General features: G+C 68.3%; 57 protein-coding genes and 1 tRNA gene (1 of these 58 cut by a window edge). 22 read left to right on the forward strand and 36 right to left on the reverse strand.

The genetic code is table 11. The features are described 5' to 3' along the window. Nucleotides 1–423 precede the first annotated feature (423 nt). Nucleotides 424–747: a hypothetical protein gene (locus ABD716_RS10500; RefSeq protein ID WP_344776576.1), complete on the forward strand. Its 324-nt coding sequence runs from the start codon at nucleotides 424–426 to the stop codon at nucleotides 745–747. A 36-nt stretch (nucleotides 748–783) separates the two neighbouring features. On the opposite strand, the gene ABD716_RS10505 is transcribed toward ABD716_RS10500, so the two are convergent. The 3 genes from ABD716_RS10505 to ABD716_RS10515 all read right to left on the reverse strand — a co-directional run bounded on the left by ABD716_RS10505 (nucleotide 784) and on the right by ABD716_RS10515 (nucleotide 2,787). Then, complete coding sequence (locus ABD716_RS10505; RefSeq protein WP_344776577.1) at nucleotides 784–1,503, reverse strand: Type 1 glutamine amidotransferase-like domain-containing protein; 720 nt, start codon at nucleotides 1,501–1,503, stop codon at nucleotides 784–786. A gap of 115 nt (nucleotides 1,504–1,618) precedes the next feature. After that, complete coding sequence (locus ABD716_RS10510; RefSeq protein ID WP_344776579.1) at nucleotides 1,619–2,200, reverse strand: dihydrofolate reductase family protein; 582 nt, start codon at nucleotides 2,198–2,200, stop codon at nucleotides 1,619–1,621. Then, on the reverse strand, nucleotides 2,197–2,787 hold the full coding sequence (locus ABD716_RS10515; RefSeq protein WP_344776581.1) for a TetR/AcrR family transcriptional regulator: 591 nt from the start codon (nucleotides 2,785–2,787) through the stop codon (nucleotides 2,197–2,199). The genes ABD716_RS10510 and ABD716_RS10515 overlap by 4 nt, the downstream gene beginning before the upstream one ends. Nucleotides 2,788–2,863: 76 nt before the next feature. Here ABD716_RS10515 and ABD716_RS10520 point away from each other — a divergent pair, with 76 nt between their 5' ends. After that, nucleotides 2,864–3,316 (forward strand): DoxX family protein, encoded by a 453-nt coding sequence (locus ABD716_RS10520; protein WP_344777251.1) that lies wholly within the window; start codon nucleotides 2,864–2,866, stop codon nucleotides 3,314–3,316. Nucleotides 3,317–3,342: 26 nt separating this feature from the next. Continuing rightward, nucleotides 3,343–3,804 (forward strand): GNAT family N-acetyltransferase, encoded by a 462-nt coding sequence (locus ABD716_RS10525; protein ID WP_344776583.1) that lies wholly within the window; start codon nucleotides 3,343–3,345, stop codon nucleotides 3,802–3,804. Here the strand turns inward: ABD716_RS10525 and ABD716_RS10530 are convergent. Further along, nucleotides 3,780–4,955, reverse strand: a complete 1,176-nt coding sequence (locus ABD716_RS10530) for a PrsW family intramembrane metalloprotease (RefSeq protein WP_344776585.1) — start codon at nucleotides 4,953–4,955, stop codon at nucleotides 3,780–3,782. The genes ABD716_RS10525 and ABD716_RS10530 overlap by 25 nt on opposite strands. 104 nt (nucleotides 4,956–5,059) lie before the next feature. On the opposite strand from ABD716_RS10530, the gene ABD716_RS10535 reads away from it, so the two are divergent. Continuing rightward, nucleotides 5,060–5,788, forward strand: coding sequence for a MerR family transcriptional regulator (locus tag ABD716_RS10535; RefSeq protein ID WP_344776587.1), 729 nt, complete (start codon nucleotides 5,060–5,062; stop codon nucleotides 5,786–5,788). A gap of 202 nt (nucleotides 5,789–5,990) precedes the next feature. Here the strand turns inward: ABD716_RS10535 and ABD716_RS10540 are convergent, their stop codons facing one another. From ABD716_RS10540 to ABD716_RS10590, 11 genes are all read right to left on the reverse strand, one after another. Further along, complete coding sequence (locus ABD716_RS10540) at nucleotides 5,991–6,320, reverse strand: hypothetical protein (RefSeq protein ID WP_344776589.1); 330 nt, start codon at nucleotides 6,318–6,320, stop codon at nucleotides 5,991–5,993. Continuing rightward, a complete protein-coding gene (locus tag ABD716_RS10545) occupies nucleotides 6,317–6,943 on the reverse strand; it encodes an Asp23/Gls24 family envelope stress response protein (protein WP_344776591.1) in 627 nt (208 codons plus the stop codon). The genes ABD716_RS10540 and ABD716_RS10545 overlap by 4 nt, the downstream gene beginning before the upstream one ends. Next, entirely contained in the window at nucleotides 6,940–7,506 is a 567-nt protein-coding gene (locus ABD716_RS10550; protein ID WP_344776593.1) for an RNA polymerase sigma factor, read from the reverse strand. The genes ABD716_RS10545 and ABD716_RS10550 overlap by 4 nt, the downstream gene beginning before the upstream one ends. A 124-nt stretch (nucleotides 7,507–7,630) precedes the next feature. Further along, nucleotides 7,631–7,897, reverse strand: a complete 267-nt coding sequence (locus ABD716_RS10555) for a GlsB/YeaQ/YmgE family stress response membrane protein (protein WP_344776595.1) — start codon at nucleotides 7,895–7,897, stop codon at nucleotides 7,631–7,633. A gap of 91 nt (nucleotides 7,898–7,988) precedes the next feature. Continuing rightward, nucleotides 7,989–8,162, reverse strand: coding sequence for a CsbD family protein (locus ABD716_RS10560; protein WP_344776597.1), 174 nt, complete (start codon nucleotides 8,160–8,162; stop codon nucleotides 7,989–7,991). A 74-nt stretch (nucleotides 8,163–8,236) separates the two neighbouring features. Beyond that, complete coding sequence (locus ABD716_RS10565) at nucleotides 8,237–8,458, reverse strand: hypothetical protein (protein WP_344776599.1); 222 nt, start codon at nucleotides 8,456–8,458, stop codon at nucleotides 8,237–8,239. Nucleotides 8,459–8,473: 15 nt separating this feature from the next. Next, nucleotides 8,474–9,133, reverse strand: a complete 660-nt coding sequence (locus tag ABD716_RS10570) for a hypothetical protein (RefSeq protein WP_344776601.1) — start codon at nucleotides 9,131–9,133, stop codon at nucleotides 8,474–8,476. After that, nucleotides 9,133–9,702 carry a hypothetical protein gene (locus tag ABD716_RS10575; RefSeq protein ID WP_344776603.1) on the reverse strand — a complete coding sequence of 190 codons (570 nt, stop codon included), beginning with the start codon at nucleotides 9,700–9,702 and terminating at the stop codon, nucleotides 9,133–9,135. Before ABD716_RS10575 ends, ABD716_RS10570 begins: the two co-directional genes overlap by 1 nt. Next, nucleotides 9,699–10,049, reverse strand: coding sequence for a hypothetical protein (locus ABD716_RS10580; RefSeq protein WP_344776605.1), 351 nt, complete (start codon nucleotides 10,047–10,049; stop codon nucleotides 9,699–9,701). The genes ABD716_RS10575 and ABD716_RS10580 overlap by 4 nt, the downstream gene beginning before the upstream one ends. Further along, on the reverse strand, nucleotides 10,046–10,237 hold the full coding sequence (locus tag ABD716_RS10585; RefSeq protein ID WP_344776607.1) for a DUF2273 domain-containing protein: 192 nt from the start codon (nucleotides 10,235–10,237) through the stop codon (nucleotides 10,046–10,048). The genes ABD716_RS10580 and ABD716_RS10585 overlap by 4 nt, the downstream gene beginning before the upstream one ends. After that, nucleotides 10,234–10,704, reverse strand: a complete 471-nt coding sequence (locus ABD716_RS10590) for an Asp23/Gls24 family envelope stress response protein (protein ID WP_344776609.1) — start codon at nucleotides 10,702–10,704, stop codon at nucleotides 10,234–10,236. The genes ABD716_RS10585 and ABD716_RS10590 overlap by 4 nt, the downstream gene beginning before the upstream one ends. 371 nt (nucleotides 10,705–11,075) lie before the next feature. On the opposite strand from ABD716_RS10590, the gene ABD716_RS10595 reads away from it, so the two are divergent. The 4 genes from ABD716_RS10595 to ABD716_RS10610 all read left to right on the forward strand — a co-directional run bounded on the left by ABD716_RS10595 (nucleotide 11,076) and on the right by ABD716_RS10610 (nucleotide 15,600). Next, nucleotides 11,076–12,095, forward strand: a complete 1,020-nt coding sequence (locus ABD716_RS10595) for an alpha/beta hydrolase (protein WP_344776611.1) — start codon at nucleotides 11,076–11,078, stop codon at nucleotides 12,093–12,095. Nucleotides 12,096–12,183: 88 nt separating this feature from the next. Next, the gene (locus tag ABD716_RS10600; RefSeq protein WP_344776613.1) at nucleotides 12,184–13,182 is read left to right on the forward strand and encodes an SLAC1 family transporter; all 999 of its coding nucleotides are present in this window, start codon (nucleotides 12,184–12,186) and stop codon (nucleotides 13,180–13,182) included. Then, nucleotides 13,179–13,700 carry a Dps family protein gene (locus ABD716_RS10605; protein WP_344776615.1) on the forward strand — a complete coding sequence of 174 codons (522 nt, stop codon included), beginning with the start codon at nucleotides 13,179–13,181 and terminating at the stop codon, nucleotides 13,698–13,700. The genes ABD716_RS10600 and ABD716_RS10605 overlap by 4 nt, the downstream gene beginning before the upstream one ends. A 61-nt stretch (nucleotides 13,701–13,761) precedes the next feature. Beyond that, nucleotides 13,762–15,600 (forward strand): Na+/H+ antiporter NhaA, encoded by a 1,839-nt coding sequence (locus tag ABD716_RS10610; RefSeq protein WP_344776617.1) that lies wholly within the window; start codon nucleotides 13,762–13,764, stop codon nucleotides 15,598–15,600. Here the strand turns inward: ABD716_RS10610 and ABD716_RS10615 are convergent. Continuing rightward, nucleotides 15,593–15,952 carry a response regulator transcription factor gene (locus ABD716_RS10615; protein ID WP_344776620.1) on the reverse strand — a complete coding sequence of 120 codons (360 nt, stop codon included), beginning with the start codon at nucleotides 15,950–15,952 and terminating at the stop codon, nucleotides 15,593–15,595. The genes ABD716_RS10610 and ABD716_RS10615 overlap by 8 nt on opposite strands. Nucleotides 15,953–16,065: 113 nt before the next feature. Here ABD716_RS10615 and ABD716_RS10620 point away from each other — a divergent pair, with 113 nt between their 5' ends. Further along, nucleotides 16,066–17,136 carry a PAS domain-containing sensor histidine kinase gene (locus ABD716_RS10620; protein WP_344776622.1) on the forward strand — a complete coding sequence of 357 codons (1,071 nt, stop codon included), beginning with the start codon at nucleotides 16,066–16,068 and terminating at the stop codon, nucleotides 17,134–17,136. Between the two features lie 24 nt (nucleotides 17,137–17,160). Here ABD716_RS10620 and ABD716_RS10625 read toward each other — a convergent pair whose 3' ends face one another. The 7 genes from ABD716_RS10625 to ABD716_RS10655 form a co-directional block, all read right to left on the reverse strand. Next, nucleotides 17,161–17,883 carry a response regulator gene (locus tag ABD716_RS10625; protein WP_425553438.1) on the reverse strand — a complete coding sequence of 241 codons (723 nt, stop codon included), beginning with the start codon at nucleotides 17,881–17,883 and terminating at the stop codon, nucleotides 17,161–17,163. Nucleotides 17,884–18,236: 353 nt separating this feature from the next. Further along, complete coding sequence (locus ABD716_RS10630; protein ID WP_344776623.1) at nucleotides 18,237–19,253, reverse strand: aldo/keto reductase; 1,017 nt, start codon at nucleotides 19,251–19,253, stop codon at nucleotides 18,237–18,239. A 17-nt stretch (nucleotides 19,254–19,270) separates the two neighbouring features. Beyond that, nucleotides 19,271–19,672, reverse strand: coding sequence for a (R)-mandelonitrile lyase (locus ABD716_RS10635; RefSeq protein WP_344776625.1), 402 nt, complete (start codon nucleotides 19,670–19,672; stop codon nucleotides 19,271–19,273). 19 nt (nucleotides 19,673–19,691) lie between these two features. Then, nucleotides 19,692–20,576 (reverse strand): aldo/keto reductase, encoded by an 885-nt coding sequence (locus ABD716_RS10640; RefSeq protein ID WP_344776627.1) that lies wholly within the window; start codon nucleotides 20,574–20,576, stop codon nucleotides 19,692–19,694. An 8-nt stretch (nucleotides 20,577–20,584) separates the two neighbouring features. Then, the gene (locus ABD716_RS10645; RefSeq protein WP_344776629.1) at nucleotides 20,585–20,968 is read right to left on the reverse strand and encodes a DUF2255 family protein; all 384 of its coding nucleotides are present in this window, start codon (nucleotides 20,966–20,968) and stop codon (nucleotides 20,585–20,587) included. Beyond that, nucleotides 20,965–21,300 (reverse strand): carboxymuconolactone decarboxylase family protein, encoded by a 336-nt coding sequence (locus ABD716_RS10650; protein ID WP_344776631.1) that lies wholly within the window; start codon nucleotides 21,298–21,300, stop codon nucleotides 20,965–20,967. Before ABD716_RS10650 ends, ABD716_RS10645 begins: the two co-directional genes overlap by 4 nt. 17 nt (nucleotides 21,301–21,317) lie before the next feature. Next, the gene (locus ABD716_RS10655) at nucleotides 21,318–22,358 is read right to left on the reverse strand and encodes an alcohol dehydrogenase catalytic domain-containing protein (protein ID WP_344776633.1); all 1,041 of its coding nucleotides are present in this window, start codon (nucleotides 22,356–22,358) and stop codon (nucleotides 21,318–21,320) included. Between the two features lie 130 nt (nucleotides 22,359–22,488). Here ABD716_RS10655 and ABD716_RS10660 point away from each other — a divergent pair, with 130 nt between their 5' ends. From ABD716_RS10660 to ABD716_RS10670, 3 genes are all read left to right on the forward strand, one after another. Continuing rightward, a complete protein-coding gene (locus ABD716_RS10660; protein ID WP_344776634.1) occupies nucleotides 22,489–23,370 on the forward strand; it encodes a helix-turn-helix transcriptional regulator in 882 nt (293 codons plus the stop codon). 62 nt (nucleotides 23,371–23,432) lie between these two features. Beyond that, entirely contained in the window at nucleotides 23,433–24,416 is a 984-nt protein-coding gene (locus tag ABD716_RS10665; protein WP_344776635.1) for a hypothetical protein, read from the forward strand. Further along, complete coding sequence (locus ABD716_RS10670) at nucleotides 24,409–25,185, forward strand: hypothetical protein (protein ID WP_344776636.1); 777 nt, start codon at nucleotides 24,409–24,411, stop codon at nucleotides 25,183–25,185. The genes ABD716_RS10665 and ABD716_RS10670 overlap by 8 nt, the downstream gene beginning before the upstream one ends. Nucleotides 25,186–25,305: 120 nt before the next feature. Here ABD716_RS10670 and ABD716_RS10675 read toward each other — a convergent pair. Together ABD716_RS10675 and ABD716_RS10680 are read right to left on the reverse strand one after the other, a co-directional pair. Then, a tRNA-Ser gene (locus ABD716_RS10675) sits at nucleotides 25,306–25,392 on the reverse strand. A gap of 66 nt (nucleotides 25,393–25,458) precedes the next feature. Further along, the gene (locus ABD716_RS10680; RefSeq protein ID WP_344776638.1) at nucleotides 25,459–26,763 is read right to left on the reverse strand and encodes an ABC transporter substrate-binding protein; all 1,305 of its coding nucleotides are present in this window, start codon (nucleotides 26,761–26,763) and stop codon (nucleotides 25,459–25,461) included. Between the two features lie 225 nt (nucleotides 26,764–26,988). Between ABD716_RS10680 and radA the strand changes: the two genes are divergently transcribed. The 10 genes from radA (at nucleotide 26,989) to ABD716_RS10730 (ending at nucleotide 43,580) form a co-directional block, all read left to right on the forward strand. After that, the gene (gene radA, locus ABD716_RS10685; protein WP_344776640.1) at nucleotides 26,989–28,332 is read left to right on the forward strand and encodes a DNA repair protein RadA; all 1,344 of its coding nucleotides are present in this window, start codon (nucleotides 26,989–26,991) and stop codon (nucleotides 28,330–28,332) included. A 79-nt stretch (nucleotides 28,333–28,411) separates the two neighbouring features. Next, nucleotides 28,412–29,233: a PP2C family protein-serine/threonine phosphatase gene (locus ABD716_RS10690; RefSeq protein ID WP_344776642.1), complete on the forward strand. Its 822-nt coding sequence runs from the start codon at nucleotides 28,412–28,414 to the stop codon at nucleotides 29,231–29,233. 6 nt (nucleotides 29,234–29,239) lie between these two features. Then, nucleotides 29,240–30,634, forward strand: a complete 1,395-nt coding sequence (locus ABD716_RS10695; protein ID WP_344776644.1) for an FHA domain-containing protein — start codon at nucleotides 29,240–29,242, stop codon at nucleotides 30,632–30,634. Next, nucleotides 30,634–32,310 (forward strand): serine/threonine-protein kinase, encoded by a 1,677-nt coding sequence (locus ABD716_RS10700; protein ID WP_344776646.1) that lies wholly within the window; start codon nucleotides 30,634–30,636, stop codon nucleotides 32,308–32,310. Before ABD716_RS10695 ends, ABD716_RS10700 begins: the two co-directional genes overlap by 1 nt. Next, a complete protein-coding gene (locus tag ABD716_RS10705; RefSeq protein ID WP_344776648.1) occupies nucleotides 32,307–33,011 on the forward strand; it encodes an FHA domain-containing protein in 705 nt (234 codons plus the stop codon). Before ABD716_RS10700 ends, ABD716_RS10705 begins: the two co-directional genes overlap by 4 nt. A gap of 9 nt (nucleotides 33,012–33,020) precedes the next feature. Beyond that, complete coding sequence (locus ABD716_RS10710) at nucleotides 33,021–38,348, forward strand: Ig-like domain-containing protein (RefSeq protein WP_344776650.1); 5,328 nt, start codon at nucleotides 33,021–33,023, stop codon at nucleotides 38,346–38,348. Nucleotides 38,349–38,364: 16 nt separating this feature from the next. Next, nucleotides 38,365–39,333 carry an AAA family ATPase gene (locus tag ABD716_RS10715; RefSeq protein ID WP_344776652.1) on the forward strand — a complete coding sequence of 323 codons (969 nt, stop codon included), beginning with the start codon at nucleotides 38,365–38,367 and terminating at the stop codon, nucleotides 39,331–39,333. A gap of 1 nt (nucleotide 39,334) precedes the next feature. Continuing rightward, entirely contained in the window at nucleotides 39,335–40,633 is a 1,299-nt protein-coding gene (locus tag ABD716_RS10720; RefSeq protein ID WP_344776654.1) for a DUF58 domain-containing protein, read from the forward strand. Further along, nucleotides 40,630–42,915 (forward strand): transglutaminase-like domain-containing protein, encoded by a 2,286-nt coding sequence (locus tag ABD716_RS10725; RefSeq protein WP_344776656.1) that lies wholly within the window; start codon nucleotides 40,630–40,632, stop codon nucleotides 42,913–42,915. The genes ABD716_RS10720 and ABD716_RS10725 overlap by 4 nt, the downstream gene beginning before the upstream one ends. 8 nt (nucleotides 42,916–42,923) lie before the next feature. Then, on the forward strand, nucleotides 42,924–43,580 hold the full coding sequence (locus ABD716_RS10730; RefSeq protein ID WP_344776658.1) for an FHA domain-containing protein: 657 nt from the start codon (nucleotides 42,924–42,926) through the stop codon (nucleotides 43,578–43,580). A gap of 67 nt (nucleotides 43,581–43,647) precedes the next feature. On the opposite strand, the gene ABD716_RS10735 is transcribed toward ABD716_RS10730, so the two are convergent. The 11 genes from ABD716_RS10735 to ABD716_RS10785 all read right to left on the reverse strand — a co-directional run. Further along, nucleotides 43,648–43,944 (reverse strand): WXG100 family type VII secretion target, encoded by a 297-nt coding sequence (locus ABD716_RS10735; RefSeq protein ID WP_344776660.1) that lies wholly within the window; start codon nucleotides 43,942–43,944, stop codon nucleotides 43,648–43,650. Between the two features lie 145 nt (nucleotides 43,945–44,089). Beyond that, nucleotides 44,090–44,791 (reverse strand): hypothetical protein, encoded by a 702-nt coding sequence (locus tag ABD716_RS10740; protein WP_344776662.1) that lies wholly within the window; start codon nucleotides 44,789–44,791, stop codon nucleotides 44,090–44,092. Then, entirely contained in the window at nucleotides 44,788–44,994 is a 207-nt protein-coding gene (locus ABD716_RS10745) for a hypothetical protein (protein ID WP_344776664.1), read from the reverse strand. Before ABD716_RS10745 ends, ABD716_RS10740 begins: the two co-directional genes overlap by 4 nt. After that, a complete protein-coding gene (locus ABD716_RS10750) occupies nucleotides 44,991–45,656 on the reverse strand; it encodes a hypothetical protein (protein ID WP_344776666.1) in 666 nt (221 codons plus the stop codon). The genes ABD716_RS10745 and ABD716_RS10750 overlap by 4 nt, the downstream gene beginning before the upstream one ends. After that, the gene (locus ABD716_RS10755; protein WP_344776668.1) at nucleotides 45,653–46,246 is read right to left on the reverse strand and encodes a hypothetical protein; all 594 of its coding nucleotides are present in this window, start codon (nucleotides 46,244–46,246) and stop codon (nucleotides 45,653–45,655) included. Before ABD716_RS10755 ends, ABD716_RS10750 begins: the two co-directional genes overlap by 4 nt. A 2-nt stretch (nucleotides 46,247–46,248) precedes the next feature. Next, entirely contained in the window at nucleotides 46,249–46,863 is a 615-nt protein-coding gene (locus tag ABD716_RS10760; protein ID WP_344776670.1) for a hypothetical protein, read from the reverse strand. 25 nt (nucleotides 46,864–46,888) lie between these two features. Continuing rightward, nucleotides 46,889–48,298 carry a putative T7SS-secreted protein gene (locus tag ABD716_RS10765; protein WP_344776672.1) on the reverse strand — a complete coding sequence of 470 codons (1,410 nt, stop codon included), beginning with the start codon at nucleotides 48,296–48,298 and terminating at the stop codon, nucleotides 46,889–46,891. Between the two features lie 3 nt (nucleotides 48,299–48,301). Further along, complete coding sequence (locus ABD716_RS10770) at nucleotides 48,302–48,625, reverse strand: hypothetical protein (protein ID WP_344776674.1); 324 nt, start codon at nucleotides 48,623–48,625, stop codon at nucleotides 48,302–48,304. A gap of 127 nt (nucleotides 48,626–48,752) precedes the next feature. Further along, nucleotides 48,753–53,267, reverse strand: a complete 4,515-nt coding sequence (locus ABD716_RS10775) for a type VII secretion EssC family protein (protein WP_344776676.1) — start codon at nucleotides 53,265–53,267, stop codon at nucleotides 48,753–48,755. 1 nt (nucleotide 53,268) lies between these two features. After that, on the reverse strand, nucleotides 53,269–54,345 hold the full coding sequence (locus ABD716_RS10780; protein ID WP_344776678.1) for a hypothetical protein: 1,077 nt from the start codon (nucleotides 54,343–54,345) through the stop codon (nucleotides 53,269–53,271). Continuing rightward, on the reverse strand, nucleotides 54,342–54,930 hold the 3' portion of the coding sequence (locus tag ABD716_RS10785; RefSeq protein WP_344776680.1) for a hypothetical protein. It continues 98 nt past the right edge of the window; only the last 589 of its 687 coding nucleotides appear in the window; the start codon falls outside the window, past its right edge; its stop codon occupies nucleotides 54,342–54,344. Before ABD716_RS10785 ends, ABD716_RS10780 begins: the two co-directional genes overlap by 4 nt.

Consider the following 54,930-nt stretch of genomic DNA (forward strand, 5'->3'; position numbering starts at 1 on the left):
GAGCGTACGAACCTGACGATCTCGTGCCGGCCCCGGGCTTCGCCTGCCTGCCCGGTTGGCGTCACCTCGCCGGTTGTTCGAGGTTCTCGCTGATGTACGGCCTCCCTTGACAGAGCACGTCAGATAACAGGAATCCCTGCGAGATCAGCCAGATCTCGCACAGTGGAGTCCCGCACTCCCCATCGAACGGAACGGCGTGCCGCGAGACCTCGGTCGCTCTTCAGAGCGCGCTGGGCTGCCTTCTGCGTTCTCGACGCGTGAAACGGCGAAGGGGCGTAGTGTCACAACTGTGCCCACCACGGGGCACACTGGGCTACGTCCCAACCAGGCCGCGACCCCGCAGTCGGAAAAGCGCCGACAAACCAGCTAGGTCTTCCGTTCGCTCGAACACTGCGGGACTCCGTAACCCCGTCAGGACATTCGATGCACGACAACACCTCAGTGACCCCGCAAGCCTTGCAAGGCACGCTCTATGACCCGGATACACTGACCCCCGGTCGGCCCCGCGAATTCACCATCGCCGACCGCGCCATCTCGGCTGAAAGAACCGCCGAGGGCATCACAGTGATCTCCGAAAACCACTACGCGGTCGTCATCAGACCTACCGAAGATGGGCAATACATCGTCACCGGAGCCAGCGAGACCACTCACCGATCGCAGCCGGGAAGCTACGGCGAAGCCGTGCAGACCGCTCTGGATCGCCTCCGCGAGCTCACCGACGCGGCGAACCGAGGCGCCACCACGTGACCCGTGGCCGGCTCCTTGAGCGCCGATGAAGTGCGGTCACTTGCCGACCCTGGCGGCCAGTATGCCGTCCGAGGTCGGCCGCACCGACCAAACGCTTCCTTTGCCTTCAACGTGAAGCCTTCCCGCACTCACAATGAGTGTGGTGCGCTCGTCGATCCCGAGCCCTCGCGCGACCAGCCCCGACTCAACGGCGGCGACCAATCGCGACAGCATGCCGCGCTGGGCCACGTGCACCTCAATGGCCGTGTCGACGAGGCCGATGCCAGCCTCGATCTCCAGTTCGTCGCCGACTTCGCCCGGCTCTTCAGGTGAGACGACCATGCCGCCGATGCGCGAGCCGCTTCCAAACGCACTCTGCCCGGCGACCATCGCACCGGCCGAGACCCCGAGGTACGGCACTCCAGCGGCGACTTGCCGACGCAACTCACCGAATACCGGCTCGAGTCCTGTGCGTACGTCCTCGACGAAGCCGCCCCCTACCGCAATGCCATCAACGTCGGCAATCGCAGCAGGCGCGATCGGCTCACCGGGCCGCCCCACAGTCAGGCGCAAGTCGATAACGGTCCCCGTTCCGGCCAGGAGCTCACCAAGCGCGACCGCCTTCTCCTCTGCCTCGGGGTGCAGGGAGATCACGGCGATATTTGGCCGCGTGCGGCCAGCTTGACGCGCCTTCAGAGCCGCTTCGGCGACGAACGGAGCATATAGCGGGGCGTCCACGCGAGTGGTTGCGCCGCCGCCGAGGAGATGCACGCTCACGCAGCCTCACCCCCCGTCTTGACGACAGACAAGCATGCTGCGCACTGGCGCCGAGCGCAGATCCTGCGGCTGAACCGGCGGGCACCGATGCCCGCGACGCGCGCCTTCAAGGTCATCAAGAGACACTATCCTGCCGGGAGTCCACCCGATACCTGGCTCGGATGAACTGCCCGATCGCGTATGTCTCAACCAGGGTGAGCTGCGCGGAGTCGAGGCGCGCCGGAAACAGCGGGGAGCCGGCGCCGAGTGTTGCGGGGGCGATGGAGAGATGGATTTCGTCAAGATGCCCAGCCGCTGCGAATTGGGTGGCTAGATCGCCGCCTCCGATCAGCCAAATGTCTCTCGAGCCGGCTACGGCGCGGATTCGGTCGATGTGGCGCGCCGGAGGACCTTCCACAAACTCGATGTCGGCGCCCGGCACGGCGGGCAAGTCACTCCGGTGCGTGAATACGAACATCTTCTTGCCGCCGAAGTAGGTGTGCCATCTCTCGGGGTTGTCAAGAAGGTGCTCGTGCTCCAGAACCCAACGATACGTTCCTGAGCCTGCGACAATCGCCCTCACGCCAGACGCGAAAATCTCCCCTTCTGCCAGCGAATCCGCCCCGCCCTCGACGCCGTCGAGCCAGTCAAGCGAGTTCTTCGGGTCGGCGATGAAACCGTCCAGTGAGGTGGAGGTGTAGTACACGATCCGCGTCATGCGTTTACCATTCGTGGCGTCGTCGTCGGCGGGAAGAGTTGTCGAGCTGCCGCGCGCGCGAGCGCGAGCGGGTCGGCGTCGCCAAGCGCGCCCGCCTGCGCCAAGGATGCAAGGCCATGGACCAGACTCCAGGCAGCTCGGCGTGCCACATCGAACGGGACGGTCAGCGCCCCCTCGGGCAGGGTTGCCAGGCCCGTCTCCAACGCAGCTGCAGCGCGCTCGCGCTGCGTGCGCAGCTCAGCCGTTTCCTCAAGGAGATCCGCTCGGAACATCACTGCGTAGTTCCCCGGGCGAGCAAGCGCGAACCGCACATACTCAACAGCAGCTTCAGCGAAGTCGCCCTGCTGATTCGGGGACTCTAGAGCGTCGGCAAGACCAGCGAACCCCTCTACGGCCAGTGCGGTGAAGAGCCCGCGCCGCGAGCCGAAGTGGTATGCGGGCGCGCCATGAGTCACGCCGGCAAGACGCGCGAGCTGCCGAAGCGAAAGGGAGTCAGGGCCGCTTCGGGCGATCGCATTCGCCGCGCTCTCCATCACCTGTTGTTTGAGACTGCCGTGGTGATACGAGTCCGCCATGCGATTCAGCATACGCGCAATCTAGACATTGACTAAATCCGGCACGTCTGCGCATTATCTATTCATTGACTAGATATTGGACGGTGTGATGGTTCCGTTGGTGGTTCTGATGGTGTCCGCATTCACTGCGCGAGGCATTGGGTTGCTCGGCGCCGGCTTCTTCGGGTCATGGTCGGCGGCACTCGCCGCGGGCCTCGCCGCTATGTTCTTCCTGACCGCCTTCTCGCACTGGGCGCGCCCCCGGCGCGACGGCCTGATTGCGATCGTTCCGCCATGGATTCCGGCCCCGCGACAGATCGTCACAGTCACCGGAATCCTTGAGGCGGCAGGTGCCCTCGGCGTGCTCGTCCCGGCCACGCGGTTCGCGGCCGCCTCGTGCCTCGCAGTGCTGCTCATCCTGATGTTTCCGGCGAATGTCCGCGCCGCACGCGGCGTCGACCATCCTGCGGCGCCGAGCACACCGCTTCCGTTACGCACCATGCTGCAGGTTGTCTTCGTCTCGGCTGCCGGCTTCGTTGCTTACACATCGGCGGGCCTGTGACGGCGGCAGCGGTCCGACTCCGGCCAATGTCGGTAGCTGATGTACCCGCAGTCGCCGTCATTTGGGGGCAGGGCTGGCACGATGCCCACAGCGGTCTCGTCGCACCCGCGCTTGAGCTGATCCGGACTCCCGCGTCGTTCACCGCGCGCGCGATGCAGCGAGTCGAAAAGACTGTTGTGGCGGTCGTTGACTGCGAGGTGGTTGGGTTCGTGACAGTCATCGCTGACGAGGTCGAAGAGCTCTTCGTTGAGCGCGCAGTGCGGGGACGCGGCATAGCGGCCGCCCTGCTGCACCACGCAGAGGCAGCTATCAGGGCTGAAGGATTCATTGAGGGCTGGCTGGCGGTGATCGCCGAAAACACCCGAGCTCGACGCTTCTATGAACGCGAAGGTTGGGTCGACCGCGGCCCTTTCGAGTACCAGGCTCAGGGCGCTGATGGCCCCCTCCTCGTTCCCAGCCACCGCTATGCGCGACCACTAGGCACCTGACGACGCCATGCGAGCGAGCGTCGACCGACGCTCGCAGCGGATGCCGCTGCTCTGGCGTTCGCGGCGGCGCGGCGTTGCAAGGCGAGTTGTTCTCTGTCGGTCCGGCGGTCGCGTGCGATGCGGAGCGCGAGCGCGCTCGCTTCTGCCTGATACCGGCCGAAGGCACGAGCCGCCTGCCACCCTGAGTTGCGTCGGAGCTCCGCTCGTCGTTGCCGCCGTGCACGCAGACTGATCAACGGTTCTGCTTCCTCGAGCGAGATGTCCGCGTCGCGAACCAGGCTCGGGACGCCTGCGGCGATCAAGCGTGCCTCCCGGTGACGGAGCACGGCCGCGGAGATGAGGACGGCGAGGAAGACAGGGACCATCACGGTGCCGTAGATCCTGAAGATCAGGAGTTGGTCGCCGCTCGCAAGCCCGGCCCAGTCCCAGATCCCATGCAGGAAAATCGCCGCGAGCAGCCCGGTCGCCACAGGCAGCGCCCAGGTGCCCCGGCCCCGCGATCTCGTCGCGATGCCGACACCGATGGCCGTCAGCGCGACCATGAGGGAATGAAAGAAGGGCACCAGGAGCACCCGGATGAAGAGCGTCACGCCGAGAATCGAGATCGCCGCGGCATCCGTCCCCCCTGACCGAACGACATCGGCCAACGGTCGTCCCAGATACAGGCTGTTCTCCGTGAACGAGAACCCGGCGCCCACCAGCCCTGCAACGACGATGGCATCCACAACGCCTGCGATCTCCCGTCGCCTGTACACCAGAAGCCAGAGGAGGAACAGCGCCTTCAGCACCTCTTCGGTGACCGGGGTGATGATCAGAGGCCGCACCCACGCGCCTGTATCCGGACCCCATGCAGTGTCGACCAGAGCCTGCAGCCCCTGCTGCGACCAGATCGCACCGAACGCCGCGACGCTCGCACCCCACACGAAGGCCGACACGAGAATTCGGGGGCGTCCCCGCTTCCACCGGTCGAGCCAGAGGAACGCCGACACCGTCACTGTTGTGATGACAGCCGACAACGCGAGCCCCATCGCCACCCCGCCGATGCCGGCCTGGCTCGACGCCCACACGAGCGAGCCCACCCACGTCACCGCCGCCCCAATGGGCCAGATCACCCAGGCTCGTCGTCTGTCTGTCTTCATGTCCGTTGCCATTGCGCCTGCCTCCAAGAGTCGATCCGTCGCGGGTTCACGACAGCCGCATCAGTGGACACCATGCCGTCACGGCATACTCAAGAGCTGAGGAGAGAGGGCCCCTGATGACGTGGAGCACACGAGAGATCGCGCAACTCGCCGGCACAACCCTGCGCACCGTGCGGCACTACCACGAGATCGGGCTGCTTCCCGAACCCGAACGGATGTCGAACGGCTACAAGTCCTACCGCACCGACCACCTGGTCCGTCTCCTCGAGATCCGCCGACTGGCACGAATCGGCCTGCCGCTGTCCACCATCGCGACCGTCGTCCAGGGCGCCGGAGACCTGGACAGCAGCACCCTGGACGCGGTCGAGGCCGATCTCGCCGCGACCATCCAGCAACTGCAGCAGGCCCAGAAGGAGATCGCCCAGCTGCGGCGCACCCCGGTCAAGACCGACCTGCCATTCGCTGCGGCAGTGGCAGCGCAGGAGGCCGAACTGTCCGCAGCGGACCGGTCGTTGTATGCCGTCATCACGCAGGTCGCCGGAGACCGCGGCATGTCCCACTGGGACTCCATTCTGCGCGGATTCGCACGCACTCTGGCCTTCGACGAGTTCGACGTCCTCCGCGCAGACGCTGACGAACAGACCCGGCAGAGCCTCGCGGAGCGGATGACACCTCATACGACCGAGCTGCTCGCGCAGAACCCGCTCCCCGACGACGCCCTCCCTCCTAGCATCCGAGAGCAATCAGCATTCGCCCAGACAGTGATCGACGCGATGATCGATCTCTACAACCCCGCCCAACTCGACGTCATCGCACGAATCTGGCGCGCCATCGGCATCGTGTGACGCTCACGCGGCGAAGGACGGCGCCGGCATGGACACTCTGCTACCGTGCAGCCCGGAAATGGAAGGCGGTTCGAAGCTCACACAGCCACGAGCCTCCGCAAGCATGTCATCACCTGACGCCGCGGATGTGCCAGCGCGGCCTTGCCCGGCACCGATACCTCGGCCGAGCGCGACGCCTGTAGCTCCGTGGCCGGGAGCGCTCCTAGCCAGTGACGTGAGCGACGGTGATCGAGACGGCCGCATCCGTGTGTCCGTTGGCCCGCAGCCAGGTGAGGATCGTGTCGTAGGCGAGGCGGCAGGTCTCGGTCGCTGAGCGCTCGTCGACGCCGATCGTGACGGTGATGCTCGGGTGCGCGCCGGAGTCCGTGAGCTGGACATACGGGATCGACTCGCGTTCGGGGCGCAGCAGTTCTTTGCCTGCGGCGACGGCTTGGCCGAGCAGTCCGCCGGTGCGGTAGAGGGCGGTCACGCCGGGCACGTCGGCGATGACGCGGTCGAGGGCGGCCGCCATGCTTTCACTGGTCGCGGTCATGACGGTTCCTCCTCGGCGGGCAGCTGGTGGATGTCGTGGATGGTGACGTCCACTGCCTGGACGTTCAAGTCGGTGTGCGCTGCCAGACGGCGCCGGATCGCGGTTCGCAACGCGTCCGCGATAGTGGGCAGGCTGGTGCCCCATAGCACGCTCGCGTCCACCACGATCCCGATCGGCTCGTCGGGCACGGTCACGTCGCCGGTGAAGCGGCAGCGGCCGATGATCACGCCGTCGATCTCGTCCTCGGCGGCCCGGATGATGCCGCGGACAGCGCCCTCGGTGATGCCGAGGTCCGCCATCGGGTCGGGGTGAGCGATCGGGATACGCCGGCCAGCGCGCGCGTCCACGGCGATGGCGCCGAGGATGCGCGAGATCCACCCTTCGTCTCGTGCCGACTTCTCCTCGGCCTCGGCGTCAGCCTCGGCGAGGGCTGCGGACAGGCCACGCAGCCGCTGCATCGCCTGCAAGGCCAGCTGACAGCCGGGCGACTCATCGATGGACGGGTCCGGCGGGGTGCGGTCGGCATCCAGATAGGCGCTGAGCTCCTCGACCGTGTGCCCGTTCAGGTCGTCGGGCTCAAGGGCCAGGCCGTTTAGCTCGGGGAGGTCGTCCTGGGGGCTCATCGCCAGGCCTCCATTCGCACGATGAGGTATTTCCGGGCGCGTGCCAGCAGTCCGCGCACGGTGGAGAGGGGGATGTCGAGTTCGCCTGCGATGTCGTCGTAACTGTACCCGGCGACTTCCCGCAGCACCCAGCACTGCCGTTGCGCCTCGGGCAGTTCGCCGAGCGCGGCCGAGAGCTCCTCGAGCTGCGAGCGCTGCTCCGTGATGCGCTGCGGCGAGGCGGTCTCCGGTGCAGGCGGCTCGATCTCGGTGATGTCCAGCTGCGGCCGCCGGGCCCTGAGCCGCCCGATGGCCTTGTGAGCGACGATCCGCATCAGCCACGAGCGCACGGCTTCGGGCCTCTCCAGGTTCGGCAGTTGCTGCCACGCGGTGATGAACGCGTCCTGCACGACATCGTCGACCTCGTCGCTCGAATTCAGGATGCGGCGCGCATAACCGCGCATCAGCGGCCCGTACCGGAGGATGAGGACGCGGAACGCGTCCGCATCCCCGTCCGCTGCGCGCCCCGCGACGATCCGGTCATCGGCCGTTTCCACCGGGCGTCGGTGGTGCTCACCTGCCATAGCTGCAGTCCCCTCGGGTGCGTCCTCACCGTTGAGGACGCCGCAAGCCGTGCTCGTGGCACCGCCTGCTCACGACGAGCGTGTCGCTGAGCGTCCTGCCGGTCCAACATGGTTGTACGTTTCCTCAACTCGCGCGGTGACGCCCGAAGATCAATCCGTAGATGAGCAACACGATCACGGCCCCGCCGACGGCCAGCAGCCAGGTGGTCAGAGAGAAAAAGGAGGTGAGGCTCGCGTGGAACAGGATGCCGCCGAGCCAGCCGCCGAGCATCGCGCCGATGACGCCGAGCAGGAGGGTGAGGAACCAGCCCATCGGCTGTTTGCCGGGGATGATGAGCCGGGCCAGCGCGCCGGCAGCCAGGCCGAGGATGAGGAAGCCGAAGAATCCCATGGTCGGAGATCTCTCTTTCTGCTGAGGTGAGTGCGTTACCTAGAGGTGTGCGGCTCGGCCCTCGCGTTGGAGCGGGGGCCGAGCCGGATGGTCACTTCTTGAAGACGCCCTTGACGTCTTCAACCTTGTCCTTGACGGCTGCCGTGGCCTGGTCGGCCTTGCCCTCGGCCTCGAGGCTCTCGTTGCCGACGGCCTTGCCCGCGGTCTCCTTGACCTTGCCGCCCAGGTCCTGGGCAGCGTTCTTGATCTTGTCCTCTGCGCTCATCACGAGCTCCTTTCCTGGTAGTAGGTGTTTCTTTCATGGTTCGACCCGGTGGGTCGAGATCTGGTCGGGCCGGTTCAGCTCCACCGTTTCCGGGCGGCTCTGGCCGCCTGACCGGCGGCTTTGCCGGCCTTCTTCGCGAGCTCCTTGCGGGACTTGCGGGCGTGCGGGTCGTTCCACAGCCGCTCCAGCTGGTGCCGCAGATCCTCGTAGTTGCGTCCGCGCTTGGCCGCGGACTGCTGGCCGATCAGATAACCGGCCACGCCGACGATCGCGAGGATCAGGATGTTCTTGCGCATCTGTTCTCTCTCACCTCATTCCACAAGCGACAGTTCGCGCCGCCCGGCGGTCAGTGCGCGAAGCGGCGCGCGCACGCCCTCGCCGATGGCGGGCGTGAGCTGCAGGTAGACGGGGACCTCTTCACCGAGCAGCCCGTCCCATTCCCGCAACGCGGACTCCAGCGGCTCCACCAGCGTGGCGGCGTCGATACCGTCGGTGATGCTGACGGTGACCTTCAGCGCGGGTTCGCCCTTGACGCGATAGGCGGTCACGGCGGGCTCGGAGATGCCGCGGATGCCGCGAGCGGCCTGCCGGATCGCATCCCGTGCGACCTCGACGTCGACCGTCAGGAAGGCATCCGTCTCGCCGTCGGCGACATGCCATCCGTCCACGACCCGGCCGAGCCGGCCCCAGCCCTGCGCGAAGACGAAGATCAGCAGCAGCACGATCACGACCAGGGCGATCACAGGCGTCGCGGCGAGGAACCACGGCACCGGACGCGGCACCCCGATGCTCGCCAGGCCGAGCTGCTGGGCGTGTTCCAGCGTGGATTGCCAGCCGGGTGCACTCCGCTTCCACAGGTGAGACCAGGCCGGCACCGTCGTCACTGCGACGGCCGTAGCGCCCGCGATTAGCACCACGAGCCCGATGACGAGCAGGAACAGCCGGTTCAGGACACGGTTCGTGCTGTTCATCAGCCCACCACCGCCTTCTCGGCGATGACGACACGGGGCCGACGTGTCAGCCCGTACGAGGCTCCGGCGCACAGCACCGCGTCCTCCACGGCGGAGCGGTCTATGCTCACTCCCGCTGTGGGCGTGACGTGCACCGCAGCGCGACGACGCGCGACGACGACGGAGAGCTGCGCGCGGGAGACCCCGGCCGCCTCCGCCCCCTTCTTCGCCAGCGTCCGGGCGATGACCTTGTCATCCACGGCGACCGCAGCACGGGACGAGTCCACCCGGCGGCGCGGGCGTCGTCCCGGAGCCACCGCGAGGATCACCAGCAGGATGCCGAGAAGCCCGGCCACGATCCCGGCAGCCAGGAGCGCGTACCGCACCGTCGAGCGGAAGCCGGCGAGCTCCCGGAACCCGGCCTGGATCCCCGCCCACAGCGGCGGGTGAACGATCGCATACACGGCGGCGCCCCCCGCTGCGACGGCGAGCAGCATGATGACCACGGCGACCGTGATCGCAGCCCCGGCACGCGATGAGTGCGTCTCGCGCCGCACGATGCGCCGGTACACGGATGCCTGCGACGTCATCCCACCCTCCTTACGGCACCAGTTACGTCCAAGTGGGTGAACCGGACCTCGACGCGGCCCACCCTCCTGTCTGCAAGCTCGGCAAGCCGGCGCGCGACCTCCTCGCCGATGCCGACGGCACGCTCGATGAGCGTGCCCGGAACCCGCGCCACCCGCAGACCCAGCGGGGTCGCAGCCGTCACGGCGAGCCGACCCTGCACGCCAGACAGCTCGACGCTCACCTCGGAAGGGTCCACCCCGACCAGCTCCGCCACCACGGCCTCCGCGATGCGCCGCAAGGCGCGCGGCTGCACGATCGTGCGACCGGCCGGCGACGAGCCCGGCACGAGCGCGACGGCAGCGCTCATGACGACGAGCGCTTTCCTCGGAAGGCATCCGTCAGCGTGCGCACGTCCAGGCGGCCGTCCATGATCCGGCCGACACCCGCGCCGACCGCCATAGCGAACAGCACGAGCACGAAGGCCCAGAATCCCAGCGCGGCCCAGCTCAGCGCGAGGACCGCGCCGAGAGCCATGCCCACGACTGTCTTGCTCACAGGACTCGCGCCCCCTGAGAACCGTCGCCGTTCTCGTCATCGTCGTCGGAGGGGATGTGCACGTCATTGACCGTCACGTTCACCTCGGTCACCTCCATGCCCACCAGGTCTTCCATGGCCCGGTAGACCGCAGCCCGCACCTCGTCGGCGACCTGCTGCAACGCGACCGGGTACTCCGCCACGATGGTGACGTCCACCGCGACCTGCCTCTCCCCCACCTCGACGCTCACGCCCTGAGAGTGATCCGTGCTGTTCAAGGCATCGCGGATCGCCCCGATCGCGCGCGCCGCACCGCCGCCGAGCGCATACACGCCCCGCACCTCACGGGCCGCGATGCCCGCGATCTTCGCGACCACACCGTCCTCGATCGTCGTCTTCCCCGCACCGGAAGCCCCCACGTTGCTCCCCTTGGCCACGGACACGGGAGTGCTGCTCTTCCCGGAAACGCTCGGCTGAACATTCGACATCTCGAACTCCTTCACCACTGATCCACAGCGCAACCCACGCGCCGGCCGCTCTACAGCGACACCCCTCAGACGCGCCCAAGCCGCGCAACGTCACAAAAAAGTCATGACAAGCACCCTGGCCAACCGTCTACGCGAGCGAAGGGGCCCCAACTCGCATCCGCCGAGAACGTTCCGCCCGGTTTTCCGGGCGGAACGCTCCTCGGGGTGAGGAGACGGACCATGAGATCCGTCATGAGAAGGAGGTATGCGAGCCTCGCACCGTCATGCGCTGTCAGTGTTTTCCGAGGAACAGACGCTCGACGCAGATGCCGTAGGGATTTCCCTACATAGGCGCTTCGCGGGTTGTGGGGCCAGCACAGTATTCGTGACTCATGGTCTCGGACACGCTTGCCAGTGCAGGCATCACCCCACAACCATCCGAAGGGAAACCGATCATGGGCAAGTATGTGCTTGAGCCGGAAGCGCAGGAGATCGCTGATGCGACCTCGAAACCTCCTTTCCTGTATGAAATCGGGCCCGAAGCAGCTCGTAAGGTCCTCGACGACATCCAGGCGGCGCCCGTCGACAAGGTTGAAGTCGGCGAAGACAAGTGGCTGACGGTCGCCGCGGAGGTCGGCGATGTGCAGGTCCGCGTGATAAAGCCCAAGGGCGCGGAAGGCGTCCTCCCGGTCATCCTGTACATGCACGGCGGAGGCTGGATTCTCGGCAACTCCGGGACGCACGACCGTCTCATCCGTGAGCTTGCTGACGGAGCACATGCCGCTCTCGTCTTCGTCGAGTACGACCGCTCACCGGAAGCGCAGTACCCGGTGGCGATCGAGCAGGGCTTCGCCACAGCGAAGTGGATCGTCGCCAACGCGCAGGCGGAAGGCTTCGACACGTCACGGATCGCGGTTGCCGGCGATTCGGTCGGCGGCGACATGACCGCCGCCTTGACCCTCATGGCGAAGCAGCGCGGGGACGTGGCCTTCATCCACCAGCTGCTCTTCTACCCCGTGACGGACGCCGGCCAGCAGACCGACAGCTACAAAGAGCTCGCTGACGGGCCCTTCTTGAGCGCGAAGGCGATGGAATGGTTCTGGGACGCCTACATCCCGGACAAGAACGACCCGCGACGCAAGGAGATCACGGCGTCGCCGCTACAGGCGACTCTCGAGGACCTCAAGGGTCTGCCACCCGCACTCGTCATCACTGACAACGACGTCCTGCGGGACGAAGGCCAGCAGTACGCCAACAAGCTGATTCAAGCGGGTGTTCCGACGACGAGCGTTCACTACAACGGGGTCACGCACGACTTCATGATGCTGAACCCGGAGCGCCCGACGCAGGCTGCGACTGCGGCGATCGAGCAGGCGATCAGCGTGCTTCGAAAGGCGTTCGGGACGAAGTAGCCGGCGCAGCTTCAGTGCGCGTGCGGGGTTCGGTATATCGCCGGGCCCCGCACTTCTGCTGAAAGGCGAATGGCGACGGAAGACAATGATGAATCCGTATCTCGGCGGGCGCACGCGCCTGAATCTGTTCGGCATCCCGTTCGGGCTGGCAGGGCTGGCTGGCTTGTGGACGGAGACGGCGCAGTTCGTCCACCTTCCTGATGCCGTGCCAGACGCTTTCTGGGTGATCGCGATCATCGCCTGGCTCGTCGTCGCCGGGCGGTACATGGTCAGTGCGTCATCGTTCCGCGCTGTGCTGTCGGACGTCAGGGATGCCGCGCTTGGCCCGTTCGCGGCACTCGCGATCGTGGTGGCAACTCTGATCGGAGAGCGCGTCTACGCCGAAGCGCGCGTGGTGGGCGAAGTGTGGGTGCTCTCAACCTCCACAGCCTCGCTTCTGTTCGGGGCGTGGTTCATCGCGGAACTCGCAACCGGCGAGCGTGAGATCGACCAGCTTCACAGCGGATACTTCCTGCCGACGGTGGCCGCGGGCCTTCTCAGCGCGCAGGCTCTTGCGGCTACCGGATTCCATCTGCTGGCGATGGCTGCCTTCGGAACCGGCATCCTCTCTTGGATGCTGATCGGCTCGGTGACCCTGCATCGGCTCGCCTTCCGTCCGCAACCGCCGGCAAGCCTCATACCGACATACGCGATCTTCTCTGCGCCGCCTGCGGTCGCCGGTAACGCCTGGTTCGAGATCACCGCGGCCTCCGGGACGGAACGACTAGATGCGTTTCAGGAAGTGCTTCTCGGAACGTTCCTTCTTCTGATCGCCTTCCAACTCCTTCTGATCCCGACCTACCTGAAGGTTCCGTTCTCCCTGGGGTTCTGGGCGCTCACCTTCACAACCACTGCCAGTGGGCGATATGCCATTCGCGTCGTTGCCGACGTCGATGTCCCATACGGCGAGGTTGCGGAGTGGCTCATCGCTCTGGCAGCCACCGGACTGGTCGCGGTCATCGCCGTCGCATCAGTCCACATGACGATCCGCGGCCGTTCACGTGTGACGGCAGGATCTGCCCTTCATTCGAGCAAGGAGAGACCATGAATGACACCATCGGAAACGCGCGTCGCGGTGAGGACGCAGCGCCATTTCAAGGATCGGAGCGACTAACGGCCTCCCTGCAGCAGTGCCTCACCGACTTGCTCGAACTGCAGTTGCAGACCAAGCAGGCTCACTGGAACGTGGTCGGGTCTGGTTTCCGGTCGCTGCACCTCCAGCTCGACGAGGTCGCGGACAGCGCGCGCGATCTTGCCGATGCGGTGGCGGAACGGCTGCGCGCCGTGGGATCGGTCGCCGATGGCAGGAGTGACAGCTTGGTGCGCAACACCACTCTTCCCGCCTTCCCCGTCGGAGAGATGACCGTGTCAGACACGGAGCGGCTGATCCTGGGGCGTCTGCGGTCAGTCGCGGAGGTCGTCCGCTCGATCACGCTCACCGTCGATAGCGAAGACGCCCCGAGCGGTGACGTCTTGAACGGTGCGGTCGCCACGCTGGAAAAGCACGCCTGGATGCTTGCGTCCGAACAGCGTCGGCGCTCAACGTGGCCCGTTGATGGCAGCTGATAACGAATACGGGCGCCTCCGTGCGAATCGGGAGGGAGACCGCACCGTTTGGACGAAGAGCGTGGCGGAGCAGCTGCGTCGTTTCCTCAGCACCGAATCGGCAAGCTCCCTCGTCCTGGTAGCCGCGATTGTCGTTGCGTTTGCGTGGGCTAACACCTCACCGACGACCTACACAGGGTTCTGGGGGACGCCAGTGGAAGTCGCGCTTGGCGATATCCGCATCGAGATGGATGCCAGGCAATGGGTCAGCGACGGACTCATGACCCTGTTCTTCGTCGTCATCGGTCTGGAAGCGCGACGAGAGATCGACCTCGGAGCTCTCCGAGACCGGCGCAAGGTCGTCCTCCCGGTCGTTGCGGGTCTGACGGGAATGGCGCTTCCCATCGCCATCTTCGCCGTCGTCAATCGAGGTCTCAGCAGCGCTGGTGGATGGGGTGCCGCGATGTCGACTGATACCGCTCTCGCACTCGGCCTGCTCGCGGCAGCCGGCCGGAATCTGCCGGCCCGACTACGCAGCTTCCTGGTCACTCTGTTCATCGTCGACGACATGGTCGCCCTCGTCGTCATCGCCGTGGCGTACACCGAATCGGTACGCCTCGTCCCTCTCCTCATCGCAGTAGCGGCCGGAATCGCCGTGTGGGCCCTCTCAAGAACGAACGGACCGGGACGCGCGGCTCTTCTGATCGCCGCGGTCGTCGGATGGGGAAGCCTCGTGTTCAGCGGCGTCGACGCGGTCGTTGTCGGGCTTGCCGTGGGGCTCCTCGCCCCCGCGTATTCGCCAGCACGCAGGAATCTCGAGGAGGCGTCAGGGGCTTTTAGGCAGTTCCGCGAACAGCCGACAGCCCGCCTCGCTCGTAGCGCCGCAGCCGTGCTGGTTGCCACGACATCGCCCAACGAGCGGCTTCAAACCGCCTTGCACCCGTGGTCGAGCTTCCTCATCGTTCCCCTGTTCGCCCTGGCAAACGCGGGCGTCAGGGTGGATGGCGACGTTTTTTGGACTGCTCTCCGCTCGCCAGTGGCCCTCGGGATCGTGGCCGGCTACGTCGTGGGAAAGCCGGTGGCGATCATCGGCACCAGCGCGCTCGTGGCGCTGCTCTCGCGCGGCCGATTGCGGGCACCTGTCGGCTGGGCGGCTTTGTCTGCCAGCGGGACGATCGCCGGCGTTGGCTTCACGGTGTCGATCCTCGTGGCAAGCCTCGCGTTCCGAGGACCCCAGCTGGCAGAAGCCAAGCTCGGTGTCGTGGCTGCTGCGGCACTGTCGACGGTGCTCACGTGGGGAGTTTCGGGCGGCATTCGGTTGCTCCCTGCAAAAATGCGAGGGCGCGCGCTACTCGGGAAGGAAGAGTTCTTCCCGGACCTCGCCGATCCTGTCGATGACGCGCACGACCACATACGCGGTGCAAGTGGCGCCCCCGTCACGGTTGTGGAGTACGGGGATTTCGAATGCCCGTATTGCGCTGCGGCCGAGCGTGCGCTCCGCGAGGTCCTCACGGACGAGGATGCCCGGATCGTGTGGCGCCACCTTCCGATCGCAGAAGTCCATCCGCACGCGGAACAGGCGGCCCTCGCCGCCGAGGCCGCTGCCGAGCAAGGAGCATTCTGGGCGATGCACGACCTCCTGCTGGAGCGCCAGGAACGCCTCGATTACGCCGCCCTGCTCGACTACGCTCGCGAGCTCGGCCTGGACACCGAGAGGTTCGCCCACGACCTAGAGGACAGCATGCGGTGGGGACGAGTGGTCGAGGACATCCGCTCTGCGGACGGGAGTGGTGCCTCAGGTACCCCGACGTTGTTCATCAACGGGCGCAGGTATCGCGGAGCCTACGACGCCGATTCTTTGCGCCGGGCAATCAACGAAGCCCTCGAACAACAACGCGTCACAGCAAGCGCCGCTACGTGAGCCCGAACAGCGCCTGTAGATCCGCTCGCGCCAGATCTTCCTTTCGGATGAACGCTTCAACTCCAGCTTCGGCGAGCCGGGCCGCACTGAAGGCCGGCTCGCCTGCGGAGGTCAACACCACACGCGGGGGCTGCGGTAACCGACGCAGACAGCGCGCCAGTTCCACGCCATCCATTCCCGGCATGTCTACATCGACGAGGGCCGCCTCGGGGACCAGCGCACGGATGGATTCGAGCGCTTCTGCGGCGTCACGGCTCGACGAGACGACATCCATGCCGCGCGAGATGAACAACATCGCGGCGACGCGGCGGAAGCCATCATCATCATCGACAACCGCGACCCGGACGCTCACTCGCTTATCATCGCGGACGGCGGGGAGCGCTGGGAGAGGGTTGGCCCTCCGTACTCAATAAGTCGTCACGAAACGCAATGCGCCCGTAACGCGATGGTGCAAGAGTGTGCGCCATGACGGATGTCGCTGACGACCGCACACATCTCGTCGAGGAACTGGTTCCCGTGATCCTCGCGAAGGTGCCGCAGCCCGTGTGGCTCGTCGATGCGCTCGGCAACCTGCAGTACTCCAATCCTGCAGCCCTCGCCGCTGTCGGCTATGCGAGTCTGGACGAAGTGATCGGCCGCAATAGCCACCAGCTCGTGCACCACTCACATCGTGACGGAAGTCCATACCCGGTTGAAGAGTGCCCGATGCTCTCTCCCTCACGAAACGGACGTGTGAGCCGTGGAGAGGAATGGTTCATCCGAAAGGACGGAACGTTCTTCCCGATCTCTTACGTGTCGGCACCCATCGAGTTGCCCGGCGGGCGAGGAACGGTTCTCTCTTTCGCGGACGTGACCGAGCGCTACGCCCTGCAACGCTCGATCCGCGAACGCGACGCCGCCGAGGTCCGACGACGGGAAGCGGCGCAAAGCCACCGGAGATTGATGGAAGAAGTCGCGGCGGCACGCAAGCAGATCGTGCGCGACCTTCACGATGGAGCACAGCAGCGACTGGTCAACCTCACCATCTCACTCGGCCTTCTCTCGGAGAGCCTAAACGAACCCAGCCCACACGCGGCGTTGATCGCCTCCGCGATGGAAGATGCCCAGGCAGCGATCGTTGAACTGCGTCGACTCGCCGCAGGCATCCACCCTCCTGCCCTCAGCTCGGACGGTCTGCTCGCCGCGCTCGAAGCGCTTCGCGACCACTCTCAACTTCCTGTTCACGTCAGGGGGGCACTTGGGACGCGGCGTCTGCCGCCCGTGGTTGAACTGAACGCATACTTCATCGCTTCAGAGGCACTGACTAACGCCGCCAAGCACGCCCGGGCCACCTCGGTCTCCATTGCCGCAGATGTCGTTGATGGTGTCCTTCGTCTGGTGATCTCTGATGACGGAGTCGGGCTTGGCGAGGCGACGCCCGGCTCCGGCCTCACCAACATGCGCGACCGCGCTGCTGCCCTTGGCGGACAAGTAGAGATCCAGTCGAGGCCAGACGAGGGCACCCGCCTGACGGTCCGGATTCCCGTCTCCGGATGAATTCCCATCTCCGGACGAACGGTCTCACTTACGCAAGTATCTGAGCACCGCCAAGACGCGCCGGTGCTGCCCTCCATCGGCTTCTTGCAGGCCGAGCTTGCCGAAGACGCGCGTCACGTAACGTTCGACGGCGCTCACGCTTACATGGAGTTTGGATGCGATTCCCGCGTTCGAGTGGCCCTCAGCCATGAGCGCGAGCACGTCGCGTTCCCGTGGCGTTAGTGTTTCGAGCGCATCCGGCTCTCGCCGTCGTCCGATGAGCAGACTCACGACGTCTGGGTCTAGCGCGGAGCCACCGGCGGCGACGCGCTGGACGGCATCGGCAAGTACACCCCCCTGCGCGACCTTCTCCTTGAGGAGATAGCCGACACCCTCCGGCCGATCCGCGACAAGCTTCAACGCGTAACCCGCATCGAGGTACTGGGAGAGAACAACGACTCCCAAACCGGGGAACGCGTCACGCAGTTCCCGTGCCGCGTCGATGCCGTCATCACCCATCATCGGCGGCATCCGGATATCCGTCACGAGAACATCCGGCGGGCTCTCCGCCGCACGGCGCCGGAGAGAATCCGCATCACCTACAGCATCAGCTTCCATCCCCGCATGCTCGAGCACACGCAAGATGCCTTCGCGCACGAAGGTCTGATCCTCACCAACAAGCACGCGCAATGCCCTGGCGCCATGACCCGACCCCGCCGCTCGCAGACCCGCACCTCGCACCCCGTGCTCACGTAGAGAAGCGCTCACGGCGTCACGCTACATCTGCGGAGCCCTGTTGGCTGCAGCCCTGATGACATGCCGTGAGACTGATCACGATTCGGTCATACCACGCCAGAAACGACTGAAGCCCCTCCTCGCGGAGGGGCTTCAGTAAACGATGACCCGAGACAGCTGTAAACGATGTCCCGACACATCACACATGGCGGTACCGGTGGGATTTGAACCCGCGTACTAGCCCCGGAATCACGCGGCTTGCGGTCTTTTATTCCCGGTCAGACCTGTTTTCCTGATCTGCGCGCATCAGGCTGATCAGGTTGTGCCGCTTTGAATTGGTACATCGAATGCGCTCCCGATATCAGCGGCGTCCCCTCGCCCGAGAGCTATCGCCGACGCTGAGCTGGCGCCAGCTCGTGCGCTCCGTAGCTGTTGTCATCGGGGTTCACGGTTACACCGGGCGCGACGAGCTCGTCGATCCGGCCGAGCACGTCGGCATCCAACTTCACCTCGACCGCCGGCAGGTACGACTCGAGTTGCTCCATGGTGCGCGGGCCGACGATGGCCGAGGTGATGCCCGGGTGGTTGATGACGAAGGCGATCGCGAGCTCGATCAGGCTGATGCCGCTCTGCTCGGCGAGCACCGCGAGGTCTTCGACGATGTCGAGTTTGCGTTGGTTCGCGGGGCTGCTCATGTCGAATCGGGCGCTCGGGCGCACAGACGAGGTCGGCGCTGATGCGGAATCCTTGCGCCATCTGCCCGAGAGCCAGCCGCCGGCGAGCGGGCTGTAGCTCAGTGCGCCCATCCCGTGCCGCAGGACGGTCGGAAGGATGTCTTCCTCGATGCCCCTGACGAGGATCGAGTAAGGCGGCTGCTCGGTCACGAATCGCTCGAGGTGACGTTCGCGGGCGGCCCACTGAGCCTCGACGATCTGAGAGCCCGAGTACGACGACGAGCCGAGATATCGCACCTTCCCCTGGCGAACCAGGTCGGTGAGGGCGCCGAGCGTCTCTTCCACGTCAGTGTCGGGGCTAGGGCGATGCACCTGGTAGAGGTCGATGTAGTCGGTGTTCAGACGCCGCAGCGAGTTCTCGACCTCCTGCATGATCCATCGGCGCGATCCGCCGCGGTGGTTCGGCGCGTCGTCCATCGGCATGAAGAACTTCGTGGCCAGGAAGACGTCGTCGCGGCGGCCGCCGAGGGCCTCGCCGATGATCGCTTCTGAGACACCGCCGGAGTAGACATCGGCCGTGTCGATGAAGTTGATGCCGGCATCCAACGCGCGGTGGATGATGCGAATGGAGTCGTCGCGGTCGTCGTTGCCCCACGGGCCGAACATCATCGCGCCGAGGCACAGGGGGCTGACGTGCACGCCGGTGCGGCCTAGAGAGCGATAGTCCATCTTCCAGTCCTTTCCGGTCAGGGGCGCCGGTACTCGGCGTCGCTCAGGTGTTCCAGCCACGTGGTGGTTGTGGCCGGGTCGTCGCCGTTGTCGAGCATCGCGAGGTGCTCCATGAAATCGTCCGGCGTTGCGCCATGCCAGTGCTCTTCGCCCGGTGGCGTGTAGACGGTGTCGCCCGGGCGAGCTTCGATCACACGGCCGTCGCGCGTCCCGATCAGGGCGACGCCCTCTGTGATGTGGAGCGTCTGCCCGAGCGCGTGCGAGTGCCAGGCAGTGTGCGCTCCCGGAGAGAAGCGGACTCGACTGACCACCATTCGCTGGCCAGGCTCGTGGGGCAGGGCGATCGCGTCGACCCAGACATCGCCGGTGAAGGTGGCTTGCGGCCCCTTCGAGGTCGGCCTCTTCGGTTCCAGTTCCATCGCGTGGCTCCTTTCGCGCTCAGGCGTCGGGGATCACCATGTCGAAGCGCTCCGGCCGCGGCACATCCGGGTCGGGGCCGTTCCGCACCCCCGTGTTGAGCCCGTCAATGCGCGCGAGCTCCTCTGCCGAGAGCTCGAAGTCGAAGACGTCGAAGTTCTCGGAGATGCGCCCGGGGTTCGTGGACTTCGGAATCGCGGAGCGTCCTTCCTGCAGGTGCCAGCGCAGCATTACCTGCGCGGCACTCTTGCCGTGCGCCGCGGCGATCTCCTGCAGGGTCGGGTCGTCCATGACACTGCGGCGCTCGTCACCGAACCCGGGGTAGAACGTGATGCCGCCGATGGGCGACCAAGCTTGATCGAGGATGCCGTGCGCGGCATCCGCCTCGCGCACCTCCGGCTGCGTGAAGTAGGGGTGCAGCTCGATCTGATTTACGGCGGGCACGACGGATGCCTCGCCAAGCAGTCGCTCGAGGTGGTCGGGCATGAAGTTGCTGACCCCGATGGCTCGCACCTTCCCGTCGGCATACAGAGTCCCGAGCGACTTATAGGCGGCGATGGTCTTCTCGAACCGGTCGGTGGCCGGCTGGTGAAGGATCAGCAGGTCGAGCTGCTCGACGCCCAGCTTTCCGACCGCCTTGTCGAACGCGTGCAGCGTCTCGTCCTGGCCGTAGTCGGAGACCCATACCTTGGTCTCGATGAAGACGTCGTCGCGCGGGATTCCGGAGCGGCGGATTCCTTCGCCTACCTCCCGCTCGTTGCCGTAGGCGGCCGCGGTGTCGATGTGCCGGTACCCGGTCTCCAAGGCGGTCTGCACCGCCTGGATCGTCTCCTCGGGTGGGGTCTGGAAGACGCCGAAGCCGAGTGCCGGCAGTTCGACGCCGTTATTCAAAGTCAGGGTGATCATGATTCTCCTCAGAATTCTTCGACCGGGATAAGGCTCAGGGTGACGTCGTAGACACTCTCACCCACGACGCCGCTGACGATGCGCTGCCCATATCGGTCGTACTTCCGGTGATATGCCTCGTCAATCCCGGCCTGGTCGCTAGCGCTGGGGCGGCCGAATTCGACGTTCTTCTCGACACCGCCGGCCCGGATACGCCCGCGCCCACTGCGCAGGGCGCGCGCGAACCATGGGTTCGCCGCTCCGTACGCCGAACGCACGAAGATGTCGCCGCCCACTCGCACCACCCAGATGGTCACGTAGGGGCGCAGCGTGCCGTCTCGCCGGTACGACGCGATGCTCAACTCGTCCGCCTGCCCGATTCCGGCCAGTTCGGCCTCCGACCAGCCGCTCAACTCGGCGCGCCATCCTCGGCGAAGACGGTCTTTGCGACCTGAATGGCGGACATGGCCTTCGGCCACCCTGCGTAGAACGCGAGGTGGATGATCTCCTCCTTCAATTCCACCTCGGTCAGCCCGTTCTGCTTGGCGAGCCGCAGATGTGACACGAGCTGCTCGGTGCTGCCGGAGGTGACGAGGCTCGCGACGGTGACCAGGCTGCGATCGCGGCGCGAGAGCGCCGCGCGAGACCAGACGTCGCCGAACAGCACATCGTCGGTCAACTCAGCAAGCTTCGGTGCGAAGTCACCAACCGCCTTCTGCGCGGGGCTCTGAGGCTTGTCTGACATGTCGTCTTCCTTCCCGGTCACGGCTTGACCATGACCTTCAACGCGGTGCGCTCGTCCATCGCGCGGTACCCGTCCGGCACGTCGTCCAGGCCGATCTCGCGGTCGAAGACGCGACCGGGCTGAACGGTTCCGTCGAGCACTGCCGGCATGAGCTGCTCGATATACGCGCGCACCGGCGCCGGTCCGCCCGTGAGAGTGGTGTTCTTGCCGAAGAACGGCCAGCCGATCTCGGCATCGCGATACTGCGGAACGCCGACGCGAGAGATGACACCGCCGGGCCGCACGATGCCGACCGCCTGCTCGTAGGCGGGCAGGTGCCCGACGGCTTCGAGCACACGCCGCACGCCGCGGCCCCCGGTGAGCTCACGGACCCTGGCAATGCCTTCCTCGCCGCGCTCTGCGACGACCTCAGTCGCGCCGAACTCACGACCGAGATCGGTGCGCACCCGGTGGCGCCCCATCAGGACGATCTGCTCTGCGCCGAGCTGCTTCGCCGAGAGCACCGCGAGGAGCCCGACCGCGCCATCGCCAATGACGGCCACGCTGTCGCCCGCGGTGACTCCGGCGCGCACCGCGGCGTGCCACCCCGTGCCGTACACGTCGGAGAGACTGAGCAGCCCGGAGTAGAGGGACTCATCGACGGCCCCCGGCACCTTCACGAGCGTCCCGTCTGCAAGCGGAACGCGCACGGCCTCGGCCTGGCCACCGCCGGTCCCGAGTTCGGTGTCGTTCCAGAACCCGCCGTGTTCGCAGGAAGTGTGCAATCCCTCTCGGCAGTACTCGCAGGTGCCGTCGGAGACTGCGAACGGGGCGATCACGAAATCGCCCTTCTTCACGGTGGCGACATCCGCCCCGACCTCTTCGACGACTCCGATGAATTCGTGGCCCATCGTCGTGCCGCCGGGCGTCTCCGGTAGGGAATGGTATGGGTGCAGGTCCGAACCGCAGATGCAGGCCCTGACGACCCTGACGATCGCGTCGGTGGGGTAGCGCAGCACCGGATCCGGCGTGTTCTGCACACGCACGTCGCCGGCCCTGAACATGAACGTGGCTCGCATGGATTCCTCTCGTCGAGCGAAGCTGACGGAATTCAGTCAACGCGGCGGCCGAGATGTGCGGGAGTGCACGGTGTTCCAGGTACTGGCAGTGCCTCCCGCGTCCTCGGTCGCAAGGCGTAGCGTCGAGTGCATGACTGGGCGAGACGACGTGCGAGAGTTCCTGGCGTCCCGTCGCGCACGCATCACGCCGGAGGCCGCCGGGCTTCCGGTCTATGGCGGAAACCGCCGAGTGAAGGGCCTGCGGCGCGAAGAAGTCGCCATGCTCGCTGGCATGAGCGTCGACTACTACGTCCGCCTCGAGCGGGGCAACCTCGCCGGTGCATCCGAATCCGTCCTCGACGCCCTCGCCAATGCCCTGCAGCTCGACGAAGCCGAGCGCGAGTACCTCTTCGACCTGGCCCGCGCCGCCGGACCCGCACGGCGAAACCTCAAGTCCGGCGCCGAGGGCATCCGGCCCTCCGTTCGCCAGATCCTCGACGCGATCACCGACGCCCCGGCCTGGGTGCGCAACGGGCGCCACGACATCATCGCCGCCAACGTCATGGGACGCGCGCTTTATTCTCCGGTGTTCGACGGCGCGCACCGTCCCGTGAATACAGCGCGCTTCACCTTCCTCGACTCCGCCGCGAAGACGTTCTGGCGCGACTTCGACCGCATCGCGCACGACGCGGCGGCAATGCTCCGGCTCGAAGCCGGGCGGCACCCTCACGACCCCGAGCTGATCAAGCTCATCGGTGAGCTGTCGACGCAGAGCGAGCTATTCCGGCAGCAGTGGGCGTCGCGCGACGTGAAGTTCCACCGCAGCGGTGTCAAACGGCTGCACCACCCCGTCGTCGGCGACCTCGACTTGGACTACGAGTCCATGGACCTCTTCGGGCAGCAGGATCTCGCGCTCAACGTCTACACGGCGCGCGAGGGCACAACGACATCCGATGCACTCAAGCTGCTCGCCTCATGGGCGGCTGATCAAGCCGAGCACTTCGTGCTCGAGGAGTCACCGACGCGCAACTAGGTTGGAGGGACGATCCGCGCCGTATAAGCAAATTGCAGAAAATGTGCAATACACTTATACACGTGATTTCGAGCGTGGTGCTGCAACTGCTTGCCTCAGGCGGGCTGCGAGCTGTGCCATTTGGCTCCGAGGCGCTGCGCACGGATGACGGACAGGAGTTGTGGATCGCGCGGGGGTCACGGAGGCCCACCCCCAGCGACGTGGAAGCTGAGCTCCGCCGGCTCGAGGACCGTCCTGGGCGTGTGCTGGTGACGACGACGGCCGCATCGAGCGGGCTGGCGAAGCTCGCCACGGCCCAGCCGCGGCTCGTGGTCGTCGAGACTCTGCCCGGCGCCGTATGGGTGGACGGGGTTCGTCGGCAGGCCGAGCCACTCGACCCTGGTGCCGAGACAGCGCCGCGGCGCCCCCGTGGACCCCGACCGTATTCGGCTTTGGCGATCGCACGGCTTCTACTGGCATCCCCCCTGCCTCGCACACAAACGGCGATTTCGGCATCGCTCGGCGTTTCGCAAGCAGCCGTGTCGCTCGCGTTCCGGCGCTTGGGGTCTCTCGTCATTCACGAACGAGGTGGGTGGGTCGCAGCCGACCCCGGGGCCCTCTTCGACTGGGCGGTAGACGAGTACCCCGGCGCCGGCGGCATCGCGACTTACTGGTGGAGCGATCGGCCGCTGACGGTGCAGGCAGACGACGCAAGTTTGGGTACCCGCTCGCTCATCTCTGGGGACCTTGCCGCCGATCACTGGAACGGATGGCGCGTGTCTGAGCACGCAGTCGTATACGCCGCCCACGGGCTCGATCCCGCAAAGTACGGCTTCGCTGCCGCCAGTCCCGACGACTACACGATCGAGATCACGGTGCCTTCCGACCCGACGCTCTGGACAACGGCCCACGCGTTTCGTGCTGGCGATCCGGTCTTCGCGGATCCCGTGGTCGCGAGCTTCGACGTACTGCGCACCGGCTCGACGGGAGACCAGGCCGACGCCGTGGCGCGCCTGCGCGAGTGGACCCTCCAAAATCTGGCGCGTCAGAGGCGCAGCAATGGCTAACGCCGCCTACCTCTTCGCGCAGAGCGCGACCGACGACGCGGCCTATGTCGCGTTGGCCGACCTTGCCGAACTGCTCAAAGATCGCCCCGCGGCTCGCATCATCGGTGGTCATGCCGTCTCGTTGCTGTCTGCCGCGTTCCCCGCGTCGGGGATGGTAGAACGCCGGACAGGCGACGCAGACGCGGGAATCCCCGTCGAACTGGCCGACACCGGCGAGCTGCATGTTGCCCTCGAGAGCGCGGGGTACAGCGCGGTCAATTCGAACCGATATGTCAAGGATGGTTGGGATCCGCCAGCGCCGACAATCGACGTGCTGATCCCCAGCCTGGGCGGACACTTCCGGCCGGAAGTGCGGGCAGGGCGCGAGTTCGATGCCATGCCGGGTCTGAACCTCGCGCTGGGCGACGGCGGAATTCCCGTCGACACCGTCGCCAGGCTCCGCGACGGAACCGAGCTTGCCTTCACTGTCACCGTTCCCGAGGTCGAGCTCATGGTCGTCCTGAAGGCCATCGCGTGGGCCGGCCGCGGTGCACAAGGCCCGAAGGACGCGATCGATCTCGCCAATCTGTTCGCGGTCGCCGACAACTATGACGCAGCCGACATCGGCGGATGGCGCCTCGGCGAGACCGCTCTGATCGGAGCAAGGAAGGACGCTGCAGCATCGTTGCACCGTCTGGCTGACCACGCCGATGCGGGTTGGCTGGCGAGAACGCCGATCGACGCCCGCCTACTCACAGTTCGCATCCGCCGCCGGGTGACCCGCCCATAGCTGCGCGGTTCCGGTGGGCATCCCCGAGTCGCCACCAATTGGTACATGAAACGTGTTTGTGCCAGCAAGACAAAACCCCCGATGCCAATGAAATCAAGGCATTCGGGGGTTTTGTACCAGCGGTACCGGTGGGATTTGAACCCACGGATGGCGTGAACCATCACATGTTTTCGAGACATGCTCCTTCGGCCGCTCGGACACGGTACCGGGATCGATCTTACGGGAGCACACGCCGCGAAGCGAATCGGGGGCGCCGACCCGCCGCGCGCCGTCCTACTTCTTCAGCTGAGACGTGAGCGTCGACTGCAGCTTCTTGAGCGCTTCCTCCGGCGTCGACTTCAGCGAGAGCACCTCCTGCGCGAACGTCGTCATCGCCGGCGTGCTGTCGACGAGCGTGACGTTCGCGAACAGCGCGCTGCCGCCCGGCGCCGCCCAGGTCTTCGCAATGGGCTGCCAGGCCGAGATCATCTTGGCGGCGTTCTTGTCCGACTGGAACTCAGGCGTCGCGGCGATCGACTTGAGAACAGGCAGGCCGATGCCGGTGTTCTTCGTCCACAGCGGCGCCATGTGCTTGTAGTAGTAGGTCAGGAAGGCCTCCGAGCCCTTCTGGCTCGGAGTGTTCTTGTACATCATGATGTTGTTCGGGAACGAGAGCGTACCCTTGGCGCCGCTCGCCGACGTGAGCGGGTCACCCACGTACATGTCCGGCCCGACGTCGCCGGCGACCTGCTGCGCCAGGCCGGGCGCTTCGAGGCCCATCGCGAACTTCCCCGCCTTCCACTGCGCGTAGGCGTTGCTCGTCGTGTACCCGACCGTTCCCGGGTCGGCGTAGCCCTTGCGCACCATCTCGACCACGAAGTCGAGGGCGTCGATGTTCGCCTTGGTGACGCAGTTCGGCTTCTGCTCCTCGTCGAACAGTCCCCCGCCGTTGTTGATCATGAGGCTCACGAGCGCCTGGAACGCATTCCCTTGCGCACCGGATGCCGCGCCGAAGCCGTACGCGCCGATCTTCTTGAGTGCCGCACATGCGTCGAGGTACGACTGCCAGTCCGTCGGCGGCTGCACCCCGGCCTTCTCCAGCAGCTCCTTCCGATACCAGAGCACGCGCATGTCGAGGTTGTAGGGCACGGCCGCGTAGCCCTGGGGCGTCTTCATCGTGTCGATGAGCCCCGGCAGGAAGTCGTCGAAGAGGCCGTTGTCCTTCCACGCATCGAGCAGATCATCCGCGTAGGCGATCTTTCCCTGCGCCGCGAACTGGAAAGCCTGCGTCCCGCTGCCGCTGCTCACCGCAGGCCCCGTTCCCGAGGCGATGGCGGAAGAGAAGGTCTCGGTGAAGTTCGCCCAGGCGATCGACTGATAGATCACGCCGGGCAGCGAGCCGGTCGGGCTGTAGCCCTCGGTGATCTTCTTGTCGGTCGGGGCGAACTGCGTTCCTCCCCACGGCATGTTCCAGAACTTGAGCTGCTTCGAGCTCGAACGCGACGGCGTGCAGCCGGCGAGAGCAAGCGCCGCGGCCGCACCCCCGGCTGCGAAGAGAAGACTGCGACGCGACAGCTGTGCCGACGGGGACTGATTCATGGCTTACTCCGATCCGGCGGTGGCCGGCGCTCGACGTTGAACGAAACATGGTGCGGGATAGTTTGCGCAACTTTTCGGCGCGGGAACCCCAGCAATGCTCAACCTACAACGATGAAACCCGAAGGCAACAGCAACTTTCGGGTCGAGTTGCGCAAATTTTCGTGGCTTCCGGCGAGCACCGCGGGGCGGCGGCCGAATGTCGGTGGCCGCGCTTAGCGTGAGGGCATGCCGAAAACCGCGACGACATTCGCCTGTACCGAGTGCGGCTGGTCCACCTCGAAATGGGTCGGCCGCTGCGCCGAGTGCGGCGAGTGGAACACCGTCGTCGAGGCGGCGACGCCGAGCGGCGTGCTGCGCGCGGTGAATCCCGTCGCGATCGGCGGGGCACGTCGCGCACGCCCCATCGTCGAGATCGAGGCGGATGCCGCGAGCCACTGGCCCAGCGGGATCGTCGAGTTCGACCGGGTGCTCGGCGGGGGCATCGTGCCCGGCGCGGCCATCCTGCTGAGCGGCGAGCCCGGCGTCGGCAAGTCGACTCTGCTGCTCGAGGTCGCGTCGAAGGCCGCCGCCGCATACGACCGCGTCCTCTACGTCAGCGCGGAAGAGAGCGCGAGCCAGGTGCGCCTGCGCGCCGAGCGCACGGGCGCCCTGCACGGCAACCTGTACCTCGCCGCCGAGACCGAGCTCGGCGCGATCATCGGGCAGATCGACGCCGTGGCGCCGGGGCTCGTCATCGTGGACTCCGTGCAGACCGTCTCGAGCGAGAACGTCACGGGCCTCGCCGGCGGCCCCGCGCAGGTGCGTGAGGTCGCCGTGACGCTGATCCGGGTCGCGAAAGAGCGCAACATCCCGATCCTGATCGTCGGCCACGTCACGAAAGAGGGGAACGTCGCCGGCCCGCGCCTGCTCGAGCACCTCGTCGACGTGGTGTGCCAATTCGAGGGCGACCGCCAGACGCCGCTGCGCTTCGTGCGCGCGCTCAAGAACCGCTTCGGGCCGACCGACGAGGTCGGCTGCTTCGAGATGACGGGCGACGGCATCGCCGAGGTGCCAGACCCGAGCGGGCTGTTCCTCTCCCGCTCCGTGATCCCCGTCTCCGGCACATGCGTCACGATCGCGATGGAGGGAAGACGGCCGCTTCCCGTCGAGGTGCAGGCTCTCGTCGTCCCCACCGAGGCTTCCAACCCGCGCCGCATCACGAGCGGCGTCGACCCCGCCCGCGTCGCCATGCTCGTGGCCGTGCTCGATCGCCGCGCCGGGCTCGAGGTGCTGCGCAAGAGCGATGTGTATGTCTCGACGGTCGGTGGGGTGCGCGTGACCGAGCCGGCGGCCGACCTCGCCATTGCTCTCGCGATCGCGAGTGCGACCAGCGGCGGCACCGTCGCGAACGAGACGGCCGCCTTCGGCGAGATCAGTCTTGCGGGCGACATCCGCCCCGCTCCATCGGCGAAGCAGCGCGCCAGCGAGGCCGGGCGGCTCGGCTTCACGACGCTCATCGACTCCGATGCGCTGCACGTGAGCTTCGCGATCCCCAAGGCCGTGACCGCCGCGCCGTCGCAGCGGGGGTGAGCGCCCATGGGGAGCACTCCCCACGCCGACGTGTCCCCCAAGCAGGCTACGATTCGTAGAACCGTCGGGAGGGGTAGGGATGACGCACGGAGTCGACGTCAGCGCGCACAGCGCGACCGGCCGCGTGCGCTCCATCAATGAGGACTCGTTCCTCGCGAGCGACCCCCTCTTCTTCGTCGCCGACGGAATGGGCGGTCACGCCTTCGGCGACCGCGCCAGCCAGGCCGCCGTCGCCACCCTTGCCGAGCGGGTGCCAGAGGGCAGCGAGCCGACGCCCGACGACGTGCTCGAGGCCGTCACCGACGCCAACCTCGCCGTGCGGTCGCTCTCGACGCACGGCGAGACCGGCATCGCCGTCGCCGGCACCACGCTGGCGGGCGTCGCCCGGGTCGTCACCGAGACGGGCCCGCACTGGATGGTCGTCAACGTCGGTGACTCCCGCGTCTACAGCTGGGACGGGCGCTCGCTCACGCAGCTCACCGTCGACCACTCCGCCGTGCAGGAGCTCGTGGATCGCGGCACGATCACCGAAGACCAGGCGGCGCACCACCCCGAGCGCAACGTCATCACGCGCGCGCTCGGCGCCGACGACGTCATCGAGCCCGATGTGTGGGTGCTGCCCTACGACCAGGTGCGCACCTTCCTCATCTGCACCGACGGCCTCACCAAGCTGCTCACCCGCGAGATGATCAGCGGCATCCTCGCGGGCGACGTCGTCTTCGGCGACGAGCCCGAGGGCACCATCGCGCAGCAGCTCGTCGAGGCCGCCGACGTCGCCGGTGGATATGACAACATCACCGCCATAGTGATTGAATCGCACGCGAGCGACGCCGGCGGCGACGCAGACCAGACACACGAGCGGGGGCTCGGTGTCTTGGAAGAGACCAGGCCGAGGGGGTAGAGCCGCGTGTTGAGGGTCCACGCGACCGCACCCGGGGGGTGGCTGACGGTCGCGATTCCCGGCGCTGTGCTGCTGGTCGAGTCATCGCCCGCGCGCACGCCCGACGCCGACGCGCTGCTCGAGGCCCTGCGTTCCGGCGACCCGATCCCGGCCGCGCTCGACCTGCTGACCGCAGGCGGCTTCAGCGCCATGCCGTCATTCGCTCTGCTCGAGTACCGCGGCCAGAGCGCGCACTACGTCGTTCGCGGCGGGGTCGAGCTGAGCTTCACGGGGCCGGGCGGGGAACGGTCCGCCACCGGCGCCGGCATCACCACCTGGAGCGAACAGCCCATCTCGGGCGTCGACGGCTTCCGCGCCGCCGCGAGCGGAACGCCGGCCGGCGGCGGCGCGCTGCCGCTCGGCGAGGGCGCGGTGTGGGCGGCGCACGTCGAATATGCACGAGCGGATGCCTCGGCCGATCTGGCCCCTGCAGAAGAGGGTCTCCATTCGGCTTCGCCGAGTCGACCCGCGGAGACGGCGCCGAGTCGGGCCGCGGAAGCGGCACCGAGTCGACCCGCGGGGGCCGCGCCGAGTCGACCCGCGGAGGAGACGATCATGCCGGGCGAGGTGGACGAAGAGACCATCGTGTCGCCGCTGCCGGCACTGGCACCCGCCGAACCCGCCACCGCCGCCGCCGCGGCGGCGCACCCATCGCAGACCGTGCCCGAAGAGTCGATCCCGTTCCCCGAGGGGACGACGGGGTACGACCACCTCTTCGGCGTGACCCAGCTGAAGAGCGTCGAGGCTGCGGCGGTGCGGCCGCAGGAGGACGATGAGGAGCCCTCGGCGCAGGCATCCGCCGCCCCTGCCACGGTGTCTGCCCCCGCAACGGCTCCCACGCCCGTCGGCGCCGACGGCGAGGTCGACACGGTCGGCGACCACGACGGCTTGACGATGATGTCGGGCGACATCGCCGAGCTGCGCAAGCGCGCGCTCGCCGCCGAGGGCGGCGACCCGGCCGGCTCCCCGGCGGCAGCCGAGCGGGCGGAGCGAGGGCGCGAGAGCTCCCAGTTCGCCCTCAGCCTACCCGACGGCCGCAGCGAGCCGCTCGACCGCCCCGTCATCATCGGGCGCAGCCCCAGCGCGAACAAGGTCAGCGGCAGCGAGCTGCCGCGGCTCGTGACCGTCGGCGGCAACGACCCCGACATCTCGCGCAGCCACGTGCGCTTCACCGTCGAGGGCGACACTGTCGTCATCACCGACCTGCACTCGCGCAACGGCACGCTGATCTCCCTTCCGGGCCGAGCCCCGCAGAAGCTGCGCGAAGGCGAGCCGACGAGCGCGCTGGCGGGAACCGTCGTCGACCTCGGCGGCGGCGTGCGCATCACCGTCACCGAGACGAGCCAGGCGGCGGGCAGCTGATGCGCCGCGCGGTCTCCACGCCGCCGGCGCTGCCGGGGTTCGAGTACGTCAAGCTGCTCGGGTCGGGGGGCTTCGCCGACGTCTTCCTCTACAAGCAGAACCTGCCCCGACGCGACGTCGCAGTGAAGGTGCTGCTCGCCGACGGCCTCGAGGGCGAGGCGCGCAAGCGCTTCGTCGCCGAGGCGAACGTGATGGCGCAGCTGTCGACCCACCCCTACATCGTCACGATCTACCACGCCGATCTCGCCGACGGCGCCCGGCCCTACTTCGTCATGGAGTACTGCCCGGGCCAGAGCCTCGCCGAGCGCTACAAGGTGAGGCCGCTCGACGTGGCGGATGCCCTGCGCACCGGCATCCGCGTCGGAAGCGCCGTGGCCGCCGCGCACGCGCAGGGCATCCTGCACCGCGACATCAAGCCGGCCAACGTGCTGACGAACGGCTTCGGCTGGCCGGCGCTCACCGACTTCGGGATCGCCTCGACGCTCGAGGGCGACGTGCCGACGCACACCACCTCGCTGCCGGGCGGCGAGGGCACGGCCTCGGTCGGGCTCTCGGTGCCGTGGTCGCCGCCCGAGATGTTCCAGGACGACCCCGACCCCGATGTGCGCAGCGATGTCTTCTCGCTCGCCGCCACGATCCACACCGTGCTCGCCGGGCGCACCCCGTTCGAGCTGCCCGGGAAGAGCAACGGCACGCTCGACATCATCGGGCGCATCGAGCGCGGAGCGATCACGCCCATCGGGCGTGCCGACGTGCCCGCCTCGCTCGTCGCGGTGCTCAACAAGGCGATGTCGCCTCGGCGCGTCGATCGCTACACGAGCGCCGTCGACTTCGTGCGCGCGCTGCAGCGCATCGAGCTCGAGCTCGGATATTCCCCGACGGGCATAGATCTGCCGAGCTTCGGCGCCGAGGCGCTGGGCCGGCCCGAGAACGACGGCGGTGACGAGACCCGCTTCCGACCGATCGCCACGGTCGAGGCGCAGGCCGCGAAGGCGGCTCCTGGCCCGATCTCGGCGCCGCCCGGCGCGGCGCAGGCGGCCGCGCCTGCCGTGGAAGAGCAGGCGACGCGGGTACGCGGCATCACCCCGCTCGCACCGACCGCCGGGGCATCCGCGTCGGCCGCAGCGGCAGCGGCGCCCGCGCGTGCAGCCGACGAGGCGCACACGATGCTGCGGCCACGCACGATCGGCGCGCAGTCGGACGCTGCAGGCGCCGCACCCGCCGCCGGCGAGGGCGAGGCGAGCGGGCCACCTGCGGCACCGAAGCGGCGCGTGCTCATCATCGGCATCGCCGCCGGCGTCGCCGCAGCCATCGCCGCCGCCGTGATCATAGGCGTGGTCGCGCGCCCCGAGCCCGAGCACCACCGCTCGCAGGCGACCGCCGACCCGGGCGGCGGCGCAGGCGGCGGCCCGCTCGTGCAGGTCGTGCCCGAGCCGAAGCAGGGCGCGGTCACGCGCCGCGGCAGCACGGTCACCTTCACGTGGACGAACCCGTCCCCGCAGAAGGGCGACCAGTATGTCTGGACGCTGCACGCGACGAACCCGAGCAACGAGACCGTCGACCAGCCGAAGGCGGTCGTCACGGGCACCGACCCGAGCTCGCAGGTCTGCATCGACGTGCGCATTCTGCGGGCCGGGCGCACCTCGCCCAATGCGCTGACGGAGTGCACGTCGTGAACCGGCTGCGGGTCGAATACGTCGGCGAGTGGTACGACGTGAGCGAGGACGCGCCGTTCATGATCGGCCGCGAGGCCGACCTCTCCATCGACGACAATCCGTACCTTCACCGCCACTTCCTGAGCCTCTATTCCGAGCACGGCATGTGGTGGATCGCGAACGTCGGCAACCTGCTCACGGCGACCGTCGCGGACTCCTCGGGCGCGGTGCAGGCCTGGCTCGCGCCGGGGGCGCGGCTGCCGATCGTGTTCCAGAAGCTCAACGTGATGTTCAGCGCCGGGTCGACGACGTACGACTTCATGGTGCACAGCGAGGGCAACGTCTACGAGACCTCCTCGGTGATGACGCGCGAGGCCGGGTCGACCACCGTGCTGCCCGTGACCCTGACGAGCAGTCAGAAGCTGCTCATCGTCGCGCTGGCCGAGGGCGTGCTCACCGAGCGGATCGCCGGCCGCGGCTCGATCCCCACCTCGGCGGAGGCCGCGGAGCGGCTGGGCTGGAACCTCACCAAGTTCAACCGCAAGCTCGACAACGTCTGCGACAAGCTCGACAAGCTCGGCGTCGCTGGGCTGCGGGGCGGCCCCGGGAAGCTCGCGACGGGGCGTCGCGCGCGGCTCGTCGAATATGCCGTGACGACCCACCTCGTGAGCGTCGAGGATCTGCCGCTGCTCGATGCGCCGCAGGAGACGGACAGTGACTGAGGGGGGCCGATGAGCGGCGGAATCCTGACCCGGCTGAAGAAGCACAGGACGATCGCGTCGGTCGCGGCGCTCGCGATCGTCGCGGGCGTGCCCACGGCGTTCGCCGTGCTGCACAAGGGGTTCCCCGTCACCGACGTCAACCTGAACGCGGCCGACGTGTGGGTCACCAACGGCGCGAAGCTGCTCGGGGGCCGGCTGAATCACCAGATCGATGAGCTGGATGCCTCGGTCAACGCCACCTCCGAGGACCTCGACGTGCTGCAGAACGGCTCGGCGTACTTCCTGACGAACGCCTCCAAAGGCACCGTCCAGAAGATCGACCCGGCCTATGTCAGCCTCACCGACCAGATCACCATTCCCGACGACTCGTGGGTGGGCTACGGCGGCAACACCCTCGCCATCCTCTCGCCCAAGGGCTCGCTGTGGTCGATCGATGCGAGCAACCAGCTCGCCTTCGACGCCTCGAAGACCAAGCCGGCCGCGAAGCTCGGCAAGGACGCCGTGGCCGTGGTCGACCGCTCGGGCACGGTGTTCGCCACCTCGCCGTCGACGGGCGCGCTCTACACCGTGGCCCGCCCCGGGGCGACCGCCACCAAGACCAAGCTCGCCATCGACGGCGACCCGCAGATCACAGCCGTCGGCACCACGCCCGTCGTGCTCGACAAGGGCGGGTCCCGGCTGCGCACCCCCAGCAAGACGCTCAAGCTACCCGACCCGGGCCTGCGCATCCAGCAGCCGAGCAGCGCGTCGTCGAACGTGGTGGTCGCGGCATCCGATCGCCTCTATCGCGTGCCGCTCGACGGCGGCGACGCGACGACGATCAAGGCGGGCGGCACCACGCCGACGGCCGTCACCTCGTCGGACGTGTCGGCGCCCGTGCAGCTGAAGGGCTGCGACTACGGCGCGTGGGCCGCGAGCGGTCGGTACGTCTATGCGTGCGAGGGGCGGCAGCCCATCGCCCAGGACATCGGCACGGCGGTGACCGGCGACGACCTCAGGTTCCGCGTCAACCACAACGTGATCGCGCTCAACAACGTGCAGAACGGGGATGCCTGGATCGTCTCGCAGCACATGAAGCTCGTGCGCAACTGGGAGACCCTCGAGCCCCAGAACACGCAGAAGAAGCAGTCGAACAAGGGCAAAGAGCAGCCCGTCATGCAGTCCTTCCAGCAGACGCTCGCCAAGCGCACGACGCAGAACCACCGCCCCGCGCCCGAAGACGACTCCTTCGGCGTGCGCGCCGGTCGCACCACGATCCTGCCGGTGCTCGACAACGACCAGGACCCCGACGGCGACGTGCTCACCGTCAAGGCGCCGATCAGCGTGCCGCCCGCCGCCGGCAGGCTCGACGTGATCGACGGCGGTCGTGCGCTGCAGTTCACCGCGGCGCCGGGGTCCTCCGGTGCGTCGTTCCGCTACACCGTCACCGACGGGCGCTCAGGCGGTGAGGCATCCGCCAACGTCCAGGTCGCGGTCCACGCGGCTGCGCAGAACGCGGCACCCAAGGCCAACCGCGCCAGCACGAGCCAGGTCGAGGTCGGGCAGTCGATCACCTACAACGTGCTGCAGGACTGGATCGACCCCGACGGCGACTCGATCTTCCTCGAGGGCGCGGCGGCCACCAGCCAGGACGACGTCTCGTTCACGCCCGACGGCGACGTGACCTTCACGAACACCTCGAACCAGGTCGGCACCAAGACGGTCGAGTTCACCGTCTCGGACGGGAAGCTCAAAGCCTCGGGCAAGCTCGAGGTCACGGTGAAGGCGAAGGGCCAGCTGCCGCAGGTGGCCGTTCCCGACTTCGCCGAGGCGACGCTCGGCCAGCCCCTGACCTTCGACCCGCTCGCGAACGACGAGTCGCCGTCGGGCGACACCCTCTCGCTCGACGACGCGAGCTCGACCGACCCGTCGCTCTCGGTGCAGGCCGACCCGCAGCAGGGCACGGTGAAGATCCTCGGCCAGGCGACCGGCACGTACTACCTGACCTACAAGCTCGGCGCGGGCACGCGGAAGGACGTCGACGGGCTGATCCGGGTCGACGTCGTCGAGCCGCAGGCGAAGAACGCCCCGCCGCTGGCCGTGGGCGACGTCGCCTACGTGCATCCCGGCCAGACGACGAGCGTGACGCCGCTCGACAACGACGTGTCGCCGTCGGGGCGCGTGCTCGCGGTGCAGCAGGTGACGGGAGGGGCGGATGCCGGCGCGCTGAACATCCAGCTGCTGGACAACACCGTCGTGAAGATCACCTCGCCCGGCGTGCTCGAGAAGCAGGTGCAGCTCGACTACACCGTCAGCGACGGGGTGAAGAGCGCCAAGGGCACCATCACCGTCGTGCCGGTGGCGCCGCTCGTGAACTACCAGCCGCCGGTCGCCGTCACCGACGCGGTCAACGTGCGCGCGGGCGACATCGCCACGGTCGACGTGCTCAAGAACGACTACTCGCCCGACGATCAGCCGTTCGCCCTCGACCCCGTGCTCAAGTCGACGGCCCACGCCGGCGGCGGCACCGCCTTCGTCAGCGGCTCGACGGTGCGCTATCAGGCGCCGGCGAAGGCGGGCGCGTACAGCGTCGCCTACACCGTCACCGACGAGCACAAGCAGACGGCGACCGCCAACGTCGTCTTCAACGTGCTGCCGGCCGGGCGCGACCAGGCGCCGCAGCCGCAGACCATCACCGGGCGCGTGTTCGCCGGCAGCACCGTGCCGATCACGGTGCCGCTCGACGGGCTCGACCCCGACGGGGACTCGGTCTTTTTCGAAGGCGTCACCGACGCGCCGAAGCAGGGGAAGGTCTCGGGAACGACCGCCACCGGATTCCAGTACCAGGCGGCTGAGTCGGGCTCGGGCACCGACGAGTTCCACTACCGGCTCGAGGACGCGCTCGGGAAGACGGCGACGGGGCTGATCCGCATCGCCGTCATCCCCCGGCCGACCAACCTGCAACCGCCGACCGCGGTCAACGACAAGGTCGAGGTGCGGCCGGGGAAGACGGGCTCCGTGCAGGTGCTCGCGAACGACTCGGACCCCAACGGCTACCCCATCACGCTCCAGAAGAAGCTCGACCAGGTCGACGACCAGCTCACCGACGTGAAGGCCGACGGCTCCGCGGTGCTCTTCACCGCGCCCAAGACCGAGGGCGTCTACACGCTGCACTACACGATCAGCAACGGCCACGGCGGCCACGCGAGCGCCTACGTGCAGGTCACCGTGTCGAAGACCGCGAAGCCCCGCTACCCGACCGCGATCGACCACTACGTCGCGGCGAACGACGCGAAGAGCAAGTCCGCCGTCGTCGTCGACGCGCTGTCCGGCGCGACCAACCCCTCCGGGCCGGTCGCCGACCTCACGGTGCAGACGACCGGGGCCAACGCGAAGCTCGCGAAAGTCGGCAAGGACGGCGCCGTCACGGTGCAGACGCAGAGCAAGCGCACCGTGATCGCCTACCAGGTCACCGACCCGGCGACGAAGCTCACCGGCAAGGCGTTCCTCGTGGTGCCGCCGAAGGCGATCAAGGCCACCCCGCCGCCGAACCAGAACAAGAACGCGGTCGCGCGCAAGGTCACCGACGCCCCGCGCATCAAGCCCGGGCTCGGCGAGCAGGTGGTCGAGATGAACGGGTCGAAGACGTTCAGCTTCGGCGCGATCCTCGACGTGCCCTCCGGCCGCCCGGCGACCCTGTCGGGGGCGCCGACGACCGACCACGGCACCGTCACCGGCAGCGGCACCTCGTTCACCTTCACCCCCGCGAAGGACTATCGCGGGCCGGCATCCGTCAGCTTCAGGGTCGACGACGGCAAGGAAGACGGGCAGGCCAGCGATCGCATCACCCCGCTGACGCTTCCGATCACCGTCGGGTCGAAGGACCAGTCCGACGTGCCGCCGACCTTCACGCCGCCCAAAGTGCAGATCGAGCCCGGCGAGGACGCCAAGAAGGTCGACCTGCGGGCCGCGAGCTACCACCCCAACCAGCAGATCCTCGACAGCCTGCAGTACACCGGGCTGCAGTCCTCGAGCGTCGGCGGGGTGACGGCGACCCTCAGCGGGTCGACGCTGTCGGTGAAGGCGCCCGTCGACCAGAAGCCGAACACCACCGCCGTCTTCAAGTTCACGGTCAAGTCGGCGAACTTCTCGATTCCCGGCGAGGTCGACGTCACGGTCACGAGCTCGACGCGCCCGCTCGCGCAGCAGAAGAACCCGCCGCAGGCGAAAGAGCTGCAGCGCAGCCACTCGGTCACGCTCGACGACGCGGTGGGCACCGAGTACTGGACGAACCCGTTCCCCGACACCCCGCTCAAGATCACGGATGCCACGGTCGTCAGCTCGCCGAAGGGCGTGACGGTCGAGCACACGAACGACTCGATCACGGTCGCGGCCTCGAGCGGCGCCGACCCCGGCAAGGTCAACGTCACGTATCACGTGCAGGACGCGACGAAGGACCCGGCCAGAACCGAGCAGGTGATCGGCCAGTACGAGGTGACGATCCACGACGTGCCCGATCAGCCGCTCGCGCCGCAGAACGTCTCGGCCGACAACACGCAGGCGACCATGTCCATCAAGGCGCCGACCGACAACGGCAAGACCATCGACGGCTATCGCGTCACGTCGAACAACGGCAAGACGTGGAACTTCGGCGCCGCGGGCGACGTCACCCTCAGCGGCCTGACCAACGGCACCACTTACACCTTCACGGTCGCAGCGCACAACGCCGATGGCTGGTCCGACGAATCGGCGAGCAGCGCCGCGGTGACCCCGTACGGCACCCCCGCCGCGCCGACGAACGTGAAGATCAGCGGCGACAACAACCTGCATTCCCCGTCGAACATCACCATGACGTGGTCGCGGGTCACGGACACCGGCGGCGGCAGCATCCACTACGAGTACCTGTTCGACGGCGACCACACGACCACCGCGACCTCCGCCTCGGGTGGCCCGCGCACGACCGACCCCCAGGGGAACAAGGTGGGCTACTCGTTCCACGTGCGCGCGGTCAGCGACGCGACCGGCCGCGCGTCCGAGTACGTGATGTCGAACACCGTGTACGTCACGCCGCCGCCCGCGTCGCTCGACCTGAGCAAGGGCGCCAACACCGGCTACAAGGACACCTGCCGCACGGGCAAGTGCTACTACTACCACGTCGTCGCGAAGAACTACGACCCGGGGAACTACTCGCTGCAGGTGTACTGCCAGGACAGCCTGCTGCACACCTTCTCGGTGCACGTCACCGGCACCACCTGGACGTTCGACACCGGCGAGCAGGCCTACAACGAGTACTGCGGCTTCAACCCCGCCCGGGTCACGCTGGGAAGCCTGAGCGCATCGGCGAACTTCGCCCCCTAACGAGAAAAGGACCATCATGCCCGTAAGCCAGGAACAAGCCGACTGGTTCGCCGACGCCGTGGCGCAGCTGATCGCCAATCTCGACCAGGCGATCCTCGGCAAGCACGACGTCATCAAGCTGGTCGTCACGAGCATGCTCACCGGCGGGCACGTGCTGCTCGAGGACGTGCCGGGTACGGGCAAGACGGTGCTCGCGAAGTCACTCGCCAACAGCATCGAGGGCACGCAGTCGCGCATCCAGTTCACCCCCGACCTGCTGCCCTCCGACGTGACGGGCGTCACGATCTACGACCAGTCCACCGGCGCGTTCCAGTTCCACCCGGGCCCCGTGTTCGCGTCGGTCGTGCTCGCCGACGAGATCAACCGCGCGAGCCCGAAGACGCAGTCGGCGCTGCTCGAGGTGATGGAAGAGGGCGTCGTGACCGTCGACGGCACGCCGCACCCGGTCGGCACGCCCTTCATGGTGATCGCCACCCAGAACCCCGTCGAGCAGGCGGGCACCTATTCCCTGCCCGAGGCGCAGCTCGACCGCTTCCTCGTCAAGACGAGCCTCGGCTACCCCGACCGCCAGACGACGGTCAATCTGCTGCTGGATGCCTCCAACCGCACGCGCTCCGACGCGGTGAAGCCCATCATCCAGGCATCCGTCATCGCCTCCATGATCCAGCTCGCGGCCGAGGTGCACACCGACGCCGCGGTGATGACCTACCTGAGCGACATCGTCGACCGCACGCGTCAGGACTCCGACGCCTCGCTCGGCGTCAGCATCCGCGGTGCGCTCGCGCTCGCCCGCGCGGCGAAGGTGTGGGCGCTGGCCGACCGGCGCACCTACGTGACGCCCGACGACGTGCAGGCGCTCGCGGTGCCGGTGCTCGCGCACCGCATCATCCTCGACCCCGAGGCCGAGTTCACGGGCGTCACGACGCAGAACATCGTCGAGCGCGCCCTGGCGGCCGTCGCACCGCCGACCACGCGAGTCGCCTGACATGACCTCGACCCTCGGCGACCTCGCCAGCAGCGCGACCGGCACGCTCACCAGCCGGCTCGCCGCCCTGTCGACCCGCTCGATGCGCTACATCGAGCCGGTGACGCGCGCGGCGGCGCCCGTCGCGCGCGCCGGCAAGGCGGCGGCGAACGCGGTGCCCGTCGCCGGCCGCATCGTGATCGGGGCGGCGATCGGATGCCTGCTCGTCGGCTTCCTGCTGCACTGGTCCGAGCTGGTGTTCATCGGGGTCACCCTCACGGCGGCGCTCGCGATCGCGTGCGGGTACGCCATCGGCCGCACCACCTACGCCGTGACCGTCGAGCTCAACCCCCGCCGCGTGGTCGTCGGGGGCCGCGCCCTCGGCCGCATCGCGGTGGCCAACTCGGGTCAGCGGCCGGTGCTGCCGAGCCGCATCGAGTTGCCCGTCGGCGCCGCGCACGCCGAGTTCCAGCTGCCGCGGCTCGCCCCCGGGCAGGAGCACGAGGACCTCTTCGCCGTGCCGACCCACCGCCGCGCGCTGATCCTCGCCGGCCCCGCGACCTCGGTGCGCGGCGACCAGCTCGGGCTGCTGCGCCGCACGCAGACCTGGACCGACCGCATCGAGCTGTTCGTGCACCCGCAGACCAGCAGGCTCAAGGCGTCCGCCCAGGGTCTCGTGCGCGACCTCGAGGGCCAGCCGACCAAGACCATCACCAACAGCGACCTGGCCTTCCACGCCCTGCGCCCCTACGAGCAGGGCGACTCGATGCGCAATGTGCACTGGCGCACCTCGGCGCGCACGGGCCAGCTCATGGTGCGGCAGTATCAGGAGACGCGGCGCTCGCAGATGCTGCTCGTGCTCGGCGCCGACGCGGCGCATTACGCGAGCGACGACGAGTTCGAGCTCGCTGTCTCGGTGCTCGCCTCGGTCGGCGTGCACGTGATCGGGGAAGAGAACCAGATCGTCGCGGGGTGGGACGGCGGCGCAATGCACACCGTGTCGCCGGTGTCGCTGCTCGACGACTCCTGCCGCCTCGAGCCCGTGAAGCGCGGCGCGAAGCCGCTGCGCGAGGTGGTGCGCGGTCTCGCCGCACGGCAGTCGCAGCCGAGCGTCGTGCTGCTCGTCGTCGGCTCGCAGACGCCGGCCGCCGATCTGCGCGCGGTGGCGACCCTGTTCAACCACGACACGGTGTTCACGGCCGTGCGCGCCGATGTCGCCGGCGAGGCGGTCATGCGCCGCTCGGGGCCGGTCACGGTGGCATCCGTCACCACCCTGCGTGAGCTGCCGCTCATGCTCTCGCGATTGGGAACCAGGCAGTGACCCCCGCCGTGGGCCGGCGCCCGCTCATCGAGCTCGGCACCGTCGCCGCGCTCGTGGCGCTCGCCACGCTCGGCTTCCAGCCGATGTACGGTGGCGCGGCGTTCGCGGTGCCCGCCTTCGGCGGCCTCGCCGTGGGTCTGGGCGCTCTGCTGCTGGGCCGCTGGCTGCGGCAATCGCTCGTCACCTCGATCGCGCTCGCGATCTTCGCGTACTTCCTGCTGGGCAGCGCCCTCGCGATGCCCGCGGTCGCGACCTTCGGCGTGCTGCCGAACCTCGAGACGCTCGACGGCCTCGTGCGCGGCGCGGTGTTCGGCTGGTCCGATGCCGTGACGCTCACGATCCCGCTGCAGGCGCCGCCGTACATTCCCGTGCTGGCATATTGCGCGAGCTGGGCGGCGGCGGCCATTCCGGCGGTGATCGTGCTGTACTGGCCGGTTCGCGTCGGCTCGGGCTCGACGCTGCGCCGCGCGGTCGCGGTCGCCACCCCGCTCGCCCTGCTCGTCGCGACGATCATCCTCGGCACGCGCCTCACCTTCCTCGCGGGCGTGCGCGGCATCCTGTTCACCGCGATCGCGCTCGTGTGGGTGTGCTGGCGCTCCGCGACGGATGCCGCAGCGAACGTCGCCGAGAGCACGCTGGCCACCCGCCGGAAGCTCACCGGAATCGCGACGGTCGTGCTCGGCGCCCTGCTCGCGGGGGGCCTCGTCGGCGCCGTGGTGCAGCCCGCGACGGCCGACCGAGTGGTGGCCCGCGACGAGATCGTGCCCCCGTTCGACCCGCTCGACTACCCGAGCCCGCTCGCAGCCTTCCGCAAGTACGTGAACGACGAGACGAAGACGACGCTGTTCACTGAGCAGGGCCTGGCTGCGGGCTCTTACGTGCGCCTCGCGACGATGGACAGCTGGAACGGCGTGGTCTGGGACGTCGCCCGCAATGCCGGCACGGCGACCGGCTCGGGAGCGTTCCGGCTGCTCGGCACCGACCTGCCCGCGCCCAAGCTGTTCAGCGCGGGCGCCACCTCGCACGCGCGCATCACGATCAAGGGCTACTCGGGCGTGTGGCTGCCGAACGCGAGCTACCCGACGGGCCTCACGATCGACGGGCCCGACGCGGCGAAGCTCTCGCAGAACGTGCGTGTGAACACCGAGACCGGCACCATCGCGCTGACCTCCGGCGTGGAATCCGGCCTCGGCTACGACCTCGACGTCACGGCGCTGAAGGTGCCGACCAGCAAGGCGCTCACCGCGATCCCGGCCGCGCGTGTCGACCCCGCCCCGATGGCGAGCGTGCCCGATGTGGTCGCGAGCACGGCGAAGCAGTACGCAGGGGGCGCCACCACCGCCTACCAGACCATGGTCAACCTGCAGAAGTCGCTCGTGAACCAGGGCTACCTCAGCCACGGCCGGGCGAGCGACCCGGTGCCGTCGCGGGCGGGCGAGGGCGCCGACCGCATCGAGCAGCTGTTCACCCAGGACCCGATGGTCGGCGACCAGGAGCAGTACGTCACCGCGTTCGCGCTCATGGCGCACTCGCTCGGCTACCCCGTGCGCGTCGTGCTCGGCGCGAAGGTGCCGAAGGGCGCCGGTCAGGTCGCCGTCAGGGGCAACGACGTCACCGCATGGGCCGAGGTGGCGTTCGAGGGCGTCGGTTGGGTGCCGTTCTTCCCGACGCCGACGAAGACGGATGCCCCCAAGGAGCAGACCGTCAAGCCGAAGATCATCCCGCAGCCGCAGGTGCGCCAGCCGCCGCGCGACCACCCCAAGGACGACCAGCTGCTGACGCCGGTGCAGACCAAGGACCAGAACAAGAAGAAGAGCGACCACGGCTTCCAGATCCCCGCGTGGGCCTACTGGGCGGGCGGCGGGCTGCTGCTTCTGCTCGCGATCGTCTTCCTTCCGCTGCTCATCGTCTGGCTGCTGCGCAGGCGGCGGCGAAGGAGGCGCGCCACGGGTCCCGTCGATCGGCGCGCGGCGGGTGCGTGGGCCGAGTTGACGAGCGGATTCCGCGAGCTCGGCCTCGACCGCCCGGGGCACGTCGCCACCCGCACTCAGCTCGTCTCCCATTACGAGCGCGCCGGCGAGGAATCCGGCGTCGCCGTGCAGCCCGGGGTGCTCGGGCCCCTCGCCCGCCGCGTCGACCACGCGGTGTTCGCGGCCGGGCAGCTCGCCGATGACGCGGCCGACGCGCTGTGGCACGACGCCGACGCGGTGCTCGAGCACGCCCGCGAGGGCATGACGTGGCTGCGCAGGCGGCTCTCGGACTACCGGTACTCGCGCATATAGTGGGCCCGATGTCTGAGGACGGATACATCAAGCCGCCGCCCGGGCTGCTGCCGCCACCGCCCGAGCCCGAGGGGGTGCCCGCGCGCGAGCAGGTTCCCGCGGCGCCCGGCGGCCTGCCGTTCTTCACGCCGAACCCCGGTCCGAACCCCGCAACGGGCCCGACGATCCCGAGCTTCCGACCGGCCCAGCCGCCTGCAGGCCCGGTGCCACCCGCGCCGCCGGCACCACCGGTGCCGCCCGCGCCTGCCGCCGTGCCCGCTGAGCAGGCACCCCCGACGCCTTCTCAGGTCCAGCAGGTGTCGCGGCCGGCATCCGTGCCCGCCCCGAGCTGGTCCCTGCTTCTCGCGGACGGCTCGCGCCTCACGCTCGACGGCGCAACGTATGTCGGCCGGAATCCGGCCGCCTCCGTGGCGGCGCCCGGCGCACGGCTGCTGCCGCTCGCCGACCCGGCGAAGTCGCTCTCGAAGACGCACGCGCTGCTCGTGCCCGAGCTCGACCACCTCATGGTCACCGACCTGCATTCCACGAACGGCATCGCCGTCGTGTCACCGGGCGGCGGCGTCACGGTGCTCGAGCCGGGGCGCACCTCGCCCGTGGCTCCCGGCTCGCAGCTGCAGCTCGGCAGCTTCGTCGTCACCGTGCAGTCGGCCGGGGCATCCGCTTAGCCGAGCGAATCTGCGCACGAAAAAGCGGGCCAGGCGAACCTGACCCGCATTTTCGGGTGCGTGCTGCTCAGCCGCCGATGCCCTGGGCGAGCTGCTGGTCGACGTTCTGCAGAGCGTCGGCAGCCTTGGTGAGGAACTGCGACATTCCGTCGAGGCCGTTGACCGCCTGCGTCGTGCCCTTGGTGAACTGCTCGTAGGAGCTGTGGAAGGCGCCCGACGCGGTGTCGGTCACGAAGCCGCCGCTCACGAGGTTGTTGACGAGAGCCTGCAGCTCCTGCAGCTTCGCGGTGATGTCGTCCTTGCCGGCGTTGAGGCGCTGGGCAGCGCTGGTCATGTCGCCGTAGGTGACGTTCAAGTTAGCCATGAGATCTACTCCCCTAGTGGTTGTCGGCAAGCCCGCGGCCGAAAGACGATGATGTCTGTCGGCGACGGCCCCCTGGCCGACCGGCTTGTTGGTACCTAAGTTAGCCAACCTCGCCGGGGCGCGGAACGGGGAGCACTCCCCATGCCTAGCCCTCGTCGGCGTGAGCGGGCTGCGCTCCGAGCTTGTGGACGGTCGGCACCTGCCCGTCGACCGCGGTGACCTCGAGCTGACGCCAGCCCCGACGCAGGAAGAAGCCGCCGAGCACGACGAACGCGACGGCGAAGACGATGACCACGGCAACGGCGACCGGGCTCTCGAGCGGCCAGCGCACCCAATAGATCAGCAGGAAGTTCGCGTACCCGAAGCGCACCATGCCGAGATACCACGCGCCGCTCAAGATCCACGAGCGCAGATTGAGCGTCGCCGCCCACCGGCTGTATCGAGTGTGCCGCAGCGGTTGCAGCGAGATCGCGACAGCGGTGAGCCGCGGCGGCCCCATGACGTCGTCCCGCCATTGCGAGCCGGTGATCCTCTCGCCACGATAGCCGGGCAGCAGCGAGCGCCCCAGCGCAAGCGCCGCCAGCAGCAGCGTGCCGAACGCCATCGCGAGGACCTGGAAGACGAACCCCCAGGCGAGTGGCAACACGACAGCGACCACGACGATCATGCCGATGGCGTCCTTTGTGTCCTCGATGCCGGTGGTGAACCCGGGCTGAGTGTGCAGAGCGCCGGGTGGCACGACCCAGAACACGAACGTGAGCGCGGTGATGATCAGGAACAGGATGAGCCAGACGATCGTGACGGTGAGATAGCCGAGCTGACGCGCGGCGGGGGCGCGATAGCTCACGCGTACGACTCGCCCGAGCCGAGCGGGCGCCCGGCCTTCCAGTGGTTCGACGACATCCACCGCGCGAAGGCGAAGATGCCGGCGCCGACGACGAACATGCCGCTGAAGAGCCCGATGATGACAAAGGTGTTCACGAGCGCGACAGCGATCAGCGCTCCGCCGATCAGTGAGAGGCTCAGACCCCGCCGCGGCCGCGGCTTCACGCCTCGGCGCCGTTCACCAGCACCGGCGTCTCGCCGTCGACAGCGTCGAGCCGAAGGCGGCGCCAGCCGACGGGCAGCCTGCGCACCGCGAGCACGACGAAGCCCAGCGCCAGCACGATCGACAGCGCGATCAGGAACGGATTGTGGATCGGCCAGCGCAGCCAGCCGAGCAACAGGAAATGGGCGAAGCCGAGCCAGGCGAGACCGAGGTACCACGAACCGTCGAGCAGCCACGCGCGCGCGTTCAGTCGGGTCACCCACAGGCTGTACGGCGTGTGCCTCTTCGGCAGCAGTGAGATGGCGACACCGCTCGGGCTGATGCCGGCTGCGTCGCTGCGGAGCACACTGCCGGTGAGCTTCTCGTGCGCGTAGCCCGGTTTCAGTGACCGCCAGAAGGCGAGCGCCGCGAGCAGCAGCGGGCCCAGCGCCATGAGCACGAGCAGGTGCACGAAGCCCCACACCCACGGAAGGATCAGATACACGAGCACGAGCCCCGATACCCAGTCCTTCGGGTCCTGCAGCTTGTCGAGAATGCCCTGCTGGGTGCTGATTGGCCCAGGCGGGACCACCCAGAAGCAGAACGCGACCGCCACCGTGAGTGCGAAGACGATGAACCACGTGATCGTCACTCCCAGATAGCCGAGGGAGCGCGCGAATCTCATCGAACAGGCTCCGCCCAGACGATAGAGCTGATCACCGAGTCGAAGAGCTCGGTGAACGGACCCGGATCGGGAGCGATCGGCAGCGAGACGTTCGTCGCGAGCACGCGTGAGCCGCCCGGCGCGGGAACCCAATAGTCGAGGTCCAGCGACGGGGTGGTGGTCGTCGTGTAGGTCTGGGTGCCCGCCGTCGCCTTCCGCGCGATCGGGCCGGCGTCGGTCTCGAGCACCTCGGCCTCGGGGTAGGCGGCGGCGAGCCGACTTGCGGTGTCCTCGATGCCGGCACCTGCGGCAGGCCACGCCTCGAACACCGAGATCATGGCGCCCGACACGGGAATCCCCGGGAAGAGCTCAAGGGACAGGGAGAACGCGGCGGCTCCGGCATCCGCCGCCTGCTTGGCCGAGGCGGCCAGCTCCTCGCGGAATTGGCGCCGTCGCGACGCCAGTCGGTCGTTGGTACCGAACTGTTGCTTCACGAGCGCCGAGATTCGCGCGGCGCGCGCATCGGCGTCGGCCAGCGGGATCGACGCCCACGAACCCGGCAGTACGAAGGCGAACTCCTCGCTGTCGGATCGGGCGCTGCGTACCGGCATGCTCATTTCTCGAGCTCGACCGTCAGCGTTGCGACCCACTCCGACGTGCGCTCGACCATATCCGTGAAGCCGTCGAGGTCGTCGCTGGTGAACACGAACTCGAACATCTGCGATGCCCCGGTCGGAAACACGCCGAACAGCGTGCGTGCTTCGCTGCGCGGCGCGTCTTCGAGGAGATCGGTATACGTGATCACGTTGTACGCGCCGACTACGTCGCCGATCGGTGCCGTGCCACGCCACGTCTGCACGATGTCGTAACGCCGGCCGGGCTCGCGCCGGCCCTCGTCGGCTGCGAGGTAGCCCTCGTAAGCGCCCGGACCGCCCTCGTACGGATTCGTCAACCGGAACGACAGCACGCAGCGAACGCGAGCCTGGTCCTGCGGCGGAATCCACACGAGTGAGCCCGCGCCGTCCCGATCCGCTCCGATCTCCTTCACGCGTGCCGCGACTGCTCCGAGTTGCCCGCTCAGATTCTGGCGCTCGGCACCTGTCAGCCCGAGGTCGGCCGCCAACTGGTCGGGCCACCGGGCGTCCTCCGTGTCGACCCACTGCCAGCCGTCGACCAGACCCATGTCGAAATCTGCGATGGGCCTCGGTTTCTTCGTGCCGAAGATCATGCTGGCTCCCCTCCTGATTCAGCGGTCACCCGTTGTTCTTCCACTCGAGACTACGGATATCAGAGATGATCGAGGAAGTGGCGCCGACCGGGTCGCCACCGAGGCTCGTGGCGAGCTTCCCGGGGCTGTCCTGGCCGTCGGAGATGTAACCGGACACCGCCTTGTAGGTCTGGTCCGCCTGGTAGATCGAGGTTCCGAACAATGGCACCGCGACCTCAGCCGACTTCAGCATCTTCGGATCCATGGCGATGTACCGCGCCCCTGCCACGAAGTCGCCGTTGAGCTTCAGCAACTTCTGCGGGTTGGGAATGATGCCTTCCTCGAACGCCTTTTTGAACGTGTCTGCGAGCGAGGTCGGCTTGAGCTTCGCGATCGCCTCCATCGAAAGATCGGGGCGGAACTGCTTCGTCGAGTCCTTCAGCATGTCCAGCTCGACGTCGCGGAACGACGTCTGCTTCATCACCTTGCGCGAATCCGTGACGATCGTCGCGATCCGCTTCTCGCCGCCACTGATCGACTTGAAGGTACGGGCTGCCTTGATGTCGGTGACAGCACCGCCGAACACCTTTTCACCGGCCTTGATCGCCGTGACCGCTTTCAGTTCTTTGGCGAGGCGAGCGAATGCCGCACCGCCGACGAAGGTCAGCGCGACGCCGACCACGGCCATGATGATGTCGAAGACGCTGCCGTCACCGGTGATTGCGGCGACGACCGCGTCGATGAGGTCGAGTACCGCGCCGATCGCGGCGAGCACCAGCAGGATCTGCCCGATGATCGGGATCCAGCCGAAGAAGATCGACAGCACTCCGGCCCACTTGCAGACCTGCTTGATGATGTCGTAGACCTTCGAGCCCCAGTTGTCCCACCAGCTGTCCTTCAGGCCGTGGTTGCCCTTGCCGTTGACGACGCCGTCGATCGCTGAGGCCGCCGTCTTGGCAGCGGCGACCTTGCGATCGTGGGCGGCGTGCCAGAGGTTGTGAGCCGCGGTGAGGGCTGAGTTCGCATCATCCGCTGCGGTCTGAGCCTGCTGCGCCGTCTTCTGCGCATCGGTCTTCTGATCGTCGGTCGCGGTGTCGGCCGCGTCCTGCGCGGTGGACGCAGAGCGGTTCGCGGCATCCGCCGCCGCCTGCTTTTCCTCGATCTGCGCGATCGCGGTCTTGGCGTCGTCCTGCGCGCCGCGCAGCTCGACCGCATAGGCGGCGAGTGCCTTCGCAGTGGTGTCGTAGCGGTCGTAGGCCTTCGTGATGTCATCGGCGACGTCGCCCGAGCTCTCACGGAGCTTGTCGATCGCCTTGCTCGTCATCTTCTCGCCCTGGATCTTCGTCAGGGTTTGAACGGAGCGAGCGATCTCGGCGGCGACGGACTGGTAGTGCGCGGCCTTGGTGGCCAGCAGGTCGGGGTCGCCCTTGAGCGGTGCGTATTCGGTGTCGGCCATGGCTCAGTCCTTCGCCTTCGGCGCGGGCGCAGGGCCGGCGTCCGCCGACTCCTTGAGCGCCTTGGCGAGACCGTCGTCGACCTGGGTGAAGCCGTCGGAGACGGCCTTGATCTGGTCGCGCAGGTCCTTGACGCTCTGCGTCATCTTTGCGCGCTTGTCGTTCCAGTTGTGCGCGAAGTCGTGCACCTTGCCCGAGAGCTCGTCGTCCCCGGTGGCGTCGGCGATATCGTCGCTGAGCTTGTCGGCCCCCTCGAACTCCTTCACGACACCGTTCAGGTCGTGATAGAGCTCCTCCAATCGACCGAGATCAAGCTTGAGATCGCTCACCGGTTCCCCCCTCTAGTCCTGCGTCCCCTGAAGTCTGGAGCCAAGCTATTGCCGAAGCGGTGCGGAGGGAACGGGGAGCACTCCCCATGCGAAGCCGCAGCCAGCGGCATCCGGTCGCGCCCTCTGCTCACTCTGGCAGCGGCAGCTGCACGCGCGCATGCTGCCCGCGCGAGATGTAGACGCCGCGCCCCGGCGGGAACTCGCTGCGCGCCATGCGCGGCAGCGCCGTCTTGAGCAGGATGTCGCCTTCGACGGCCTCCGGCTGCAGCAGGATGCCGCGCCGGCCGTTCTTGACCTCGCCGAACAGCGGCCACGACGAGCCCCACGCGCTGGTCTCGCCCTCTGCGACCAGCAGGTGATCGCTGCGCCGCACCGCCTTGACCAGCTCGACGATCGGGCCGTCGGCCGCCGTCTGCAGGAAGTCGCCGATCGTCTCGATGAAGATGCCGATGCGGCCCTCGGTGTCCGGGTCCGTGACGGCCGCGAGCAGGTCGCGGGCGAGCGCCGCGACCTCGTCGGGGTCCTTTGCCGCATCGGTCCAGATCGGAAGGCGCGCGAGCGGCGAGCGGGCGTTGCCGAAGTAGTAGACCCGGTTCCCCTCGGCGGCGCGCACGAACGCCGTGGCCATCGTCTGCAGCGCCGTCGAGCGGCCGCTGGCCGGCGGACCGGCGAGCAGGACCGTGCCGAACGGGTCGAACGGGAACGGGCCGAGATCGATGTCGCTGAGGCCGAGCACGGGCTGACCGCCGACGGAGGCCGGCAGTGCGCTCTGCGCATACTCCTTCGGCAGCGAGCCGATCGCCGGCGCCGCCGCGACACCCGCGCGGCCCATCGCCTCGGCGAGCCGGCCGAGCGCCTCGGCCTGCTCGGACACCGAGGTCGTTCCGCCGAGGATCGCGATCTGCGTCTCGAGCCCGTCGACGATCGCGCGCCCGGGCGGGGACGACGGGCCGAGGATGTCGCTCGGCACCCCCAGCGCGCCGTAGCCGTCGTCGGCGAGCCGCAGCACGACCCGGCGCTGGATCGACGCCGCGACCGAGGTCGGCACGGCCCCCGCGCGATCGGCGGTGAGCACGACGTGGATGCCGAGGCGGCGGCCGTCCGCGAGGACGTCGCGGAAGACGTCGTACCACTGGGCGCGGCCCGCGGCGACCTCGAAGTCGTCCTTGAAGTTCGTGAAGTTGTCGACCAGCAGCAGGATGCGCGGCTCGCTCGGCCGCCCGGCGAGCGCGCGGTACTCGGCGATGCTCGACGCGTTCACGTCGGCCCAGGCGGCGGCGCGCCGCTCGAGCTCGCCCTGCAGCGTACGGAACAGGCGGACGATGCGCTCGGTGTCGTCGCCCGCCACGATCGCGCCGACGTGCGGCAGGCGGTCGAGGACGCGCAGACTGCCCGCACCGTAGTCGAGCCCGTAGACGTGCACGGGGCCGCCGCGCGGGGTGATCGCCGCGGCGCTCGCGAGCGTGCGCAGCACCGTGGTCTTGCCCGAGCCGCTCGTTCCGAAGACCGCGAGGTGCCCGTCGACGTCCGGCCGGTAGTACTGCGTCGTCTGCTCCTGGCGCTCCGGCACGTCGGCGACGCCGAGCAGCAGCTCGGCATCGGTGCGCTGGCGCAGCTTGGACAGGTCGTAGAGGGGCGCGAGCTCGTCGAGCCACGGGCGCCGCGGGGCCGGAATGCTTGCGAGCCCCTGCGCCTCGATCATGGTCCTGACCAGTCGCTGCTGATCGTTCGGCCCGAGATCGCGCTGATGATCGGCGACGGATGCCGGCGCTGTCCGGTCCTCCCATCGGTTCTCGCCGCCGAACCGCAGCTCGGCGACCTGGATGTCCGCGCGCTCGGGCTCGCGCGTCGTCCAGCCGCCGGCATAGGCCGACTGGAACGCCGCGAGCCGCCCCGGCCCCGTCTTCGCGTAGCCGCGGCCGGGGATCGACGGGTCGATGTGCGCCGAATCCTTGACCCCGATCACGTCCTGCGAGTCGGACTCGTCGGCCATGCGCAGCGCCACCCGCAGATTCGTGTTGGCGCGCAGGTTGTCCTTGATGACGCCGGCGGGCCGCTGGGTCGCCATGATGAGGTGGATGCCGAGCGACCGCCCGCGCTGAGCGATGTCGACCACCCCGTCGACGAACTCGGGAACCTCGCCGGCGAGCGCGGCGAACTCGTCGATGACCAGCACGAGGGCCGGGGGGCTGTCGGGGTCGCCGCGCTTCTCGAGCTCGAGCAGGTCCTTGGCCTTCTTGCGGTTGAAGAGGTGCTCGCGGTGGTGCAGCTCGGCGCGCAGGCTGGTCAGCGCCCGGCGCACGAGGTGCGGCGAGAGGTCGGTGACGAGGCCGACGCAGTGCGGCAGCTGCACGCAGTCTGCGAACGCCGACCCGCCCTTGTAGTCGACGAAGAGGAAGGTGACCCGGTCGGGCGAGTACTCGGCGGCCATGCCGAGCACCCACGCCTGCAGGAACTCCGACTTCCCGGAGCCGGTCGTGCCGCCGACGAGCGCGTGCGGGCCCTGCGTGCGCAGGTCGAGGTGCATCGGGTCGTGCCCCGCCGACCCCATGATCGCCCGCAGCTTGCCTGCGCGGCGCGGGGTGAGCGGTCCGCCCGAGCGGTCGTGGATCGAGTCGTTCTGCTTCCACCGGTCGACGATCGCCGACGACGACTCGGCGAGCTCATGGCCGAGCAGCGTCACGAGCGAGATGCTGCGCGGCAGGTCGCTCGCATCGGCGATCGGCGCGCCCGCATCGACGACGGGCGCCATCAGGTGGGCGTATGCCTGCGCGCGCTCCGCCTCGACGGGCTCGGTGACCACGTCCGAGATGTGCTCGCCGAGGCGCACGAAGCCGACCTCGGCGCGGCCGTCGGCGTCGATGGCGAGATAGGTGCGGCAGACGGCGGGCAGCGCGGGAACGTCCGGCGACACCCAGATCGGGAAGACGCCGGCGTCGGCAGCGGACTCGGCGAGCTGGATGAGGCGCCCCCGGTCAACCGGGGCGTCGTCGGAGATCACGACCACGACCGCAGGAATCGGCGACTGCGTTCCCGCGGCCACGTCGCTCTCCGCCACATTCGCCCCGCGCTCGTTCGCCGCCTTGGCCTGCACGATGGCCCCGCGGCGCTCGGCGCTCCGCTTCTCCTCCAGCCTGGCGCTGATGAGCCCCTCGAGGTCCGAGAGCAGGGCGCTCGCGCTCGACTCGCTGTCGGCGAGCTGGTTGCCCTCGAGCGGGCTGTGCGGGCTCGAGGAATGCGGCATCCACTTCAGCCACTCGACCTCGCGCGACCAGCGCGAGCTGACGATCGCCGCCACCGTCACCTCGGCCGGCGAGTGCAGCCCCGTCAGCTGCACGAGCAGCGAATTCAGGGCGCCGGCTGTCTGCCCGGGCCCGCCCGCGATGCCGATGGCTCCGGCGTCGTACAGGTTCTCGACGATCGGCACGCCGGGAAGCGTGCGGTTCGCCTCGATGACGGCATCCAGCCGCTCTTGGAACTCGACCAGCAGATTCGGGCGCGAGGTGACGTCGATCGTGTTGCGGGAGGTCGCGGCGCCGACACCGAGCCGCACGTTCAGGAACGACCAGTGCTCGGGCCGCCTGGTCCACAGCAGGGGCGCGCGACGCACCGCCGCCTCATAGACCTGCTCGGTCGAGGGCGCCTCGAGCGCGCGCTGCGCGGCTTCCTTCTCGCGTTCGCGGCCGAGCGCCGTCGTGAGACTCTCGAGCCCCTCGTCGAACCTCGCGATCGACTTCTTGAGCCGCGATTTGCGCTGCGACCGACCGGTGAACCAGTTGCCGACCACCATCAGCGGCGACATGGCCGCGAACGCCACCGACGCCGGCTGCCGCGTGATCATGTACATCACGCCGGCCATGAGGATCGGCGTCGCGAGCGCGATCATCGGAATCGGCTGCGATTCCGTCTCAGCCGGAACCTCGGGCACTTCGAACTCGGCGCCGACGTAGCGCGCCTCGACCTTGGGCGAGCGGTTGAAGAGGACAGGCCCGGCTTTCGCAGCGGGTGCGGGCGAAGGGGCGACGGATGCCTGCTGCTGCGGCTGCGCGAGCGGGGTCAGTTCCACCTCGGTGTCGCCGATCAGCACGCGCACGGCCTGCCTCACCTGCAGGCGGTCGACGATGCCGCCGTCGACGACGAGCCCGTTCGCCGAGCCCAGGTCGACGAGCTCGAGGCCGCCGGAGGCCTGGATGCGCGCATGCCGGCCCGAGACGAAGGGGTCGTCGAGCACGATGTCGCAGGCGCCGTCGCGCCCGATGATCGTCGTCGACCCGGCCTGGATCTCGTACTGCGTGCCCGCCGCCGGCCCCGTCAGCACCCGCAGGCGCCCGATCGGGTGGAAGCCGGCGGGCTGCGCTGCGCCGTAGCTCGAGGCATCCGCGAGGAGCACCGTGGCCCCGTCGCCGATCTGGGCCTCGCCGATGGGGATCTCGGGCGAGAGCACGTCGGGCTGCTGCTGCCCCGGCATGGCCACGGCCAGGGTGAGCACGCGGCCCTCGCCGCCCACGGCCCACTCCTTGCCCTTCGGGTCGAGGCGCCGGATCGCGCCCGCGACGTCGGCGACCGTCGCGACGGCATCCGTCGTCACCACGATGTCGTCGGACTGCCCCGATTGACGTGCCAGCGTCAGTTTCAGACGCACGTCATTCCCCCTGTTCCATCACCCAGCGTGCCCGCACGACGATGTTGTCGAAGAGCAGCAGCAGCGCCTCGCGCTGCTCGACGTGCGGGCTCGAGAAGCTGTACTGCGCGAGGCCGCGCCCGTCGGGGAACGCGAGCCAGTAATCGACGACGAGCAGTTCGCGATCGGCGCCCTCGAGCTCCGCCGCCGCGCGGCGCAGGCGCGTGTGCCGGATGAACGGGCCGGCCGGCGTCTCGGCGCCCACGAGCTCATCATCGGCGGCGAGCTCACCGCGCAATCGCTCGGTCATGCGCTCGAGGTGGCTCGCGTCGCCGATCGCCGGGCCGAGCTCGTGCCAGTACAGAGCGAGGTTGACGGCGGCCGCAGCCTTGTCGCTGCGGCGCACCAGGAACGCGAGGAAGCGCCCGCCCGCGCCGAGCGCCAACTCGGACGCACGAGTGAACCACGCCTCGAAGTCGGCGCGCAGCTTCCTGTTCAGGAATCCGCCCAGCTGTGCGTCGAGCAGTCTGCGCACCTGCTGCGCGCGCACAGCGGCGTCCGTGACGTCGATGACGGCCCAGTCGGTGCTCAGGGGCGTGTCGATCGCGATGGCGCGGTCGCCCGGCTGCGCGGCTTCGGGCATGCCGCCCGCGGCGGCCCACGCCACCTCGTCGTCGAGCAGACGCGGCTCGAGCGACCACAGGACGTCTTCGACCGTCGCACGCACCGGGTGCGGGCCCGCCGGATCGAAGCGCACGTACTTGATCAGGTGCTGCTGTGCGCGCAGGAATCCGCCGAGGCCGCTGCCTTTGACGACCTCGAACCTCTTGGCCGGGTCGTCGCTGAGAAATCTCGCGAGCGCCTCTGTCGACGAGAAGATGCCGAAGTCGAACGCCTTGTCGCCTTCCGGCTCGTCGGTGCGGTAGACGCGATACTGTGCGTCGCCGCCGTCGACCTCGATGAGCGGGACGATCACGTAGTCGTGGCGCAGCGCCTGGCCGATGGCAGGCACGTCGACGGATGCCAGCGCAGCGGTCAGCCGCTCGGAGCCGACATCGGGGGCGGACTCAACATAGATCGGCTCGTCGTGGTCGCTCATGTCGCCTTCCGGGAATCGTCAGCCGGCTCGAGGCGGATCGAGTGCAGCGGCTTCGCGGCGCCGGCGATGATGCGCTCGGCGAGGGCCTCAGGGTCGCCGAAGGCGCGGAAGAGCTCGACCTCTACGGGACCGTCGGCCGGGTCGGGGTGAGTCTCGTCGAACGGGTGCAGCAGATACGCGCGCCCGTCGTCCCACTCGGCGGGCCAGCCGTCGGGCGCGGTGACGCGCGGCAGTCCGGTTGTCGGCTCTTCGGTGAGCTCGACGGCGATGCGGCGGCCGTCGGCCACGGCGTTCAGGGTGGTGGCGGGTGCCGGGGCCGTCGCCGCGGCCCAGTCGGCGCGCGCGACGGGGCGGTGGGGTCGCTCGAGGGAGAGCTGGAACTCCCCGAGCAGGCGCTTGCCTGCGATGTCGGTCGTGAGCGGCTCGGCCGCCGTCTCGGCGGGAATCGCCCACACCCAGGCCTGCCCCCACCAGCGCCCGTCGAGCGCGCCGGCGGCAGCCACGGTGGCGTGCACGAGCAGCTCAGCGGCATCCGTCGTCGGTGGGTCGACGACCCGCGCCCAGGTCGAGAAGCCGCCGTCCGGC

Origin of the sequence: Gryllotalpicola kribbensis, from assembly GCF_039538245.1 — a bacterium.
GTDB classification, from domain to species: domain Bacteria; phylum Actinomycetota; class Actinomycetes; order Actinomycetales; family Microbacteriaceae; genus Gryllotalpicola; species Gryllotalpicola kribbensis.

Excerpts from the sequence above, each read along its gene's own strand:
- ABD716_RS10635 (WP_344776625.1), bottom strand. The coding sequence starts at position 19,672 with ATGGAACTGGAACCGAAGAGGCCGACCTCGAAGGGGCCGCAAGCCACC.
- radA (WP_344776640.1), top strand. The coding sequence starts at position 26,989 with ATGCCGAAAACCGCGACGACATTCGCCTGTACCGAGTGCGGCTGGTCC.
- ABD716_RS10510 (WP_344776579.1), bottom strand. The coding sequence starts at position 2,200 with ATGACGCGGATCGTGTACTACACCTCCACCTCACTGGACGGTTTCATC.
- ABD716_RS10595 (WP_344776611.1), top strand. The coding sequence starts at position 11,076 with ATGGTCTCGGACACGCTTGCCAGTGCAGGCATCACCCCACAACCATCC.
- ABD716_RS10560 (WP_344776597.1), bottom strand. The coding sequence starts at position 8,162 with ATGAGCGCAGAGGACAAGATCAAGAACGCTGCCCAGGACCTGGGCGGC.
- ABD716_RS10620 (WP_344776622.1), top strand. The coding sequence starts at position 16,066 with ATGACGGATGTCGCTGACGACCGCACACATCTCGTCGAGGAACTGGTT.
- ABD716_RS10715 (WP_344776652.1), top strand. The coding sequence starts at position 38,365 with ATGCCCGTAAGCCAGGAACAAGCCGACTGGTTCGCCGACGCCGTGGCG.
- ABD716_RS10550 (WP_344776593.1), bottom strand. The coding sequence starts at position 7,506 with ATGGCAGGTGAGCACCACCGACGCCCGGTGGAAACGGCCGATGACCGG.
- ABD716_RS10525 (WP_344776583.1), top strand. The coding sequence starts at position 3,343 with ATGTCGGTAGCTGATGTACCCGCAGTCGCCGTCATTTGGGGGCAGGGC.
- ABD716_RS10655 (WP_344776633.1), bottom strand. The coding sequence starts at position 22,358 with ATGCGAGCCACGTTCATGTTCAGGGCCGGCGACGTGCGTGTGCAGAAC.
- ABD716_RS10555 (WP_344776595.1), bottom strand. The coding sequence starts at position 7,897 with ATGGGATTCTTCGGCTTCCTCATCCTCGGCCTGGCTGCCGGCGCGCTG.
- ABD716_RS10690 (WP_344776642.1), top strand. The coding sequence starts at position 28,412 with ATGACGCACGGAGTCGACGTCAGCGCGCACAGCGCGACCGGCCGCGTG.
- ABD716_RS10730 (WP_344776658.1), top strand. The coding sequence starts at position 42,924 with ATGTCTGAGGACGGATACATCAAGCCGCCGCCCGGGCTGCTGCCGCCA.
- ABD716_RS10700 (WP_344776646.1), top strand. The coding sequence starts at position 30,634 with ATGCGCCGCGCGGTCTCCACGCCGCCGGCGCTGCCGGGGTTCGAGTAC.
- ABD716_RS10640 (WP_344776627.1), bottom strand. The coding sequence starts at position 20,576 with ATGATCACCCTGACTTTGAATAACGGCGTCGAACTGCCGGCACTCGGC.
- ABD716_RS10570 (WP_344776601.1), bottom strand. The coding sequence starts at position 9,133 with ATGAACAGCACGAACCGTGTCCTGAACCGGCTGTTCCTGCTCGTCATC.
- ABD716_RS10535 (WP_344776587.1), top strand. The coding sequence starts at position 5,060 with ATGACGTGGAGCACACGAGAGATCGCGCAACTCGCCGGCACAACCCTG.
- ABD716_RS10760 (WP_344776670.1), bottom strand. The coding sequence starts at position 46,863 with ATGATCTTCGGCACGAAGAAACCGAGGCCCATCGCAGATTTCGACATG.
- ABD716_RS10580 (WP_344776605.1), bottom strand. The coding sequence starts at position 10,049 with ATGAGCGCTGCCGTCGCGCTCGTGCCGGGCTCGTCGCCGGCCGGTCGC.
- ABD716_RS10765 (WP_344776672.1), bottom strand. The coding sequence starts at position 48,298 with ATGGCCGACACCGAATACGCACCGCTCAAGGGCGACCCCGACCTGCTG.
- ABD716_RS10600 (WP_344776613.1), top strand. The coding sequence starts at position 12,184 with ATGAATCCGTATCTCGGCGGGCGCACGCGCCTGAATCTGTTCGGCATC.
- ABD716_RS10735 (WP_344776660.1), bottom strand. The coding sequence starts at position 43,944 with ATGGCTAACTTGAACGTCACCTACGGCGACATGACCAGCGCTGCCCAG.
- ABD716_RS10520 (WP_344777251.1), top strand. The coding sequence starts at position 2,864 with ATGGTTCCGTTGGTGGTTCTGATGGTGTCCGCATTCACTGCGCGAGGC.
- ABD716_RS10605 (WP_344776615.1), top strand. The coding sequence starts at position 13,179 with ATGAATGACACCATCGGAAACGCGCGTCGCGGTGAGGACGCAGCGCCA.
- ABD716_RS10780 (WP_344776678.1), bottom strand. The coding sequence starts at position 54,345 with ATGAGCGACCACGACGAGCCGATCTATGTTGAGTCCGCCCCCGATGTC.
- ABD716_RS10680 (WP_344776638.1), bottom strand. The coding sequence starts at position 26,763 with ATGAATCAGTCCCCGTCGGCACAGCTGTCGCGTCGCAGTCTTCTCTTC.
- ABD716_RS10720 (WP_344776654.1), top strand. The coding sequence starts at position 39,335 with ATGACCTCGACCCTCGGCGACCTCGCCAGCAGCGCGACCGGCACGCTC.
- ABD716_RS10590 (WP_344776609.1), bottom strand. The coding sequence starts at position 10,704 with ATGTCGAATGTTCAGCCGAGCGTTTCCGGGAAGAGCAGCACTCCCGTG.
- ABD716_RS10515 (WP_344776581.1), bottom strand. The coding sequence starts at position 2,787 with ATGCTGAATCGCATGGCGGACTCGTATCACCACGGCAGTCTCAAACAA.
- ABD716_RS10755 (WP_344776668.1), bottom strand. The coding sequence starts at position 46,246 with ATGCCGGTACGCAGCGCCCGATCCGACAGCGAGGAGTTCGCCTTCGTA.
- ABD716_RS10670 (WP_344776636.1), top strand. The coding sequence starts at position 24,409 with ATGGCTAACGCCGCCTACCTCTTCGCGCAGAGCGCGACCGACGACGCG.
- ABD716_RS10500 (WP_344776576.1), top strand. The coding sequence starts at position 424 with ATGCACGACAACACCTCAGTGACCCCGCAAGCCTTGCAAGGCACGCTC.
- ABD716_RS10630 (WP_344776623.1), bottom strand. The coding sequence starts at position 19,253 with ATGGACTATCGCTCTCTAGGCCGCACCGGCGTGCACGTCAGCCCCCTG.
- ABD716_RS10545 (WP_344776591.1), bottom strand. The coding sequence starts at position 6,943 with ATGAGCCCCCAGGACGACCTCCCCGAGCTAAACGGCCTGGCCCTTGAG.
- ABD716_RS10575 (WP_344776603.1), bottom strand. The coding sequence starts at position 9,702 with ATGACGTCGCAGGCATCCGTGTACCGGCGCATCGTGCGGCGCGAGACG.
- ABD716_RS10650 (WP_344776631.1), bottom strand. The coding sequence starts at position 21,300 with ATGTCAGACAAGCCTCAGAGCCCCGCGCAGAAGGCGGTTGGTGACTTC.
- ABD716_RS10750 (WP_344776666.1), bottom strand. The coding sequence starts at position 45,656 with ATGAGATTCGCGCGCTCCCTCGGCTATCTGGGAGTGACGATCACGTGG.
- ABD716_RS10660 (WP_344776634.1), top strand. The coding sequence starts at position 22,489 with ATGACTGGGCGAGACGACGTGCGAGAGTTCCTGGCGTCCCGTCGCGCA.
- ABD716_RS10540 (WP_344776589.1), bottom strand. The coding sequence starts at position 6,320 with ATGACCGCGACCAGTGAAAGCATGGCGGCCGCCCTCGACCGCGTCATC.
- ABD716_RS10565 (WP_344776599.1), bottom strand. The coding sequence starts at position 8,458 with ATGCGCAAGAACATCCTGATCCTCGCGATCGTCGGCGTGGCCGGTTAT.
- ABD716_RS10530 (WP_344776585.1), bottom strand. The coding sequence starts at position 4,955 with ATGGCAACGGACATGAAGACAGACAGACGACGAGCCTGGGTGATCTGG.
- ABD716_RS10710 (WP_344776650.1), top strand. The coding sequence starts at position 33,021 with ATGAGCGGCGGAATCCTGACCCGGCTGAAGAAGCACAGGACGATCGCG.